The following is a 57671-nucleotide window of genomic DNA, read 5'->3' on the forward strand; positions in this document are numbered from 1 at the left end:
GATATTACTGCTATACTAGTAGAACTAGACTTCCATAAGCGAACTGACTTACGACTCACGCCGCAAGTTATTACGTATCAAGACTCTTGTCATTTACGCAATGTTATGCGCACATCTTCTGAACCTCGTATGTTACTAGAGGCTATCCAAGGTGCAACATATCGAGAAATGAAAGATGCCGATCGTTGCTGTGGCTCTGCTGGTATTTACAATATTGTTCATTCAGAGTTATCAATGGAATTTCTAGATTACAAAATGGACCGTGTGCATGAAACAGAAGCAGCAACCATTGTTACTGCAAATCCAGGTTGTTTATTACAAATGAAATTGGGTATTGAGCGAGAAGGGCTTTCTCATAAGATAAGAGGAATTCACATTGTGGATTTATTATTAGAAGCAATTGAAACTAACTCGTAATAACTCGTAACATACGTAATAATAGGAAAACGGCTATCTCCTTCGTCTATGTAAAGAGATAGCCGCTTTTTTGTCTGCTACAACATTAAAAATATGTTACTTTATTATAAAAAAGAACAACAGAAACATTACAGTTTTGTAAAAATCAATCCATTATATTCCTCAAAAAATCGCTCAAACCATTGATACAATAGGATTCTTCATTTTCTATTTAGGTAACTTTATCCAAAAACCCCCTCTTAAAACCAAGTATAAAAACACTATAAATTCCTTTTATACTCTATATTTCTCTTATTTTTGCTCCCTCCTTCTCTTAGGATAAATTAGGTAATTTTAAAGTCTATGAATTTTTTTCCATCTTTTTTCTCGCAAATTGTATGCTACGATGAATTTGTCAGTCAGACAGGCTGTCAAAAACAAATCGTGTGAAAACAAATTAAAACTTTATATAGGGGGACACACATCATGAAAAAACGTGTTTTATTATCTGTAGCTGCTGCAACAGCTCTTACTTTAGGAGTATCTTCTCTAGATGCACAAGCTGCAACAGTACAACCATCTAACGTAAAGGTTCAAAATATTCAGCATTCAAAAGTGATGATGAAACAAATGAGCCAACAAGAATTACAAGCATTCTTACAATCTATGGGAGTTGAATCATTAGCACAATGGCAACAAGGAAACTTCCAACCAAACTGCTTCATTCCTGGTCAACAACCTACTGAAAATGTTGTAACTGAGCAACCAACAGCTAAGCCAGAAACTCAAAAGCCAGTTGAACAAAAACCAGCCGAGCAAAAGCCTGCTGAAGAAGTTCAAAAACCAGAAGCTCAAAAGCCTGCTGAAAACAACAATACTCAAAAACCTGCTGAACAAAAACCTGCTGAGCAAAAGCCTGCTGAAGAAGCAAAATCTTTAAGTGAGTTCGAACAACGTGTTGTTGAATTAACAAACGCTGAGCGTGCAAAACAAGGCTTACCAGCACTAAAAATCGATACTGAATTAAGCAAAGTAGCACGTATTAAGTCTGAAGATATGCAAAAAAACAACTACTTTGATCATAACAGCCCTACATACGGATCTCCGTTTGATATGATGAAGAAATTTGGTATTTCTTATACATCTGCAGGTGAAAACATCGCTCAAGGCCAACGTACACCTGAAGAAGTAGTACAAGCTTGGATGAACAGCGCTGGACACCGTGCAAACATTTTAAATAACGGCTTCACTCACATCGGTGTTGGTTATGTAGAAAGCGGCAACTACTGGACACAACAATTTATTACGAAGTAAATAGATTAAAAGAGTCTTCTCATAATGAGAAGACTCTTTTTTAAGTTTCATAGCTTTCTATTATGTATGAATAGAAAATATATAACATAAACAACATAGATCCACAGCTTATTATACTAAGCAATACATAAAATCCCCACTCTAAGTTCAAAAACAATGAAAACAATATGCCCCATGCCATCACTTGAAAAATTCGTCTACTCACTAAACGAATTTTTTGTAATTTAATTGGATCTTTTTCTTTGCCTTTTATTTTCTTAAATTCTTTACTCAGCATAAAAAGAAACATACTAATCCCAATCGTTAATCCTGTTTGAAAGGATATCACCTTCCTAAAATTAATAAAGAGGATAAGCATATGAATAAACAACATAAATAACGTAATTTTCTTTATAAAGCCGCCTATAATACCATGCCCTCTTTCATTAAACTTAAATATATTATGTGAAATAATATACAAAAATCCATATGAAAAAATAATAAAACAGGGAATAAATGCTACAACAACTTGTTTACTCATAAACTCGTTTGGCTCACCATTTACATTCCAATGTACTGCCATACGATTTGGTAAATAGGGATAGAGAAATAGAGTAAGTAAAAGACAAGCGAAAAATATTCCAAGTACATACTTATATTTGATCAAGTGATTCTCACCTCTCTTTTCTCTTAACGGCTTCGCTTCTTTTAGAGAAATCCCTGCAAAAATCTACTTTTTTCAAGTTAAAACTTATACTTTATGCATTTTCTTTTTGAAATTCTTTTATTTTTTTATTTAACTTTGTAGGAAACGGCACATCAACTTCAATTGCTTCTTTCGTAATTGGATGCAAGAAATTTATCTTCATCGCATGCAATGCTTGACTGGACATATATTTTGTTTGTCCACCATATAATACATCCCCAACTAGTGGATTACCATTATGACTCATATGAACACGAATTTGATGTGTTCTACCCGTTTCTAATTGTAACGTTACGAAAGTCGTGTTTTGCTTCTTAAAATACTTTTCTACTTTATAATATGTGATAGCTTGGTCACCTTTTGGAGAAATACGACGCCTTGTAGCATGATGGCGGTCCCTTCCGATAGCAGCATCAATCTTTCCTTGTTTCTTCTTTACTTTCCCTTCAACGAGCGCTGCGTACGTTCTTTTAATTTTTCTTTCCATTAATAGACGATCCATAATTGCACCAGCAATTCTATGCTTAGCAAACACGACACCACCTGTCGTATCTTTATCTAAACGATGAATATGACGCACCTTCGTCTCTAAACCTTGCATTTGAAAATGAAAAGCAACAAGATTTGCAAGCGTCCCGGTTCCACCTTTTTCAGCAGGGTGTGTGTCCATTTGCTCTGGTTTATTTACGATAAGTACGTGATCATCTTCGTATACTACATGTAATTCACCATATTCTGGATCTACACCGTACTCTTCCTCCGCAAACATATGGACTTGTAACTTATCGTTCTCTTTTAAAAGCTCATTCCATCTTCTTTGTTCCCCGTTAACCGTAACACCTTTTTCCATACGAAGCTGATGTAATAGCTTTTTCGGTATTTCCCATTCTACTTTTAATACCGATTCAATACTTATACCATTCCATTTAGCTGGAACGATAATTTCACACCATTCGCCCTTTTTCTTTGTTTCCATACTGTTTATCACCTTATTTCTATTGATTCTCTCATTGTAACGGAAAACACACTTTGATGCACTGTCAAAAATAGAGGACAGTCTTATAATAGACTGCCCCTCAAGCTCTAAGTCTTTTCATTTCTAATAATACTTCTTCAGCTTTTTGTTCATACGATAAATCTTTAAAGAAATCCGCCAACCTTTTATAATCATTGTAAGCATCTAATAAATCGTCCATCTTTTCTATTTTCATCACTTGTTGTTTTTGTTTCATTTTTACTGGATAGCGATAACCTGATACTTCTTGTATTTTGTAATACTCATCCTCTACTTGAACGACCTTTACAAGTTCTTCCTCTTCTGCATCCATCGTATACCCGTCAAATTCTCTAAGTAGTTCATAAATGATATGAGTCCATTCATCTTTTGGATAAAATCCTTTTTCTAACCGATAACCGACAATGCGATACATATGCCCATCGTTCTCGGCAAACTGTACTGTATCATTTAACTTAAACTTAAAATAACGAAACATTGCCTTCACCTACTTATTATGTAATGTTCTTATCACATACTATTTGCAAAATGTAGGCTTTGCTATTCATAAAAAATGCTCATCAATATGATGAGCATTTTTTATGATGATTTTTCTCGTTTTTTTCGAAATGGTAACCACCAGTTCCAGTCTCCAAATAACTTCATTAAGCTTGGTACGAGCATAAGACGAATAATTGTTGCATCAAGAAATATTGCTAATGCAACGCCAAGACCCATCTGCTTTACTGGTAAAATATCAGTAAAGGCGAATGCACCAGTTACAACAATCATTATTAAAGCAGCTGATGTAATGATTCTACTTGTTGAAACGAGCCCTTCTAACGTTGCTTGATCGTTATCTCCTGTTTCTTCATAGAGCTCATGAATACGTGAAATAAGAAATACTTCATAATCCATACTAAGCCCAAATACGAGGCCAAAAATGAAGATTGGTAAGACAAACAGAACCGGACTTGCTTCTAAACCGAAATGACCACCTTCAAATAACCAAACAACAATTCCAATGGTTGCACTTAAACTAAGTATATTCATAACAATTGCCTTAATTGGAATGAGTATAGATCGGAATGCAAATAATAATATAACAAAGGTCGATCCAAATATAACAGACATACCAATTACAACTTTATCTTTAATTTCATCTTCTAATTCTTGTTGAAACGTCGTCATTCCGCCTAGATAATACGAAACATCCGTTTCTTTATAGTTCTTTTTAAAGTCACGTACCCACTGTTTTGCAGTCTCTGTACGTGGTTTTGTTTTCAAAAAGATTTCTATCGTCGTCTTATTCCCTTGCGTGTATGCTTCAAATACAGGAGTTAGTTTCGCTGATTCTGGCGACTGCAATATTCCAACAACTTGATCTGCTTTCATTCCAGTTAACCCGTCGTATAAACTTCTTACTTCATGTACTTTCTTATCATCTTTTAACTTTCGAACGACTTCTTCTATCTTTTGTAGACTTTCTTTTTCTTTCATATCTTTTTTCGTCTCTACAACTAACGTAACATCAGCGTGTGTTTTGACAGTTTCATTAAATGCTTCTTCATACTTTTCATATGCAATCCTTGTATCACTCTTTTCAGGTAAAGCTTCAACACCAGGGAACTGCAAATTAGCTGTACGTAACGGTAATAAGCAAATAACAATAAATGTTGTAACAACAATAATCATTGCAATTGGATGTTTCATCACAAATTGTGCAAATTTACGCCATGCTTTTGCCGGCGTATGTGCTACTTGATTCTTTTTTAATATTCTTTTACCTATTAACGATAATAGTGCTGGAAGAAGTGTGAGTGAGAATAAAATGCTCATAATGACAACAATCATTCCGCTAATCGCGACAGATTGAATATAATCTATCTTAAAGAAAAACAAACCGGATAACCCAACAAATACGCATAATCCTGAAAATACAATCGCACGTCCTGCCGTTTGATATGTAATTGCTATCGCTTCTTTTACCGTTCGTTTAGCAACTTCCTCTCGAAAACGGTTCACAAATAATAGCGCAAAATCAATAGATAATGCAAGTCCAATCATCGGTGCAACGTTTAACACGAAAATAGATAGTTCTTTATCAACACCGATGAAATACAATATCCCCATCGTACTAATAACACTAAGCGCCCCATTCAAAATCGGTAAAATTGATGCCAAAAGACTACCAAACGAAAATAGTAATACAAGAAACGCAATTGGTAATCCAATCATTTCTGCTACTTTTAAATCATTTTGCGTTCTTTCATTAATCTCTTGATTAATTTTCGGAAATCCTGTAGGTGTTACTTTTAATGCTACATTACTTTCTTTCTCAATCTCATCAGCAAATTGTAATGTCTTTTCCATTCTTTCTTTATTTGTTTTCCCGGAAAATAAAATTGTCGCATAACCGATGTCATCTTGTAGCATTTCTTTATTTTGGATTGGGTGATGGAAAGATTCATAGCTCTCTTTCTCTTGAACATTCTTTACAATTTCATCTATTCGCTTTTTAAATTCCTCATGCGAAGCATCTTTATTTTTCTCAAAAACGAGCAAAAGCGTATCTTGAGACTTCTTAAAATCTTGATCTAAAATTTCTTTTGTTTTTTGATAGTCGCCTTCCGTTTGGAAACCGTCACCACCTAATACTCCCGGTAGCTTTGGAGCAAAAATCCCAAGTGCGATTGCGAGCAACAGTAACGCTACAATTACTGTATAACGAAACTGATACAAAAAGGCTCCTAACTTCCCCCACTTATCAACTTTATGTACGTTTGTCTTCACACATTTTCACCTACTTTAAATAATTCAATTGTCACTTATACTGTATCACATCTTGATATAAACAAAAAACGTCTGGAAAAACTATAATAATAGTTTTTCCAGACGTTTTTCTATCTCTCTTTATTAAGCCCTAATCTCTCAGTAAGTAAACGATGGTAGTAAATCGCGATAATTAACAAAATACCACCTACGCAGTAACCAGCTAAAATATCAGTTGGGTAATGTACATTTAAAATGACTCTACTTAATCCAATCGATAGAATTACTATACCCATCAAAATCGTTGTGACACATTTCCCAGCTAAGCTTTTCAAATTAGCAGCAATGATATAAGTAAGAAATCCAAATGTCATAATCGATAGCATTGCATGTCCACTAGGAAAACTATATCCAAGTGCATCTAGCGCTTCATTTAATGACGGACGTTCTCTCTTTACAATCTCTTTTATCCCTTTATTCACAAGATGTGTTATTAAAATCCCCATTGGATATACAATCATCGCAGCATAATAACGCTTCTTCCAAAAAACAAGCAAACTTATAACGAGCGTAGTGACTATCCCAATTGCTGATCCCAATTTTGTAAAGTACGAGAAAAATATAAGAGAACTTTCCGTTTGTAGCCCTCTTACTAATCCACGGACATATGTATCCATCACTGTAACGCCACCTGCATGTACGCGCCAAGCAACAATACCAAATACAGCAAATAACAAACCGATACACATTACCTCATACTGATGTAACTTCTTCTTCAAACGATTTCCTCCTACTATGAAAAAATGCGATTTCTACTTTAGAAACCGCATTTCCTTACTTATTTACCTTTTGTTTTTAGCTCTGTCCAGTAACGATCATAGTCTTTTAACTTATCGTCTACATCAACAAGCCATTCTGTACGATCTAACTCTTCTTTCGTTAAGAAAATCATGTGATTATCACGGTATTCTTTACTATGAAGAGGATGAGCTTTTTCATTTGGATTACTGTAACCAATTGACTCGTAGTTTTTCACACTTACTTTTTCATCTAGTAAGTAGTTCATAAATTTCTCAGCAAGCTCTTTATGTTTTGCACCTTTTGGAATTGCTAACGTATCAGCCCAAATTGTGCCGCCTTCTTTCGGTACAACATATTCTACATCTTTATTATCTTTTGCGATAAATGCTGCATCTCCAGACCAAACTGTTCCGATCCAAGCATCTTCTGTAATGAATTTTTGTTTAATGTTATCTGTATCAAATGCTAATAAGTTTGGAAGCAGCTTCTTTAAATCATCTGCTGCTGTCTTTAATTGTGCATCGTCTTTCGTACTGTTTGAGAACCCGTGCTTCTTAAGACCCACTCCTAATACTTCACGAGAATCGTTCAGTAACGTTACATGTCCTTTATATTTCTCATTCCATAAGTCCGCCCAGCTTGTAGGTGCTTCTTTCACATACTTTTTATTGTATGCAATCCCTGTTACACCCCAAGTGTACACTAAAGAATATTTATTCTCTGGATCAAACGCAGGTGTTTTGAAATTAGAAACCATATTTTCGATATTCGGGATATTCTTTTTATCTAACGGCGCTAATAAGTCCATTTTCGCCATTGTTTTAACCATGTAATCAGACGGCTGGATTAAGTCATACTTTGCGCCACCAGCTTGTAATTTCGCAAGCATTTCTTCATTACTTGCGTACTTGTCATAGTTAATTTTCACATTATATTTCTTTTCAAAATCTTTTAGCACTTGCTCATCAAAATTGTCAGCCCAGCTATAAATATTTAATTCTTCTTTCTTTTCACCACAACCAGCAAGCACACCAGCAACAAGGCTAAAACTAATTGCTGCGCCAGCTATTCTTTTCATTAATTTCATCGGTTTATTACCCCCTTGTACTTTCTATATCGTTCGTATTATAAAGGAAGGTGTCCTCCAGAGTTTTCTTCACCATCTGCACCTTTATTCCGGAAGATTTCAGATAGAACCATTAATCCTACGATAGCAACAATTAAAATTGTAGAAAGAGCATTGATTTCTGGTGATACTCCGCGCTTAACCATACTGTAAATGTATAGTGGCAATGTTGTTGATCCTGGTCCTGATACGAAGAAACTAATTACAAAATCATCAATTGATAATGTGAATGTTAATAATGCTGCCGAAATAACTCCCGGTGCAATTGCTGGGAACGTTACATAACGAAACGTTTGCCAAGGCGTTGCTCCTAAATCATTTGCAGCTTCTTCTAAGTCACGTCCCATACTTGAAAGACGCGCAGCTAAAATAACAACAACAAACGAAATACTAAATGTAATATGTGCAATAATAATCGTTGTTTGTCCAAGTTCCATTCCTAACTGGCTGAAAAGAATTAGTAAAGATAATCCCATTAAAATATCAGGAATTAAAATTGGTAAATATACAAGGCCATTAATAGCCCCTTCAAAACGATATTTATAACGATGTAAAGCGATTGCAAAGAATACACCAAGTACCGTTGTCACAATCGTTGTTATAACTGCAATCGTAATACTATTTACAAATGCATCAATAACATCTTGTTTTTGAAATAAATCTGTATACCAATGGAATGTAAAACCTTCCCACTCCGCATTAATGCGAGAGTCGTTGAAAGAATAGACCATTAAAACCATCATTGGAAAATACAAGAATAACAAAATTAACCAAGAATAAGAAACTAAAAACTTCTTCATCTTTGCCTATTCCCCTCCGTTCTCATTATATTTATATACTTTCGTTGCACGATAATATAAGTAAATTAACAGAACAGAGAATAGAACAACGATAATCGATAACGCAGATCCAAACGGCCAGTCACGTGCACCTAAGAATTGATTTTGAATAACGTTTCCAATTAATGCTACTTTCGATCCGCCCATCACGTCTGATACAACAAACATTCCGATAGAAGAAACGAATACTAAAATAGAACCAGTCGCAATTCCTGACATCGTCATCGGCACTGTTATATTCCAAAATGCCTTTATTGGTGTTGCTCCTAAATCATAAGCCGCTTCTAGCTTACGCTTATCCAACTGCTCAATTGCTGCATACACTGGTAAAATCATAAATGGTAATAAAGAATAGACCATTCCGAGTATTACAGAAGGAGTATTATATAATAAATTTAACGGTTCACTAATAATGCCAAGCTTTAATAACAACGTATTCACAAGACCTTGTGAACGTAAAATAACAATCCATGCGTATGAACGAACAAGAAAGTTAATCCAAAACGGGATCGTTGCCAATAATAAAAGAATAGAGCGGTATTTGCGGTCAACAATTGTAATTGTATACGCAAACGGATAACCAATTAATAAACATATTACTGTTGTAATAACTGCAATTTTAACAGTTTCCCATAACGTTCCTAAGTATAATGGATCAAACACACGGGATATATTCTCCAGCGTAAATTGCATTTCTACTGTCCCGTAAGCTCCGCGCTGCATGAAGGCGAATCCTAATACGAATACGAGCGGGATTAGGAAGAAAATTAACAGCCACGCGACTGTAGGTAGTGCGAGTAATTTCCCTTTTTTCAATTTAAGGTCACCTCGTCCTCTTGCTCCCAGCCTACATATACATTATCTCCAATGCTCCACTGTACTGCCTCTTCAGCAGTTTGATATGCCATTAGTAATTCTGATGTTTTCTCATCACGTACATAAAGCTTCTCCATATTTCCGACAAACTCGATATCTTCAATATGTCCAAGATGGTATTCTTTTAAAATTGACTCTTCAACCGAACGTACTTTTACATTTTCAGGGCGAATTGCTACATAGCCTTCCCCGTTTTTCACAATATTATTTTCACCGATGAATGTCGCAACGAACAATGTTTTCGGCTTATTGTAAATTTCTTTCGGTGTTCCGATTTGTTCGATATGTCCTTTATTCATAACTACAATACGATCGCTCATGCTCATTGCTTCTTCTTGATCGTGCGTTACGTATATGAACGTAATTCCTAAATTACGTTGTAAGTTTTTCAATTCACGTTGCAAGTCTTTTCGTAACTTAAAGTCAAGCGCTCCAAGTGGCTCATCTAATAGTAATACACGTGGATTATTTACAATCGCTCTTGCAATTGCAACACGCTGCTGTTGTCCACCAGAAAGCTTCGCAGGTTTACGATTACGGAACTCAAGTAACTGCGTTAAACGCATTGCCTCTTCAGCACGCTCTTTCTGCTCTGCTGCTGATACTTTCTGCATTTTCATACCAAAACAAATATTCTTCTCTACTGTCATATGTGGGAATAGTGCGTAATGTTGGAACACTAGGTTCATATGACGCTTATATGGCGGCAAATCGTTAATTCTTTCATCATCTAATAAAAGATTCCCTTTAGTTGGAGTTTCAAATCCTGCGATCATACGAAGTAACGTCGTTTTCCCGCAGCCACTCGGCCCTAAAATTGTTAAAAACTCTCCCTCTTTAATATCTAAAGAAAGAGATGGGATAATCACTTGATTTCCAAAATGTTTTTCAACTGCTTCAACTTTAATAATCTTTTTCATTTTCCCGTCCTATCTATCTTAAATTTTAAATTTTTATATTCATGAATAAATATTTATGTTCTATAGACTATTTTTTTGTTTCGATCCAAACAAAAATGGTTATTTAGCAAGCGTTCGTTTCTATTCTTTATGTAGTATGTTTGATTCATTTTCGCATGATACATAACGTCGAACAGAAAAACCCCTTCCATTGCGAAGGGGCTATTATCATACGGCTACGCCTACTGATAAACACCATCATCATTTTAACAACTTTCGGATGAATTTTAAAGCACTTTTTGTAGAAGAGTAACGAATTTTCATGTCGAATGCTGTAGATTGGGCTAAAATGCTTTTATAATGTGAAAAAGTCCGAAAACTTTCTTTCCCATGATACCCCCCTAATCCACTACTTCCAACACCCCCAAAAGGTAAATATGGCGTAGCAAGATGATAGACAACATCATTAATACAGCCTCCACCATATGAAATATTACTCGTCACTTTCTTTTGTACTTCTTTATCTTCAGAAAATACATATAACGCTAACGGCTTCGGATGTTGCTGGATTGTGCCAATTACATCTTCTATATTGTCGTACTCTATGATTGGTAAAATCGGACCAAAAATTTCATCTTCCATAACAGTATCTTGCCATGTAATATCCGCTAGTACTGTCGGTTCAATATGTAATGTATCTTTCTTATAGTTTCCACCAATTACGACTTGACCATCTTGTAAAAATCCACATAATCGTTCAAAATGACGCTCACTGACAATACGCACATAATTTTCATTTTGCAAAGGTTCTTTACTATACTGCTCTGTAATTTCATGTCGCAGTGCCTCAATTAGCTTTTCTTTCACGGAAGAATGCACGTACATATAATCAGGCGCTACACACGTCTGCCCTGCATTTAAAAACTTACCCCAAACAATTCTTCTTGCTGTCATCTCTATCTTTGCATCTTTATGTACAATACAAGGACTTTTCCCGCCAAGTTCTAAAGTGAGCGGCGTCAACTGTTTCGCTGCTGCTTCCATTACAACTTTTCCAACGCCAACACTACCAGTAAAGAAAATATAATCAAACGGTTCCTTCAGCAAAGATGTACTCTCTTCAACGCCACCTTCTACTACCGCTACAAGCTCTTCTGGGAATAATTCATCTAACATTCTCTTAAGCACTTTTGAAACGCTTGGCGTTAACTCTGACGGCTTTAAAACGATTGTATTTCCAGCTGCCAGTGCTCCTACAAGTGGTGCAATTGCTAATTGAAAAGGATAGTTCCACGGTGCAATAATAAGCGTCACACCATACGGTTCTGGCACTACTTTTCCTTTTGATCCAAAATGAGTGAGTGCTGTTCGAACTCGTTTCGGTTTACTCCACGATGAAATATGTTTCAATTGAAAGGAAATTTCTTTTAATACATATCCAACTTCCGTTGTAAACGACTCGTGAACTGACTTATTTAAATCTAATTTCAATGCCTGAAATATTTCTTCTTCAAAATGCTGAATGCCTTCATAAAGCTTCTTCAAATTATTCTTTCTCATTTCGATGCTTCTCGTATGCCCTTTTAAAAAATATTCCTTTTGCCTACTTACAATAGAGGAAATACTCATTCACTCACCTTCTTCCACTATTTTTATCCAATTCTTTCATTATTTATATAGACTTCATATATAACAAATTTCTATTCTTAAGGTTACATTATATATGACTTTTTCAGCTATATAAAATTCATTGCTCACAAAAAAACTACCGAAAGAAAATCTCTCGGTAGTTTTACAGTATTAACGATATAAACGAACAGCACCTGCAGAATTATCATCAGCTTGTCCTACTACTTCAAATTTCAAACCAAGCTTCGGTAAAATACGTCCTGCATCTGGAATCTGTTGATTAATATACGTTTTAGAATCATCAAACTTCGGTACGCCTGCTAAGCCATCATACGTAAATGTTCCACGCGTTGGAGATACGACTTTCCAAGCTGGCGTTTTGTCAAATGAAAACGCTGCATCAGCGATTTGGAATCGTGTACTACTCTTAACTGTTGGTTTACCATTTAAAGTACCAACAATTGCTTCTGGATGAGAATCAACTACACCAAGGAAACCGTGTCCTGGATGTACACCAACCCAGTTATCTGTATAAGCTGAATCTGCATACCATACAACCATACCAGTGTTAAATACTGGACCGCGAGCAAATTTCAACGCGTTATCTGCCCCAGCATAGTTTCTCCACTCAACATAGTAGTTATGTTTTTTCTTCTCTGTTCCGTTAGATACAACGAAACCATCTAATTTTAATTGTGGTGTACCTTCTGCGTCATCAGAGAATACTACTTTACCATCTACTGTTAATGAAGCATTATCAAGAGCGAATCCATTTAATGCTAAACCACCATCAGTAATGTAATCAAATGTTAATTTTACTTTCTTGCCTTTGAATTGACTTAAATCATATGATTTGTCAATCCATTTTCCATTTGTCGAATCTGCATTTCCACTATTTGCTTTCTCACCAAGTCTTTCAATTAACGTTTGTTTACCATCTTCTGTTACAGCGTGTACTTCAAGGAAATCATAACCTGCTTCAATCTCATATAATGACTTGAAATCAAATTTTGCATTCGTTGCATTCGTTAAATCGAACAGTGGTGTTTCCATCTTCGTATGAAGATCATCACCTTTTGTGCTGTAGTAATACTGTTTTCCAAATGCTGGCTCAATTGTTTTAACATCTTTATCTGGTAAGTTAACACGGATCATGCCTGGTCTTGCTGATTTCGTAACACTTTGATCCAAATATGTCGCTAGACCGATACCTTTATTTAATTTCTCGTAATCTACTTCTACGATATTTGCCCAGTTACCACCGATTGTTTTTTGGAAAAACTCTTTATTTTGTGGCGAGAAACTCGTTGGCGTCGTTCCAGCGATTTTACCAGCCCAGCTTCCGCCACTCATAATAGACCAAGCTTCAATCGGCTCACCTTGACCACTATATTGTGTATCGTACTCATCTGGAAGACCTAAATCGTGACCATATTCATGTGCGAATACACCAACTGCTCCATCTTCTGGTTCAATTGTGTAGTCGAATGCTGCCATCTTTCCACCCCAATATGGTACTTTCGCTTGTGTACCTTCAATTGGGAATGGCTTTGGTCCAACTGTCCAACGGTGCGACCAAATTGCATCATCGCCTAATTTACCACCGCCTGCTTCTTGTCCAACACCCGCATGAATAATCATTAAGTGATCGATTAAACCGTCTGGTTGATTTTTATTCCCATCACCATTTACATCGTATTGATCAAATTGGTCGAACTCTGATAAATCAATACCACTATCTACAGCTGCTTTTAATGCATCTTTTACTAAATCACGTGGCCCTTTTGGTCCTTTATTATCATGGCCTCCGCCCGGAGCATCTGCACCGTAATCAGCAGCTTTACCAGGAACTGTTAACCATTTTGTAACTGTTCCGTCTACAGTATAACTACCACCAGATTGCTCTTCGTAATATTGTTTAAACGTTTCAATTTTACTTCCATCATCTAATGTGAATGGCTCGTTGCCGAATAACATTTTTTCATAATGTTCTTTATTAAAATCGTTAGAATACATATATCCAGGCTCTTTGTCGATATTATTATGTTTAAAGTCAGCGTACTCTACAAGTAAAACGAGTACTTTGTCTTTACGAACTTCACCGTTATAGTCTTTTTGTTTCGCTGGAGAAGTTGGTACTTTACCATTTAGACCGCCTTTAACTGGGCCTGTCGCTGCAGGTGTGCCTGTTGCTGGTTGATTTAATTTTTCTTTCGTGTCTGCTTTCGCATCTTTCACTTTCTTTAAAAAGTCAGATGCATCTTTCGTAAGTTGGTCCCCATTTGCTGCTTCTTTCCCAGGATTTTCACCCTTTTTGTTCTCTACATACTTTTCGACTGCTTTCTTTGTTTCTGTCTCTGAAGCCTTCGAATCAATTACCCCACGTTTTTTTAATGCATCTGCTAAACGTTCTTCCGGAATTAAATGATCATCCACTGGGCTCGTAGCTGTTTTATTCACAGGCGTTTCAGCATATGCAGATTGAGTGCCAGCTCCGAATGAAAGGCCTAATACAGCTGTCAATGCGATTGATGACAAAACTTTGAACGGTTTCTTGTTCATCCCTTATTTCCTCCCCTAATAAATAATATGTATTACAAATTAAATTTTATTAAAAATTCAATATTTTTTCAATATTTAGTCATATTATGTAATGTTTTTAATATATTTGTAAAAATTTCATAGTTAGCATACGAATATATCACAATTCAACAATGTTTTCTGAAAATATTGAAAGTTTTTATCGAACAATTTATAATTTCCATAGAGGGAGTTTAATGGGGATTTTATCTTTGTTTCATCTACACAATATTTGATAATTCACTATATAAAACACAAAATCGGATTTCATTATCATGTATTCTGTAGCAGCAATTATGACCGATAATTAGGGAGGAATTACATTTGTACAAAGATAAGACAGACGCACTGGATCAAGAATGGATTGATTTAATACTTGAAGCTCTAGATGCTGGTATCGCCATGCAAGACATCGAGCAATTTTTCCAACGTATGAAGCCATCCAGTCAGGCTCAATAGGTTTGTTCTTTTTAACGAAGTTTATGTTATAATAATGACATCATAAGACAACTACATATTGATAGAAAGGTGCGCAAATATGATTGGAGAACGTATAAAACGCCTTCGTTTACAAAAAGGGATTTCATTAACTGAACTTGCCGAAAAAGCTGGCGTTGCTAAATCTTACATTAGTTCTATAGAACGAAATTTACAAAAAAACCCTTCCATTCAGTTTCTTGAAAAGATCGCAGCAGTTCTACAAATTCCAGTTGATACTTTACTTCATGATGAAACAACAAAGGAAACTAACCTAGACTCCGAATGGACACAACTCGTTAAAGATGCAATGAACTCTGGTGTCTCCAAAGAACAATTTCGTGAATTTCTTGAATTTACAAAGTGGAAGCAAAATCAAAAATAATAATAGAAAGAAGTGCTTACAACCAGCACTTCTTTTTCTTTATAAAAAAAAGCGGGAATACCCGCTTTTTTTATTATTTTTCTTCCCCAGCTTCTTGGTTAGCATTGAATGTCCATTCTAAATTCAATGTATCACCTTGGAAGATATTTTGGTCTTTTCCATCATCTACAAATTCAAATTGTACCCATAGATAATCCTCTGTACCAGCTGCTAATCCACCCTTTTCTCCCCACTCAGGAGCAAAGATATCTTTAGCTAAAAGATCTGGATCAACTTTTTGTAAGTCTGCTAAAGTTGTTTCGTATACAGGCTCACTTTGTTTATCCCAGTTCCAAAGGAATTTTACTTTAACGTGCTTACCAAAGTCTTCACCAGCATTATCACCTTTTGCATCTTTAACAGTATACTTTGTTGCTAATTTAACGTCTTTAATAGTTAACGAACCGCTGTTTTGTAATAAGAACTCTTTCTTAACAGAATCCCCTGGTTTTAAATCTTTAATATCTACAAGCGTCTTAGGGTTTAATGTAAGGTCTAACGTCCCAGCTGCAAATGTATTGTTTGATACTTCTTTATCGCTAAAGAATGCAAATGTTCCTCCACCAATTAAAGCTAACCCCAATGCTGCTGATGCAACTCCCATACCTAATTTCTTTTTCAGACTCACAATCAATTCCCCCTAGCTTTTTTTTATATTTTTATCACTTATTTTTCAATAAGAGATGTAAAGAAAACTATATTAGCTTAGCTAATATGTGTTCTTTTTTAAAAACCTTATGTTCATTATAACGAACAACCCTATATAAACACAACACATATTTATTAATATTTTCAGTTATTTTTATTTCTCAATATCATTTAGACTTTTCAGAAAAAACAATGATAATTTATAACTTTTTTCACACTCAAATCATTTAATACTATAAGAAAAAAGAAAAACAAAGAGGTGAGGGCTAACGTTCCCTCACACTCGTATAAATATTACTAGTCTTGCTTATTCGTTCACTCTCTCTTACACCACATTCTTGTTTTCCGGCTGTTTCACTAAAGCAGTTACTCCGCTTTCTTTTGCTCTTCTAGCTTTTTCTGTTCTTCTGCTTTCTTCTGTTCTTCTACTTTCTTCTGTTCTTCGGCTTTCTTCTGTTCTTCTAATTTCTTCTGTTCCTCTGCTTTCTTCTGTTCCTCTGCTTTCTTCTGTTCTTCTACTTTCTTCTGTTCTTCTACTTTCTTCTGTTCTTCGGCTTTCTTCTGTTCTTCTACTTTCTTCTGTTCTTCGGCTTTCTTTTGTCCTTCCGCTTCAATTGCAACGTTTAATTGTTGCTGAAGAGCCTGAATTTGCTCATCAATAGCTTTCAAGCTAATTTCTTTCTCAATATAGTCACGCTTCTCTTTGATACTGCGGAAGCCTTCATTTACATATATGGACACTTGCTGCATCGACTCATCTTTATTTACCTTTAATTCTTCTTGTATTTGATTGTAAGGAGCTTCTATTTCAGTATATACATTTTGCAGGGCTTCCTTCTCAGCAACAATTTTCTCACGCCCTTGTTGCCATACAGAAATCGCCTGTTTTATTTCTTCAATAGAAGTTGCTTTCGATTTTCCCTTCATCGTTCCATACTCACGCTCAATAAACTGTTTATGTTTCTCAGATTGCTCTTTTAACGTATTAACTGTTTTCGGAAATATAATTGCTGTAGAAAGCGTCGCTTCTACTTTCGTTTCATGAATGAACGCCGCTTCTGTATGCGTCATAATTTGAGATCCTAAATAAAACGTAATAGAACACATACACGGCAATATAAGCATCTTTTTAAAATTACGCGGTCTTTTCAGCATCTTAATCTCTCCCATCGAACATTACGTTCTTTATACAGAACATTATCTATATTATAGTAAAGAACTATTAAAATTGATAGACAAATACTAGAAAAATAGAAAAAGGGCTATCCATGTGATAGCCCTTTTTCTTATTATCTTTCTTCACCTGCTGTTTGTTGTGCATCAAACGTCCAATTTAATTGTAACTTATCGCCTTGGAATTGATTTTGATCTTTTCCATTATCAACGAACTCAAATTTCACTTTGAATTTATCAGATTTACCTGCTGAAATACCTTTTTCATCCCAGAACCAAGCCGATAAATCATTATCTACAGCTGTAAGTGTGTCACCTTTTAATTTATCTAAAGTAGTTTGTTTCACAATTGTCTCATGCTTATCTACATTTTTTAAGAATGTTACTTTAATATGTTTACCAAAATCATCTTTATTGTCTTTCTTTACATCTTCTACATTATAATCTGTTTTCAGTAGAACCTTTTTAATATTTAAAGAGCCTTTATTTTCTAGTTTAAATTCTTTTTCAATTGTATCCCCAGGTTTTAAATTCGATACGTTAACAACTGTTGATGGATTTAATGCTAAATCCAGTGTTCCAGCCGCAAATGTATTATTTGACACTTCTTTATCACTGAAAAATGCAAATGTTCCTCCACCAACTAAAGCTGCTCCTAATACTGCTGATGTAATACCCATTCCTAATTTTTTCTTTAAAGTCATGTCCATATCCCCTTAATATATATTTGTTAACTTCCTAAACGGAAAGTATAACCAAACGAACTAGACGGATTGTTCTACTTTTTTATCTTTCTTTTCTCCGTCAATGCTACGAATAGCACCAAAAATAGAAATCGCGGAATACCCAAGTAAAAAGACTCCTGGAATAATAAGAAGTAATGCTGCTCCCGCTTTTGAATTCGCATAATTCAGTAAATAACCAACATACGGAACTGTAATATCTGCATACTTTCCAACTACATTTTCTGCAAGTACTGGCTCTAAATCTGGTCCGTTGTTGTTATCCCCTTTTGTTTCATACATTACTTTTCCATTTGTATCTTTCACACCGATAATACGGTGAGTGATAATTTTTTGATCTTTCTCTTTAAAGGTAATAACATCACCTTTTTGATATTTAGAACCATCTTTGTTTGGTTCTATTGCAATGATTGATCCTGTTAAAAACGTCGGCTCCATTGATCCTGAAAGAACGCTCTTAAATTGATATCCCATCACTGTCGGATCACCACCGCTTGCTTTTGAAGAAATAACTACAAAAGCTAAAAAAACCATCAATGCAAATAAAACAAATGAGATCGCGTTGCTAATTATCTTCCATATTAATTTCATCGTCTCTCTCCCTCTCCGTTGTTTTATATTATTTCAAGTATGCAATATCCACTTTGTTCTTTAACAAGAACACAAGTAAATGATATAACGAACTTTAAGTTATTGCAATAAGAAAATTTACAATTATTAGTTATTTAAAATATAGAAAAAAGACTGTGCCAAAATTTTACACAGTCTTTTTATTAGTAATTTATTTACCTTCTGATTTCATTCCTTTTGTATTTCGGCGCAACACTACATATAAAATTGCTCCAAATAATATAATCGCACCTATCCCAACACTTATTACTTTCACATTTGAGTCTTTTACTTCAGGCATAGTTGTATCTTTTTTAGGCATCGTAAAAGTGACATCTTCTGTTGAAAGAACATTTACCGTCGCAATTGTTTGATTATTTTTCGTAATATCAACTGCACCAACTACCTCACCACGATGTATTCCTTTATGATATAAAGATTCTTTATCTAATGAAGCCGCCCGGAAAATAGTTTTCACATTTTTCCCTTCATCTTTCTTAAGCATAAGCTCCGCACTTTGTTCCAACTCAGAATTAACATCTTTATTTAAATATGTTGTTTTTTGATGCCAATTATGTTTATCAAGCACCATTTGCTTCGTAAATTGACCGAAAGAATATTCCGCCATCTGCTTCAAATCTTCATAAATTTCAGGTCTTTGAGAAGCCATTACTACGCTTATAATACGATTTCCATCTTTCTCATTTAATAAAACAAGTGTATTACGTGCTTCATTCGTAAACCCTGTCTTACCGCCAATGCTATATGGATTTTCAAAAAAATTAGATTTATTAAAAATAGACACCGTCTGCCTAGACGTCGTAACTGTCGTTCTTTTCGTATTCATCGCTTGTAAAATTTCAGGATACTTTTGCACACCCTTCGTAATCATAGCCATATCATACGGCGTCGTATAATGGTTCGGATCATGCAATCCATTCGGTGTTACAAAGTGGCTATCTTTCGCCCCTAATTGCTTCGCTTTCTCATTCATCATATTAGCGAAATTCTCAACACTCCCGCCAATCCGCTCCGCAATCGCATACGACACATCATTCGCACTCAGCACCATTAAAATCATAAGCGCAGTATTTCTATTAATTGTCTCTCCAGGTTGAAACTCAATTTGATAATTACTCTTCTCTTGATCTAATGCTAATTGTGAAAATGTAAATTGATCCTCTGGCTTTGTATGCTCCATGAGTAAAATCGCTGTTAACACCTTCGTCGTACTAGCAGGATATGCTCGGTGATATGCGTTTTTATCATACAAAACATCTCCTGTTTTCGCATCAATTGTCGTTGCAAACTGACTAAAAACATTCGGTCCTTCCGCAGGTGGTGGTGCAACTTGTTCTGGATTTACTCCAATATTCGTCTCAGCACGCAATGTTATGGGCGTCAAAAAAAACGAACAAATAACTGTAATAAAAACCAAAATTTTCTTAAAATTTACCATATGACTCTCCCTTTTCCATTTACTCCTTAACAAAATAATAAATCTACCAATCATATGTAATTTGTATTATATTGGAAGAAATTTCACTATTTTTTACTATATCATACTTTTACGATAAAGAACATAAATATACAATAAAAATAAGAAGGAATTACTCTTTCTTATCCTTCTCATCAATCAACGAATCTATTAACTTTTGACTAGCTTCCTCGGGCGTAATCTCATCTGTTATTCCCATAAACGACCAACCTTTAGAATCAACCCACTCAACAAACTCTTGTAAAAATTCATCATGTGTAACATCCACATCAAGAATCGATCCATTAATCGAAATCGTTCTATTTTTAGACACGCGCATCTTGAACGTTTTTCTTACCATTACAACTTTTCTCCCTCTACTTCTGAATATTTATAAAGTGAAACTTTCATCAACCCTCACGAATCGGACTTTTACGGGCATTCCGACCCGAACCTAACTTCTTTACTTTTGCTGAATTTCGAGGTAAGGGATCTTACTGCCCGCAAATAGCGAGATAAAATAATCATGTATCTCTGTTATACATGATTTTCAGTAAATTGTAAAAAGGATATATTGGCCAATTGGCATATTGAAACTGAAAATCTATCATTCTGCAAAAATATCAAATGATATGTAATTGTTCATAAATGACTAAATAGATTCACATAAAAATAAAACAACTTACATTTTACCACACCAAATACAAATGACTTTCTTACAATGGAATGGAGTATACTAGAAGAAAACTTAAAATGAGGAGGAACCTCATGACGCGTTGTACGTATTGTAAAACGAAGTGGACAATAAAAGATGTATGGGCAATACTCGTGACATTTGAAAAGGATTGTCCGTATTGTTTTATGAGACAATATCTATCAAAGAAAACGGTGAACGCTATGCCAGAACTTATAAGCTTACCTTTACATTTCTTACTCCCTTTTCTTGTTGATTTGAGTGCTGAAGGTCCTTTGGATTGGTATCGTAAATAATATAACCACTACATCCAAAGACTACTTTCTACTGAATTCGCTTCTCATCATTATTCCTTCATACATTACTAGCATAATCGCTTATACTTTCCCTTTTGAAGATTCTGTAGCTCAGCAGGAAGAGCGTCCCCTGAACAAGGTTTATCAATTATAACTTTAATAAACGATGATATATGCATACTGTTAAGCATAAAAAATTAGCATTAAGTTCCACTCAAATATTAATTGAAACCCAACACTCCATTTAATCTGTAATCTAGAATACAAGCAGTGTTTTTTATTATGCATTTTTGCATACAGTATTATTTTCTCTTGTAAATAGATAATAATGTTATATAATAAAACCAACGTTTTACCAATAAAAGGTAATAGAAGTAGTGGAATAAGTAAATAACCAAAGCGTATTAACAGATTTGTTCTATGTAAATCATGATACATATATGGAATCAAAACTATGAAATTTTATGTAGTGATTAGATTACTACAAGATGAAAGATTCATAGCGAATACACTTAAGGAAAAAACGTTCCATTAGATTAATGTGATATCTATCGAACGAATTGAGAGTATACTTAGGGGGAATTTCAAGTGAAAACATTTGGTAAAGTATTATTAACTGGCGCATTAGCTTTAGGCGGTTTAACGGTTATGAACATTGAAACACCAAAAGCACATGCTGACGAATGGGATGGTTGTCATTACATTTGTGGTCCTGGTGAAACGGTAAACGGTGTTACAGTTCAGGTACACTCTACACAAGTTACTTTTGGTAACAGCGTAATTGCAAGAATTACAAATGACCGAGCTGAAGAAATTCATTACAATGTCAGCCTTGAAAAGAAATATGGCGATAGATGGGGAGAATTTGAAACCAACTTCCGTTGGCAAAATCAATGGGTCCCAGCTGGAAGCAATGATGAAATTGCAACTTTCACAGGATATGGCGATGATATTTATGAGGATGGAACATATCGTTATAAAGTCGAAATAAAAGGCGCTGACGGTTCTATTGATACAATTTACACAGCAGGAATGACAGTTACAGGACGATAGCTTATGACTGAGTTCCATTATTCATGATTGTATTTTTGATACTATCATTGATAATTGCGGTGATATTATTATTAAAATAAGCTCTTCGGAGCTTATTTTTTTATACAAAATTAGAATATTAATATTCAGAAAATTACACCTTTACACCATTAAAGTTTGTTGCTATTATAGGAATACATCAAATGTTACAATACTCAACAAATTGTACAAATTCTCCGATTACACGAATGAAATGAAAATACATTGCTGATGGTAACATTTATAGTTGGGATCCCGTAGCTCAGCAGGGAGAGCGCCACCTTGACAGGGTGGAGGTCGTGAGTTCGAGCCTCTCCGGGGTCATATTTGTAGAAACCGTGTCAAATCAACATTTGATGCGGTTTTTATTTTCCGTTGACTTAACGCTGACTTGACGCAGGGTGGGGGTTGTCGTCCAAACACGGTGGCGGTCAGCTAAGGAAGATAGTTATACGTCTCTCATCTCGTTTTCAAAAACGAAATAGGAGGCATTTTTTATGACATCTAATAATGAAGGAACAGTTTCAAAGCGTAAGGGGAAACGTGTAAAGAAGGAGTTACGAACATTTGCTACACAAACGATTGACGACTTGTTCGAGAAATTCTATCATGCCAAGGTAGCTGAAGGACGAGCTACACGTACTTTGCATCAGTATAAAGAAAACTTTCGATACTTTACGTATTTCCTCGATTACAAGAGTCTTAGTAGAAATATAGATACAATTACGGCCGATGTGATCCGCAATTACGTAGTATTTATGAAGAACGAGAAAATACAGTTTGAAGACCATAATTATAAGCCTGATGATTGTAAAACAGTTGGCCTCTCCCCCTCTACGATTAATACACGGCTGAAGACATTACGAGTAATGTTCCGCTTTTTAATTGATGAGGAATTGATTGAGAATAATCCTATGAAGCAAGTAAAAGACGTAAACGAACCACAAGAAGAGATTGCTGTACTTACAGTCGATGAACTACGACGATTACTAGATGTACCTAATAAACGAAGCTTCAGTGATTTTCGAGATTACGTTATTATGAACCTCTTATTAGACACATTCTTGCGTATCAGCGAAGCACTGTCACTTACAGCTAACGATATTGACTTCTCAGCTAAAGTAATTACAGTTCGGGCTACAGTCGCTAAGAGTCGTAAAGCACGTATTGTTCCTATTAAAAATACGACCGCGAACTTGTTGAAAGACTTGATAAAAGAGAACGAGGATTTTGAAACGCATCATGTCTTTGTTACGAACTACGGAGAGCAGATGGAGCGTAATCATTTTCGTAAACGCTTGAAGATATATGCAAAAGAGGCTGGTATTACGAAAAACGTACATCCCCACCTATTCCGACATACCGGCGCTACGATGTTTTTGGAAGCTGGTGGAGATATACGTCATTTGCAGATGTTGCTTGGTCACGCTGATCTGCGTATGGTGATGCGATATACACATTTATCGAAACAGGCGTTGATTAATCAGCACGATAAATTTTCACCGTTGAATGCTGTTATTAGAAAGTTGAATAAAGAACGAAAGATACTACGTTAGACGTCATCTTTGGATGGCGTTTTTTATTTTAATTTGAATAGTACACTTAATAATTGGAAATCATACTTTTAGTTCGAACTAAACTTTAACTTATTATTGTACGACATGTCATACAAATTTATACGAGGAGGGTTCACTTTATTATGAAGCGGCAAAAACAAGCTGGTATTTATATGATCCAATGTACAATAAACAACCGAATCTATATAGGTCAATCCAGGGATTTAAAAGCTCGACTCTCAAAACATAAAAGGCATCTGCGCGATAACAAACACGAAAACAAAGCCTTACAAGCAGCATGGAACACATACCAAGAATCTTGTTTTGAATTTACAATTCTAGAAACATATGAAGGTGATAACTTAGATAATATTTTAAATAAGCGAGAAAGAGAACTTATTACCTATTATCGTAGTAATAAAAAACCTTTTGGATACAACCATACGGATGGCGGTGGTTCTTTTAGGATGAACAAGGATGTAATACGACGCGGAGAGAAAGTATCTAAAGTACTTACTGATTCAGATGTTATAAACATTCGGAATTACATTAAAAATAACAAATATAGTTGTGCAGAGCTGGCGGAAAAATACAATGTCCACATCCAGACCATTCACTATATACGAAGAGGTGATAACTGGTCACACTTAACAAATGGGGAACGTGTTGGTAATGAGTACACCTTTAATCGTGGAGAAGATAATTCAAACTCGAAACTGACACAAAAGGGGGTGCAGGACATCATAATTCTACTGAAAATAGGTGTAACTATTCCGAAAATCGCAAAAATATATCAGCTATCCAGAGACACCATCTGGGATATTAGAAATGGAGAATCTTGGGTTCATGTTACAGGCGGAAAAGTTAATAAATTGAATATTCCTTTAAGAGGAGAGGATGTACCCACAGCAAAGTTAACTGATAAGACAGCTATAGAAATTGTTGAACGTTATAAAAAAGGGGCGCGTCGTAAAGATCTGGTAAAGGAGTTTGGTATTGCAAATACTACTTTAAGAGAATTGTTAGCCGGTAACACTTGGGCTCATATAACAGGTGGGAAAAAGGTAGAGCGTGAAGTGGTAGTTGGCTTAAATAGAGAAAATGCAAAGAAGGTGATAGAATTATATAAACAAGGATGGACGCAGCGCGAAATTTCTAAAGAATTAGACGTAGCTCCAACAACGATTTTCCACCTTTTAAATGGTAATACATGGAGTTCATTGACTGGTGGCATAAAAATTGAAAGTCCGAACAAAAAAGTAAAACTTACGGAAAATGATGTTAGAAAAATTGTCTACATGCTTAAAGAAAAGGAAAATCTTCAAAATATAGCTAAAACATATGGTGTATCCATAAGTCATATTCAGAATATTAGGGATGGTTTTAGATGGAATCATATAACTGGTGGTAAAATAATTTAATATTAATGTTTTAAATCTTCTATTACTTTTACTTCTCTCCCTTAAAATTAGAAAACCTACGTATCTTTAACAACTAAATGAAAATAATTGATTTCGGCTTTGCTGTATTTTAAATAAGTATAAGCAGCAGTTAGAATTAACGTATATCCCGCTTATTTCGATATGTATTACTAAGATGTTCTTAAAATAAGCGAAATATACGATTTGTAGATATTAATTGATTACTTTTTGCGTAGGCTCTGAATCGATCTTTTTATTCCTTCCACTATTTTAGTAAAAGCTTCATCTCTATTCTCCCAGAGATCTAAAGGACGTGCTTCAGGAGGTAAGGCTTGAAGCTTACTAAAAGGGGCACCCTTCCAATCGCAAGAACGGAGGATAATCGGAATTACCTTTGCATCTCCGGAGTCATGCCGTTCTAAAGCTCTCATCATCTCTATATCATAACAATAATCAGAGGCTAAGAAATCCGCACTAATAAGCAATAAGATCACCTTTGCACTTTCTAATCTATCGTGTATACTTTCCTTCCACTCATCACCGGCATTTATATCTCTATCACTCCAACCATTAATTACTCCATTACGTTTCATTACAGTTAAGTGTTTTAGTAATTGTTGTCTAAAGAGATCGTCCTCATGACTGTATGAAAAGAAAACATCTATAGCTCCTGTCTCAGACACCTCGTTCTCCTCCTCTATTAATTCTCTTATTTTTTTCCTTTGGGTGGGGTTCTTTCTTGTTAATTTACCAATACTTTTTAAGGTTTTTACAAAATCTTCATAATCCTCAGTCCCTTCTAATATGTTCTTTTTATACATATGTCTAAACAGGTCTTCGTTATTGCCCCATAACTTCTTAGGGTCAAATTGAGCGTACGGCTGGTAGTACTTTAGAAGGTGACCTGTACTTTCCATATATAGACCTATCCAAAGTAATCCAATTAGGAAACTAACCTGTAGCTCTATATCTATATCCTTTGTATTTAAAATTTCCTCAGGTGTTCGAAATGTAGTTTTTTCTACAGGAGAAGGACTTAGCTTTACTTCAAAAGATCCATATTGTCTACCATTCTTTATCCAAATATTTCCCACATTTATAGTACTTGGCTTACCCATATAAACGGGAGACCTAACAAGTAGATTTATAATCTTCTGCATAATTATATTAACTTCCCTGTGGCTAAAGAGTCGATTGTCTAAGAAATCCGAAAGTATTAGATAACCTTCCTCTACTGCAGGTTGCACCTTCAATTCTACTAAACTTATACTACATAAAGCATTATAGTAACTTAAGCTATATTCCCTTAGATATAATATAAATTCTTCAACTTCTTGTTCCATTTGTCGCTTAACTGCATCAAAAATCTCCGTTTCTTTCTTAAATATATCTGCTATATGTATGCTAACATCTGATTCTTTATATTTCTTAAATTTCAATATTTGAGAAATAAAACTAATTTTAAGCTTATGTAAACAACCTTGGTTTTGAAATTGATATAGAATAACCTGTATTAAGAACGGATTAACATTCTTAATATTAGTATATACTTGTCTTAGTACCGTTGAGAAAAGTAAGGGATCGTAAATATCACCATTATTAATAAGTGCTAATTCAACCATTCCACTTTCAGTGGGGAGTGAATATGCTACGTCTCGAAAATCCCTAGACCACCTAATCTTATTCTTTAGTGCCACCCCTTGAATCACTTCATAAGGCCTGTTTATGAATTTCTCATTCAGTTCTTCTACTCCCTGCACTTTATGTTTAAACTTGTAAAGGTGTTTTAGAAGATATGTAGCTTTGTCTAGCCTTCCCTCAACAGAATCTTTTAAGTCAGAAAAACTCTCAGGAACTCCACGTGTTATAAGCTTATTAATAACAAAATTCTTTTTCCTTTCTCTTAGTTTAAGAAGCTCGTCGAAGTTATCATTGTCTTTACTAAGAAGTACTTCATTCGATTCTTTGATATCACTTAGTTCCTGTATCTCTTTTTTACCTATCATTGGCTCATTAAATTGGGACAACTTCTCTGCCTGTTCTCTTTTAAATTTCTCAATATCCTCCTCTTTTTCAACCTTGTTTATCAAGGTTTTAGAGCTATTCAATTCTAATCCCAAATCAAACAGGAGACTTTGTAAATAAAGTAACGCTTTCTCAACTTCTACCGGATTCTTCCCGAAAATCCTCATGTCGTCTACATAACGCATATATTTTATATTAGGAATACTCCCCATTTTATAATCAATTTCTGTTAGATAAACATTACTTAAGAAAGACGAGAAAGCCCCCCCCTGAGGTATTCCCACAGCTTTGCTACTTAATAACTTATTATTCTGTATGTAAGGAGCGCTTAAAAAATTAGGTATAAGGCCATCCTTAATATACTCAAGGTGATCCCCTTTAATAAGATTATTAAGTTGTACTGTAAGTAGATCATGCCTGACATGATCAAAATAAGATGTGATGTCAGTCTCACAGTACCATGTATACCCTTTCTTCAATTGATACATTAAGTACTTCAAAAACTTGTTGTATTGCTCATAATAATAAATGAACGTATTGGCGGAATAGGGGCTTTTCTTCATGTCTAATCTATGTGCGAAGGAATAACGATAAAATTTTTTATCGATCTTATAACCTATAATTTCTAATAGTGCCTGAGTTACAATCTGATCCTGTAGGTTTATGAAAACCCTCCTACGTATTAAACCGTTTTTCTTAGGAAATGGTACGATATATTTTGGATGAAAGTTGTAACCATCTCTTAGCTTTAGCCTTATATCTTCTAAAATAAACTCAATGTTATCGTCATAAAAATCTCTCTCAGTGTCCAAATGAAATTCTTTAAAATCTTTAAAGTTAAAGAATCTACTTTTCATCCAAGCCGTTCTTAACAGCTCTAAATTAAATAAGTCCCTATCCATAATTACTCATCTCATTCTCTATTAAATTATATTTTTAATACTACAGAAAAATCTAAATATGCATAAATAGTGGATATACACCTATATTTTACCACACTATAATGAAAAACAACTACCTGCAACAAAAAGACCTTTTATAGTACGTAAACCCTGCAGTTTTGAAATCACGCAAAAAATTCCATTTCGATTTCTACCTTTAGAACTGGTGGCTACCGTCAAGATTCCGAGATTTCGCATCTGCGTCCATCCACCACTAGGCGAGTAGCGATATAACACATGCCCTTGCGTTTATGATAGGATAGCCTCCCATACCAACCCGGATTAGAGGGTTACATATGAAACACGAATGAAAGGTATCTACTAAAGATCAAGTGATAATATGAGTTTCTTTTGTATCGATATGGCACCTAAAATTATAGAATATCGACTTTAAGACGTACCCGGCGTCCTGGCTGCCAACACCGACAAGTGGTACGACTACCGTTACTTCAGCACCCCTTTGAGAAGTCTGACCATGTCGACGGTGGTTCACTAAAACTGCTCCGATACAACACGATAGCATAATTGCCGGAATTCCTCTAACATCTATTTCCCATCCGTAAGCCGTCTTCTTAAATTTTAAAAACTTCATATGTATGCATCTCGCTCAACGTGCTCACCCATACTTCTTTTCCGAGTATATACATAGATGTAAAAAGCTTTGTCGGAATCCTGTTTTCATCCGCGAAGTTTCCGTAAAAATTTTTATTTTTTTTTGCGGCATACGTCTTTTTGCGTGATTGGCCGTTTGCAGCAGGGGTGGCCCCCGCGTTGCCGTCGTCGAGGTTCGTAATTTTGACGTGAATGTGTGTAATACACCAGGCGTAGTGCTCTGGCGGTGGTGCGCCGCTCTTGTACTGGGGTGGCGGTGGTGCGCTTGTTTGGCGGCTCGATGCCCATCGCTGTGCGGTTTTCGACTCGTTCCCGTACGTTTTCAAGCGCCCGTCGTTCACATTCCGAACGGTTCATGGACGTTCGGTGGTTTGGTTGTTCTTTCTGTTTGTTTACATAAGTTCATTTAGTGACCGCTACTCATCTATGCTAATTATTTGTCTTTACCAATCAGAACCAGCTTTTTCGTCAACACCCACTTTATGGTCAATGTCATACTGTTAAGTGTTGTCCCTTTACAATTAGTTCGACTTGATTAGCAGAACGCTTGGTACACCTAGATTTTTAAATGTAAATTAACAATCGAATGTACCCCTCGATATTTTTGAAAGTGACATTTTCAGACGAGTTGCACCAAGTTAATTGAAACAATACTCATAGCGCTTCAGCTTCCTCTTGATCCGACCTAAAGTCCTTCTTACCTGTTCCATATGAATGCCGAGTATATCGCTAATTTTCCTATAACTAAGATTCGGATTCTCATATATAATTTCCAAAATCTTCTGTTCCTGCACGCTTACTAATTCATCACATAGTATCTGCTGAACCAACATTCTATCAGTAGCCTGCTTCTCAATATCTTCATCGCTAGGGTACAAATTATTAGCTTTACTTAATAACGGTAAAGAATCCGCGTTTATTGCTTGTTTATTTGTCTTTGTGTATTTCCGTATAACATCAATGCTCTTACGCTCCAACGCTAGCAATAACGTCTCGTATAAATAGAAATCTTGATAGTGATTATATTTTTCTATGCAGAGCGTCCAAGCCGTAATCCAAAATTCATGCTCAAGGTCTTCGGCTGAAATCTTTTTGTTTATCCATTTCTTTGCTAGCGCCTTTGCTTTCTTTTGAATGGTAAAGCATAATTCTTCTAGTAACCTTTCTAATCGTTGCTCTCGTGCTTCTTGATTAAACTCCATAGCAAATTCTTCCCACAACTTCTCAATCCTTAAGATGTATTCTGCCTTTTGTGGGTTTCGTTCCAATAGCTTCAGTTGTTTATGTTCCGTAAATGATAGCTGTTCTTGTTCTACAGTTAAATCTTCTAATGTTAGTAACATGATTTCTTCTCTCCTACAAAAATATTTTTAATTTTTCATCAAAAAGTGTGTCAGTTATCTACGAAATTACGAATAAATATATGTATAGGACGGGGATAATACTCTTTTAAAACTTAGTAATACGAACCAATGATAAGCGTATATTAAGAACGTAATAACATATATAAAGGCATTTAATCGTAACAATAGATATGAACTTCTGAAGAAAACACCATAGACGGCTCTCCGTTCTATCGCTACTAATGACAACGAAAAACCGTCCTATCAATCAGTTACTCTATCGATAACACATGCTGCGTAGGAACAGACGGATCAGGAACCCTTACGTATTTACGAACCCAGTTGATATGCTTAGTTATCATATCTTTATCATGGCATCCAGCCCTCGATAGATAGGTGTATATCTGTTTGTCTGTGGTATTGCAATTCATGATTTCATTAGCTATCCATTTCATCAGATGCCCTTCCCTATTGTCGCAAATCGACTTAAAAGGAATCCCGTTAATTTTCAAACGTAAATATCTTTTGTTGCTAGATCTATTGACTGCATTACGTAAAACGTGCAATTCGATCCCTAAACTTGGATCTCCAGTAAATAGTTCTCTAGCTTTCGCCATAGTCTCCTGATTGTGCTCCTTACGTGTCTCACGTTTACCAGGTTCCCATTCGTATTATTCAAGCCATTACCATCCTTATGATGTACTTGCATTCCTTTCGGGCAATCTGTGATGAAACGATGTAAATACACAGTGTGACCAGACTTCTTATAAGCAACATAATAAGTTCGACTGTCAAAGTCCCACCACGTGAACCATTTTCCATCGATTGAACTGACTTCCTCAAATTTCTCAGTACTAATCGTAATCTTCAATTCTTCATCCAAATAAGTCATAAAAATCGACGTTGTGCCGTCTTCGTTATGACAAAATTGATTTTTCAATAGTAACTACCTCCGATTGTTATTGAATTCTTTTTCCTATGTATAAATCCGACGCCTGAATTGCTTCGTAACGTTAATTTCAAAAAAGCTTCAAAACTTCTTGTTCGTATATCTTGGAAGAGGCGCCGGTAGAAAGATGGCCAGCTACTACTCGTCTTTCACACTATTAAATCCGACCCTAAGTCGATTTTGTAACGGAGAAACTGAAAAAACGCAAAAAAGACGTGAACCGAAGTTCACGCCTATATTTCAATTATTCTGCTATTATTTATTCTTCATCTTCGTCATACATAAAATGTTTAGCTATCTATCACCTAGCCTACACTCTTAACTTTTGAAGAATTTAAGATACTTAACATCCTCATCTTCAAAACATCTTCCTTCTGATTTTTTGTTAGCAAAGCTGAAAAACTCTTTTGCTATTTCTAAATCACCCAATTCATACGCAACTTTTCCTGAAATAAATTCTTTTTCACCTGTATCAATACGCATAAATCCGGTTAAAAACATTTTATCTGACCATTCTTTTGCTGTTTTAAAATCTTTTACAATAAAACAAGTATCAATAATATCATTCACTAAATCATAACTTTCATTATAAATACCTTTCGGATTAGGCAATACACTCCAAGCCTCTTCTAATAATGTAATAGACTCATTATGATTACCTTTATCAAACTCATCATTACTCTGATTAACGAGACTTTCGAATTTCTCTTTTATAGGTGATTGTAATATGGCCATATTGCTCCTCCTTAAATAATATCTTTAATCAATTCAAAATATTTATCATCTTCTTCAAAAAATATCTTGTAACCTTCTAGCATGTATGCTTTTAATAAATATTCCTTAGCCTTTTCAAGTTCTCCACATTCGAACAAGCTCTCTCCAAGTCTCAATAAAATCAATGGATTCGAAATACCGTCTGGACAGTTTAAAGCATTATAAAAATTACTTTTTGCCATTTCATAGTCATCTTTAATAAGATAAGTGTCGCCTATTGCTGTATATAACCAAGTACTTGCTTCCCAATCCGTCTTTGGTGCTGGCACCATATCTAAAGCCACTAAATATTTCTCTATTGCTTGATCAAATTGTTCTACTTCAAATAGAATATCTCCCTCTTCACACAGTTGTACAATTTGATTGTATACTTTGTCATCTAGTTCCAATTCCCTTTACCTCCAATTATTTTTTAGTTGGTGGCAAATATCTCTCACCTAATTTAGCGCCCGCTGATCTATTTAAACTAAAATGATCCAATTCATAATTAACAGAATCTAGCATCCATTTTCTAACTTCCTTAGACTTTGCTCCATAATGCCTACCAATACTATTCCACCACGAGACAGCATCGGTTAGATGAGCCATATCTGATTTACTAAGATCATACCACACTTCATCACTTGCCTTAAATTGCATTTTACCGCCACGTGTTGTCCTAATTCTTGGTGGATTTTCATTTTTCATTCTTTCTATTACTTCACGGCCAGTTCTTGATTTCTTTCCGGGTGTCCTTCCTAAATATTGTTCTCTTAAACTTTTAACTTTTTTAGGTGACGATTTTTTTATAGTACTAGCAGATCCATTTGAAGAAGACTGGAATTTTTGAAGAGTATCCTTAGCATTTTGAATTGATTTATGCAAAACAAACCCACCATGTCCAGCCATACCGACACCAGCTACTGTAGCAACTCCATTTAACGGAAGAACAATTGGTGATGCCAATCCACCGGTTCCTACTTCCGCCACGAAGGTTAAGAAATTAGAGGCACCTATGAGTGAAATACCTTCAAAAATTTCTATAACAGATCCTACCATCGATAAAGCATTTCCAGTAAGCCTTCCAGCTTGATAAGTTATCTTGCTTTCTAATTTATCATTATCAGGCGTTTTAAGTCCAATAAAGTTTTCCGCTGCTGCACTGCCAGCACCTTGAAAAAATTCGATAACACCATTTAAATACTCCCAAGCACCAATAGCTGTTTTTTCATACCATGATCTATTATCTTCCTGAGCCTTTAAAGCCACTTGTTTTTCTATTAAATCCATTTCTTCGATTTGATCTTGAATAGCTTGTTCATACATAATTTCTTGAATAGGTGTTAGCCATTCCATATTTAATTCTCTCGTACTAAATGTGCCGCTTGCAGGACTAAATCCTTTTCCACTCTGTACTTCTGCAAGACCTGTAGCAATGCTAGCAGCTAATTGAATTGCTGTACTATAGTTATTGCTAGATGTTTGATTAAATTCATGTAGATGATCTAGCTTTTTTTGTAGTTTTTGCCTCATGACAGTAAAAAGATTCGCCATAGCTTCCATACCCGGGATTGGCATAGCTTGACTGATGGCTTCCATACTTGCTTTCATTCGGTCAATTTCTCGAATTTGTTCTAGCAACTCTTGTTCTATGACATCAGTTGAAGCTACCTGTGATTCGAAATCATTGGGAAAAGCATTATTCTGACGAATTAACTCTTCACATAAAAAAATAATTCCTTGAGCCAAAGGGCGAAAGGTTTGGACAAAGAATGTTCTTGCACTTTCGTAAGTTTGACCTTGTAAAACAGTATCACTTGCAAAAGCGTCAATCGACTGAATGGCTTGTTCCATCCCTCGAATGGTAGCCGTACATACAGCATTCATGCTTTGAGTCTGGTTCCGTACTTCTCCCAAATACATATTTAAACTCATGCATTGACCTCCCTTGCTAATTGTTGTTGCTGATAGGAAAGCTCATTTTCTAAATCACTAAGATCTCGTCTTTCTTTAAGTAACGCTTCTTTTTTATTTTCGAATTCAAATGTAAGTTTCCGCTCAATGTGTTGTGCTTCTTGACAGATATTTGTAAAAAAACGAGATAATTCCCTATCTCCATGCCAAGTTTCTAAAATTCGGTTAAACAAACGACGATTTTGATTTTTCCATTCATAAAAGTCCTCTTCTGCTTGCTCTTGAGTTTGAATCACGGATTGATTTCGGTCCTGTTCTTCAAATACACTTCGTAACTTTTGATTTAATTGTTTGATTTGGTTTTCAATATCTTGACTCATCTTTTTCCTCCTACCGTTTTACCTTTACGAAGGTGGTCACATTAGCGAAAAGTATTTTGAAGTTCGTTATCCATTCTCTCAAACTCTTTAGCTACCGAATGAATATTATCGACTGCCTGTTGAAAGGCGGCACAAAATTGTTTCGTTAAATCTAAAGCTTGCTGATTCGCTTCTTGTGCTTTGGAATTAACAGTTAGCGTAGTACGATTCGCCTTCGTTATAGAACGATTTATCGCACTTTGGATAGTATCAGAAGCATCCCTCATTTGCGTTGCGATTTGTTCTGCCGTTTGAAAATTACTTTGAAATTGTCCCATCGCTTAAACCCTTTCCAATATTTTTATAGAAAATTATACCATATGGGATTATATCACTGTAGCAACTATTCAAATTTATAACATATAATTAGTTAATGGCATCCCTTCAACAAATTTTAGCTTTCTTTTAAATTTAAAAATTAAATTGCTAAACAAATATTGGAGAATATCAAAAACAGATTTTATGAACGTTCGAATAAAAAGAAGTGAACAAAATCTCCAAACTACTTAATGATTAGTATCACACCTGTTGTCACAGCCCGTACTCCACTCCCTTCACAGTGGACAAGTGCTACATCATATCCATGTGTTTAAAATTAACAATTGAGCATAGACTTCACACTAATTGGTACTTATACATTCGACTTACAGTTAAATTAACATCTGAAAATGCACCAAGGAATCCGACGTAGAAATTAACCGTAAAAGAAACAATAGTGCGCCCTAACACCTTGCAGTTTGGCGGTGCTACACGCTATAATTAATAATAGAAAACGAGACGGACGTATAACTTTTTAGCCACGAACGTTGATATGACTGTATTTGTGACTTGCGTTGACTTACGATTTGACTTACGTTAAACTAACGATCCTTAGTGACACCTTGACAGGGTGGAGGTCGTGAGTTCGAGCCTCTCCGGGGTCATATGAAAAACCCCTTGATAGTCAAGGGGTTTTCTTTATGTAGCAAATAAATGATTATTATTAAAACTAAATTTTTCCCTACTTCTTTTCTCCATTTTGGAGAAAGACATAAATTATATTAATTATCGCTCTACGTTGTTCGCTAGAACTCGATTCTTTACTCTCTTTTGGGAGCTTTTTAAAATTCTCTTTGAAAAATAGCCTAATACAGCAATTTTTATATTTATTTATATAAATTTCTCAACAAAAAAGATCTACACAGTTTAACTATGCAGATCTTTGTAAATTTAAGTTTAGAAATGAATAGACGAATCCTATTTTTGCCCTAATTTGATTGCCTTTTTGATATTACTAAATGCACCTTTACCATATATTAATACGCCACCGCGGTAAACACGACTCGTTAAACCAATCATCATACATATTGTTGCAATTAGAATTGCTAATGCAAGCGCAATCTCCCATACTGGGATATTGAGGAATCCAATTCGTACAAGCATAACAATAGGAGTGAAGAAAGGTACATAACTAGTAATGGTAACAACCATGCTGCTTGGGTTTGACATTCCATAAATTGCTATATACAAAGCAGCAAGTAACATAAACATCAGCGGCATAACAGCTTGAGAAGATTCCTCTATACGCGTAATGATAGAGCCAAATAGACAAGATAATGAGCCATATAATAAGAATCCTAATGTGAAGAATAGAATCCCATAAAACACTAGAGTTGGAGCAACAGAATTTAAATCAATACTATTTAAAATATCATTTTTCGAATCATTAATTGCTGTTTTATATCCAACAGTTGCGACCAAGCCCCAAATTATGATTTGCGTAATACCAGCCAATAATGTTGAGAATAGCTTCGCATATAAATGTTTGGTAGGCGAAATACTTGAAACAACTAACTCCATAACACGAGAAGATTTCTCTGTTGCAACATCTGTTGCTAATTGTGCAGCATACATTAATATCATTAGATAATTTAGCATGATAAAGACATTAATTAAAATCCCTACACCCTCAGTATGTTCTCCATCTTTAACCTTATCTGAAACCGTTTTGGTATGAATTTCTACTGGCGTTGTTAACACCTTTAATTCATCTTGAGATAGATTCAATTGCTGGGCGAAATTAGAAGATTGTATTTGAGATAAAATCGTTTGAACCTTGCTAACATCTTGCTGATTTACATCCGTCTCAGTTATATACGTAGCCTTTAATTGTTTATTATTCAATTCCTCTACAACGATTGCATATGTATAATCACCATTTTTAACACCTGATTCTGCTTTTTGTTTATCCGTGCTACGTTTAACTTGTATCTTACTATCGACATTTTTAAACACTTGATGAATGGTTGAATATAATTCTTCTTTTTCTGTAACAACAACAACTTGATCGTCCTCGTTACCTGCAAACAAGTTATAAATCTTGTCAAAATTCATCAATCCTATAATTAACATAGAAACTATTATTGTAATAGCAAAATATGATTTTGATTTCACTTTAGATTTATAGTTTTGTAAAAAAATTGTCCAGAAACTATTCATTTTGTGCACCTACTTTCGCAATAAAGATATCATTTAATGTAGGCTCTTCTACTGCAAACTTTTTAACATACCCTAATTTTGTTATCTCTTTAAATAAAACATGTGAAACTTCTTCATATGAAATTTTAAGAGTAACTGCATTTTTACGTTTCTTCATACTTTCTACACCTTTTATTTCTTTCAAATGGTCAAAGTTATGATCGCCAACGATTACAACGTTCTTTTTACCAAAATCACTTTTAATTTTGGTAATGTCACCCTGAACAACAGGTACACCTTTGTGCATAATACAAATGTGTTGGCATAACTCTTCCACATGTTCCATACGATGTGAACTAAAAAGAATTGACGACCCTTGTTTTTGCATATCAAGAACAGCGTCTTTTAACATTTCAACATTTACTGGGTCTAAACCACTAAATGGTTCATCTAAAATTAAGAGTTCAGGCTTATGTATAATCGCTGTTATCAGCTGGATTTTTTGCTGATTGCCTTTAGAAAGTTCTCCTACCTTTTTGTTCAGATGCTCAGTAATATTAAAACGCTCCAGCCAATAGTGAAGTTCTTTTTCTGCATCTTTACTTTTCATGTTCTTTAGTTTTGCAAAAAAGTTAACTTGTTCTTTGACAGTCATTTTCGCATAAAGACCACGTTCTTCTGGTAAATACCCAATTTTATCTGTAACACCATAATTTATAGGTTTACCATTCCATGAAATGGTCCCACTTGATTTCGATAAAAGTCCAAGTATCATTCGAAATGTAGTCGTTTTACCTGCTCCATTCCCGCCCAAGAATCCAAATATTTCACCTTTTGGTATCTCGATATTCAAATTATTCACTGCAACATGCTCGTCAAATTTCTTTGTTAAATCTTTAATTAGTAAACTCATTATCCACACCCTTAATTCCCAAGATGATTTATTTATACAATTGTATATCCATAGTCAACCACAATATTTTGCCCTCTAATGGCATCGCTTTTATCAGACATTAAAAATAAAATGACATTTGTTACATCTGAAATTTTAACAAATTTTCTATATGGAATTTTTTTAAATAACTTATTTCCTTCAAAGGACTTCAAATAGCTTTCGTTATTATCGTTTATACTATAGGACAGTGGTATACAATTCACTGTAATTATTCATTTTTTATCTTTCAAAAATGAATAATTACCAACAAATGTTATATTTCGCATTATAAGGTTAGCATAAGATTTAAAATATTTAATATGCAATTTTGCATATTTTAACATTCCTAATTATTTACATAGTGTTTGACCATCTTTATTTAAAGCAGCCCCCACATTCACAAAATTCACTTAAAACAAGAATTTGTTTATCCATACTTTTTCTATAATTTTTCATGAAAGAACTGAAATTAATTAGTACCCCCTGTTAAACACCTAAATCTGATACTTAAACTAACTAATCTTCCTCTAATAAATTGTTTTCTTATTTGACTTCACAATTAATAATACCCAGCAGGTATAGTCACAACATCTTCGTACACCTCCTCATTAAAGCTGAAGGAACACTAATTAAAATCTGGTCCAGAAATTTTACCTTTCTACGTTATAGGATCCGCATAAGAAAACATAGAATACAGTACCTCCTCTGTTACAACTAGCTGTATGTCATAAACCAAAAAATCATAATATAAAATTTATAGAATTAATTTCTTGAGTTCAAACCTCTCCAGGTTCATAAAAAAGAGACACCATATCAACCTTCTACGTGATATGGTGTCTCTTTTTATCTAATTCAATTACTTCCCACCAAACATCTTCTCCAAAGACTTCGCATTGGCAAACAATACTTCTTTCAAGTTATCGTCAGCAACGATTTTATAGTCGCCATCTTTGTCTTTCTTTAAGTTCAATGTAACCTCGCGAGTTGCCATTGCTGCATCTTTATCCGTTAAGTTTTTGATGATGGTTGAGGTCATTGTTTTTTCGATCGCTTTTTCAGATTGTTCTTTGTCTTCGCTAAATGCGCTAGCGAAGGCCATTGGCATAACTTCTCCCACTGCTTTTGTTACAGCAACGGATAGATCAGCAGATGTAATTTTCACTTTCACTTCTGCTTTGTCATCCTTTTTCGATACTTCTTCTAGCTTTTCAAATTTAAAGGTTTTTGTAATTGCACTTAGCATTGCTTTTGCCTCAGCATCATCTGTTTTTTCATTTAGTTTATTAAATTCCTTGTCACTCTCAACAAATGTACGAGCCTTTTCTACATCACCTTTTTGTATCGCTGTTAAAAATTCTTCTGTAGTATCTTTCGGATTTGCACACCCTGCTAAAACAACTGCTGTTAATCCTACTACCATCATTAATAGCAATAATCTCTTTATCTTTTGCACGCTCATTCTCCTCTTATCTTTTCTAGTAAGTCAGCATTATATAATAGTATGAAACTGACATTACAAACATTTTTTAGTATATCATTTATATGATTCGTTTTCTATTAATTCCCAAAAGATAAAGGGCCTTGCAGCATTCCTACAAGGCCCGGCTTCTATCAATCTGTATCCGTAGCACAAATGAACCACATTTTCTGTTCCCTACTATCTAACACCATCCAAGTAACATCCCACGCAACATCGTAAAACCAATCTGTCCAAGGGCGATAGCTTTCGAACACTTTAATATCTTCGTATCGATCTTGGAACATATATTGACATACATTGACTGCTAATTGTTTTGCGATAACTGGTCGTTCCTTAAACCCTTCATATGCTCCGCCCCACAAAATTTGCGCAGCAATGCTACCATCAAGCATGACTGCGAGCTGCTCTTTAAAACAAAACTTATATTTGTCTGATGTATGTATTTTTAACTCTTCTAAGTTATTGATTATGTCTAAAGAGTTGAAGATTCTTCTAAAGAAGTGCTCATGTCCATCTTTCGAATGTGGTATTTCTTTAAAAAAATTTTCGTTATGCACTTTAAAACAGCTTATTATTGCTCCACCAATTAAGTTTTGTTCCTTAAACGTGTTTATAAGTTGCTCAACAGGTGAGTCATTCGTGTCTATTTTTTCAAACGTTCCCTCTTTCCATCTCATAACGCCCACTACTCTCTATTAAAAATTTGTTTCTTTATTATAAATAGCAAAATAAAAACCAGCAACTTTGAGGTTGCTGGCTTATCTCTTATTCATATTCGAAACAACAACAACTGCTCCAAACACATAATGCCCTGCTACCATCCACATACTCCGATCAAAAATCATAAGCGATAACCAGAGTGATATATTCATAGTAGCAAATAATAAATATAAAATGTAATCTCTCTTTTGTATTGCTCCTCTATTCATCAAAATGTAAGCGGCACCGATAGGAGGAAAAAGACAAATATTTTTCTTAACGACTACGGATGCGGAGTTAGTGTCTGCATATGAACCTCCTTTTCATCATAATACTTGCTTCAACATCGGCCTCACTACCCGATATTCATCACTATAAGCTTCCTTTATGATTAAAGGCGGGTAATCACTTTTTTCTTCCTCAATCATTATGAATACTTCTGTTTTCTCTTGTAATGTATTAGATTCTCTATTTTTAGTAGGTTTTTTACTTGTTTTAATTTTCTTTGTTACTTCGCCAAGTTTTTGCCCAACTTCTTCTACTTTGACAGGTTCATTCGTAACATAGTATTCTTGTTCGTCCCATACTAATATAGGTGGCACTTGTTCTTTTTTGTTACATATTATATAAGTAGTACTAGCTACAAGTAGTATACAAGTTAATAAATAGAAGATAGTTTTTTTATTCATATACTACACTCCTTATCTATCATTTCATTGGATTATATAACACAATTTATTTTCAGAAAATGGATTTGGTGGTAATTTTCAGGTTGAACAATAAAGAAAAACCTTACCAAAGTAAGGTTCCGTTTTTACATTCTATAGTGACTGATTAATTAATACGATCATTACAATAATTGCTATAAGCATAACAACTAAACAGCCGATTAATTTATAAAATCCTCGCTTCGTTAATGTCCCACCTTGAACGTCTTTACGAATAAATAAGAATACGGCTAAAAATAATACAAGCCCAATGCCAAAAGCATACATCATTTGCATATGTTAATCTTCCTTTCTCTCCTCCATCTTAATATCTTTTTGCTAAAACAACAAATGAGATAAAGACGGTACTCATTGTAAGTGCCATAAGTATATTCAATAATTCAGTAGCTGATAGTGTAAGTATTTTTAAGTTTAAGCCGATAGAGAAAAGAAGATAATATGCCGTTAATGCAAAAAAGGTTACAAACATTCCTTTATAACGAATCAGTTTCATTCGCTCGTCTTTTTCTTTAAATTGCGGATGCAAGTAGCTTAGACAGAAACACATAATCATCATCCCCAGCAATGGATACGTTATGGCTGGCGGTGCAGAATGCGTCATTATACCTGTTAATATCATAAATCCACTCATAAATAGAAAAATAATCCCCATAATTACAAAGTACTTTTGTGAATAATTCATCCCTATTCCCCCTCTTCTTTTCCTTCATAAATAAATACATGTTCTATTGTTGTCTGAAATGTTTTCGCTATTTCAAATGCTAGCGGAAGTGATGGATCGTATTTCCCTTTTTCAATTGAGATAATGGTTTGTCTGGAAACTCCAAGTTTCTCAGCCAACTTTTCTTGAGATAGTCCAAATTTTTTTCGGTATTCGACCATTTTATTTTCCAAGGAAATTTCTCCCTCCTTCCATATACCGAGTATATATGTAAAGGAAACTTTACGTCAAGTTCCCTTTACATATATTTTGATTATTATTCACGCTATTTATATAGAAGAAACTTTTTTAAATTTCAGCACGTCTATTTTGAAGCGAAACACGGAACACTGTAAATAACTGTTACTATATCTCCTCACTTCTTTTTTTAAAATTTAATATCTCCATATTTGTTTTATCCTTTTAAAATATTTCATTTATTTCTTTATTTCACGAAATGCGTTATTTGTTTTACGGTGTTTTTCGTCATATTTATAGAAACTAACTGTTTATGGAGCATTTTTTATGTTTAGCAACTTTTTTTGTAGAAATCCTTCACTTTCCTTTCAATATTTAACACTATCTAAATAAAGTTTACGATAAATTCATAATTTTTTATTTTTTATACTATATTCCGTTATATTGTTGTATAATATCTATGAAAGCGCTTATTATTTCAATATACATAATTCAAACTGTTTTTATCAAAACATTCTAACTATTATACCTATATTTAAATGCAACAATTATAGCTATTAGTATAGGCATACCAAATATATCCACCCCATTTTTCTGTAAAATTACTTTATAACATGAAAGATTAACTTGGGTGATAAGTTATTGTGAATGTTTTTTTACAAAACAGATAAGTAATAGTGTTTGGTATTATGTAAATTATTGTAATAACATAAGAGTAAAGAAAAACATTTACATTGATTATTGATTCATTACTTATTGAAAAAGAGCAAAATGCACCTTTGTATGGAAAAGGATTATATGCATTGGGAGGTTTAAACAAATGACGAGGAAGAATACAACGACAAACCCTTGGGCCAAGTTCCACGGTCCGAACCTTGGTTATGTTATTGAGCAGTATGATCTTTACGTAACTGGAGCAGGTTCTGTTGATCCGGAATTACAAGAGCTTTTTGAAATTTTTGGAGCTCCTTCGTTTCAAGATGATGTCGTAACAGGGGACAACACAGCAACACATTTTTCTCCTCAAAACACAGGTAACATTGAAAAAATTCTTAAAGTCGTTCAACTTGTTGAGCAGATTCGTTCTTTCGGGCACACGTTGGCTCACATCAACCCGATGGAAGATGCTGCAAATGGACAATCTCTTCTTGAGAAAGCAATGAACGAACTGAGCGATGCTGACTTGAAAGCGATTCCAGCGAAAACGGTATGGCAAGATGCACCAGAAGGTATTCACACTGCACTTGATGTAATTCATAGATTAAAAGACGTTTATACAAAATCTTTAGCTTATGAATTTTCTCATATACAAGATAGTGAAGAACGCGCGTGGTTGCATCAAATGGTGGAATCAAATTCATTGCGTCAACCACTATCAAATAAAAAACGAACTGCTCTTTTAAAACGTTTAACAGCTGTTGAAGGTTTCGAGCAATTCTTGCATAAAACATTCGTTGGGCAAAAACGTTTCTCTATCGAGGGCGTTGATATGCTTGTACCTGTTTTAGATGAAATTGTTCTAGAAGGTGCTAAGAACGGCGTAGAGGATGTCATGATTGGTATGGCTCACCGCGGTCGCCTAAGCGTACTTGCTCACGTATTAGAAAAACCATATAGCCACATGTTTGCTGAGTTCAAACATGCAAAAATAGAAGGCGCAGTGGCTAATTCTGGCTGGACTGGCGACGTGAAATACCATTTAGGTAGAGAACAAGTCGTTAGTAACGAAGAAGTTAGTACTCGCGTTACATTAGCAAATAACCCGAGTCATCTTGAGTTCGTGAATCCTGTAGTAGAAGGTTTCGCACGTGCGGCTCAAGAGAATCGTAAAAAATCTGGTCTTCCAGATCAAGATACTTCAAAATCATTCGTAATTTTAGTTCATGGTGATGCTGCATTCCCTGGTCAAGGTATTGTATCTGAGACACTCAACTTAAGCAGATTGAACGCGTATCAAACAGGCGGAACGATTCATGTTATCGCAAACAATGCAGTTGGTTTTACGACTGATAGCTATGATTCTCGTTCTACGAAATATTCAAGTGACCTTGCAAAAGGTTTCGATATTCCGATTGTTCACGTGAATGCTGATGATCCGGAAGCTTGTCTTGCAGCTGCTAACCTTGCGATTCAATATCGCATGTTGTTCAAAAAAGACTTCTTAATCGATTTAATTGGTTACCGCCGCTACGGTCATAACGAAATGGATGACCCGGCAGTTACGCAACCACAAGTGTACAAAAAAATTAAAAACCATCCAACTGTAAGAGCAATTTATGCAGATCAATTACAAGCTGCTGGTGTTCTAAATGCAGATGAGGTTGAAACAATTACACAGTTTATACAAGAGCAATTAAAATCCGACTATGCACAAGTACCACCAGCTGATACGAGTGATGCAACAATTCACGTTAAAGTACCAGATGTTGTTGCAAAAGGTATTCAGTCAATTGATACTGGCGTTGAGATTGACTCACTTCGTGCAATTAATGAAGGTCTACTATCTTGGCCAGAAGGCTTTAACGTATATCCGAAAGTGAAGAAAATTCTTGAGCGCCGTAAAGATGCTCTTGAAGAGAACGGCAAAATTGAATGGGCACTTGCTGAATCATTAGCATTCGCTTCTATTTTACAAGAAGGTACGCCAATTCGTTTAACTGGTCAAGATTCACAGCGTGGTACATTCGCACACCGTCATATCGTATTACACGATACTGATACAAATGAAACATATTCACCATTACATCGCTTACCAAACATTAATGCTTCATTCTCTGTCCATAACAGTCCGTTATCAGAGGCTGCTGTTGTTGGTTACGAATATGGTTATAACGTATTCGCTCCAGAAACTCTTGTTATGTGGGAAGCGCAATATGGTGACTTCTCAAATACTGCGCAAGCATTATTTGATCAATATGTTTCAGCTGGAAGAGCAAAATGGGGTCAAAAATCTGGCTTAGTTCTTCTATTACCACACGGTTATGAAGGTCAAGGACCAGAGCACTCTAGTGCACGTCCAGAGCGTTTCTTACAGTTAGCTGCTGAGAATAACTGGACAGTTGCAAACTTAACGAGCGCGGCTCAATACTTCCATATCCTGCGTCGTCAAGCATCTATCTTAGGAACAGAAGCTGTTCGACCATTAGTATTGATGACGCCGAAGAGTTTATTACGTCACCCACTTACGCTTTCAACTGCTAGTCAGTTAAGCGAAGGACGTTTCCAACCTGCTTTAGAACAAGAAAACCTTGGCATGAAACCAAATAAAGTAAAACGTCTTGTTTTAAGCACAGGTAAAATGGCGATTGACTTAGCAGCAGAAATCGAGTCTGGTAAACATGAGTACAACTTAGACGAAGTTCATGTCGTTCGTATTGAGCAATTGTACCCATTCCCTGCTGAGAAAGTTCAATCTATTATTAAACGCTTTAAAAACTTAGAAGAAATCATTTGGGTTCAAGAAGAACCTCGTAATATGGGCGCATGGCATTACATGGCTCCAATTCTGTTCGAACTTGCTGGAGATAAAGTGAAAACAGGCTACATTGGACGTCCTGATCGCTCTAGTCCATCTGGCGGCGATCCATTCGCTCACAAAGCTGAGCAAGAACTAATTGTTGCACATGCTTTAGATGTGAAGTATAACTTCCGTCAAGATAAACAAGAAATTGAAGTTTACAGCAACTAAAAAGTAACAATGAAGCTTTCTAGCTTGTTCCTTGGGCAGATATTCTGCCCAAGGCCAGGCTAACAAATGGAGATTACCGAAGACAAAAGAAGAAAAAACACACCGTTAGGCAAATAAGGGGAGGACATTTAAAATGATCGAAATTAAAGTACCTGAGCTTGCAGAATCTATTACTGAAGGAACTATTTCACAATGGCTTATCAACGTAGGCGACAAAGTTGAGAAAGGTGGCAGCGTTGTTGAGCTTGAAACTGATAAAGTCAATGTAGAAATCATTGCAGAAGATTCAGGTATTGTATCGAAGTTACTAGGCGAACCTGGGGATACAGTTGAAGTTGGTGCAACTATCGCAATTTTAGATGCTAATGGAGCACCAGTTGCAGTAAGTACACCTGCACCAGTGGCTGAGCAACCAAAACAAGAAACGACTGAAGCACCGAAAGCTGCGGCACCAAATGCTGAGCAAACTGCAACACTACAAGGGTTACCAAATACAAACCGTCCTATCGCATCACCAGCTGCTAGAAAAATGGCTCGTGAATTAGGAATCGACTTAAACGACGTACGTAGCACAGACCCACTTGGACGCGTGAGACCACATGATGTACAAGCTCATGCTGCAGCACCAAAAGAAGCACCAGCTGCTCCAAAGAGTCCAGCTCCTGCTCCAGTTGCAAAAACGGAATTCGAAAAACCAGTTGAGCGCGTGAAAATGTCCCGCCGCCGTCAAACAATTGCAAAACGTCTTGTAGAAGTTCAACAAACATCTGCAATGTTAACAACATTTAACGAAGTTGATATGAGTGCGATCATGGAATTACGTAAAGAACGCAAAGATGCTTTCGAGAAAAAACATGATGTACGTCTTGGCTTCATGTCATTCTTCACAAAAGCAGTTGTTGCAGCATTAAAACAATTCCCATTATTAAATGCTGAAATTCAAGGTGACGAGCTTATCATTAAAAAATTCTATGATATCGGTATTGCAGTAGCAGCTCCAGATGGATTAGTTGTTCCAGTTGTACGCGATGCCAACCAATTAAATTTCGCTGAAATTGAAAGTGAAATTCGTGAATTAGGTAAAAAAGCACGTGACAACAAACTTTCATTAAAAGAACTACAAGGTGGTACATTTACAATTACAAACGGTGGTGTGTTCGGTTCTCTAATGTCAACACCGATCCTAAATAGCCCACAAGTTGGTATTTTAGGAATGCATAAAATCCAAGTACGCCCAGTTGCAATTGATAACGAGCGTATGGAAAACCGCCCAATGATGTACATTGCTTTATCTTACGATCACCGTATTGTTGATGGTAAAGAAGCAGTTAGCTTCCTTGTTGCTGTTAAAGATATGCTTGAAGATCCAAAGTCATTATTATTAGAAGGTTGATAGATTAAAAATCTATTAAAGGCTGTAGAATGAATCATTCTACAGCCTTTTTTTATTGTGTTCATACGGGACAAATTTCATGACATAAGGTAATAATGTATGCCTAAACGTAAGGAGGATTAAAATGAATAACCTTCCAATTCATGCAAAACTTAAAGTAAATAAGGATACTTTCTTCCTCCCCGATTCAAACGGGGGTGTCTATTTTCGAAATAACGCCAGTTCATTTCGTATGGACGGTGATGGAATTTATGATTGGATTGAAAAATTAATGCCAATGTTTAACGGGAATTATTCTTTAGCCGAAATAACCGATGGCCTCCCTCTCCCCTATCAAAACCGTGTATTTGAAATTGGAGAGATTTTATATGAAAATGGTTTCGTTCGCGATGCAAATCAAGATGCACCTCATGAATTAAACAGTACATTACTCGACAGATATGCTTCACAAATTGAATTTTTAGAAGCTGATTCTCATTCAGGTGCTTTAAAGTTTGAAACATACCGCGGAGCAAATGTCCTTGTACTTGGTTCTGGGGATATGCTCACTTCCTTAGTTTCTTCTTTATTAGAATCTGGTTTACCTACATTTCATTACCTCGTTACAGATCGGAATGAAACAAACTATGACAGAATACATGAGCTAATAGAACGTGCATATGAAGTTGATAACAGTGTACTCCTTCAAGAAATCGATACTACAATTGACCGTCCCTTGCGTGAAGTATTCGAACCTTTTGATTGGATTTTATATGTTTCTCAAAACGGAGACATTGACGGTTTAAAAACAGTTCACACTATTTGTAGAGAAACGAAAAAGAATTTCATACCAGCCATTTGTTTATCAACACTCGGTATAGCTGGACCTGTCGTAACAGAAAATCGTGATGAATGCTGGGAATCCGCATGGCATCGGCTACATGAAACGACTTTACAAAATGAAAATTCATCGGATTCCTTCTCACCAATTACATCTGCCATGTTAGCAAATGTAATCGTTTTTGAATTGTTTAAACATGTCGCGGATGATTCATATCGTGAAAAAGAATCACAATTCTTTTTATTAAACTATGAAACACTTGAAGGAACGTGGCATCCTTTTATAAAACACCCTCTTGCAACTGATGAAAGTTTTACAATTGATACGATAGAAAATATTTCTGAAAAACTTGAGCATCGGTATGGCCAACATACTTCAACTGATGTATTCCGCTTTTTCGATTCATTAACTTCTAAAGAAGCCGGTATATTCCATGTATGGGATGAACAAGATTCATATCAATTACCATTATCACAATGCTATATTCAAGTAGCTACTCCACTATCAGATGGCCCAGCTCCCCTTCTGCCTCTTATGACTCGTAGTGGATTGACTCATAATGAAGCACGCCGAGAAGCTGGTTTAACAGGAATTGAAACATATGTAGCAGAAATCATTCACCGCCTTATTCCTGAACATAACAATATCGGTATCGGTGCTGGAGAAACGATGACAGAAGGATTTTACCGGGCACTACAACAACATTTAAACAATAAACTGTATGAGCGGCAGTCACATATTCTAGAGGAACTTACAACTGTTGATTTAATTGATATTCAAGATAAACATTGTAGATTTTATTACGATGCTCTCTCTACAATCCATGAAACACCTAAAATCGCAATGAGTGAAGAGATTCTCAGTTTTCCAGTCGTTTGGGTTGGTATAAATGATAGATGGTACGGTGCATCTAATATTAATATGACGTTAGCGTTACGAAACGCACTACAACTATCACTCTTTCACGTTCAAAATGAAGAAATTCCTTACAGAGCTAATATCTTGCCTGAATCCTCTATTATTTTATATGACACGGATTCTTTTAGAGTGGAAATACAAGCGGAAGAAGAAATTCCAAGTGTGCAATCTTTACAGCTTGCCTTACAGCATTTAGAAGAACATAATTTTTATCCCTTCGTGTTCGATTTAGCAATCGAACCATTTTTGAAAGAAAACCTAGACGGTGTGTATGGGGTATTAATTGCAAAGGAGGACGGTTTATGATTCAAAATATATTGCTTATAGGAGATGGCCTTCTTGCAGACTATGTACATGATCAATTATGCAAACAATATTCCATCATTCGTCAGCAGACCCTTACAGAAGAACTTCCTGAAAATATTCATCTCGCTCTCGTATTACATGACGGATCTCCTTCTACTATTCATCATGATGCCGAACTTATTTTTCGCTCAAATCATATTCCATGGCTTCGTGGTTTCACTTCATTTGGCGAAGGTATTATCGGTCCTTACATTCATCCTCTTACGCCTGGATGTTCCCATTGTTCTGATGGACGCCGTTTTATCGCTGGCTTTGATCAAAAAGAAATGTGGGAACTACAGCGGAAATATGCCTTTAAAGCAGATAATGTAACGAGACGTGACGTACGTGCCACCCAAAATGGAATGTTGCAAATGTGCCATCTTATTTGCGCAGAAACAGGAAAAATATTAACTCATAACCATTCTTCTTTAGAAAATGAACTTATTTTACTAAACTTACAAACATTACAATGTACGCGGCATTCTTTTCTTCCAGATCCTCTCTGTCCTGTATGTAGTAATTTACCTGATGATACTGCGGATGCGGCGGAAGTTTCTTTACAACCGAGTTTAAAAGTAAGCACCGAAACGTATCGCTGCCGTTCCATTCATGAGCTAAACACATTTTTAACGAGAGACTATTTAGATTATCGGGTCGGTATGTTGAACGGAAAAATGCAGCATTCTGTATTACCATTCGCTGACGTCATTATAAACATGCCATTAATGTTCGGAAATGAAGGTGTTGCGGGACGAACTCATTCATTTGCAGTGAGTGAAGCAACTGCTATTTTAGAAGGTTTAGAACGATATTGCGGTATGTCGCCTCGAGGGAAAAAGACAAATGTGCATGGTAGTTTTCATGATTTAGAGGAACATGCACTAAATCCCCTCACACTCGGTGTCCATACAAATGAACATTACAATCGTGATAACTTTCCATTCAAGCCGTTTGATCCTGATTATGAGCAAAACTGGGTATGGGGATATTCTTTATCACAAAACAGACCGCTTTTAGTTCCTGAATCAATTGCTTATTATAGCCTCGGTCATCGAGATGCTTTCGTGTATGAAACATCAAATGGATGTGCAATTGGCGGTAGTTTAGAAGAAGCGATTTTTCACGGCATTTTAGAAATTGTAGAGCGTGATGCCTTCTTACTCACTTGGTATGCCGAATTACCTCTTCCCCGCCTGGATCTTAATTCAGCAAATGATACAGAATTACAATTAATGATTCAGCGGTTACGTACGATTACCGGATATGAATTACACGCTTTTAACGCGACGATGGAACACGGCATTCCTAGCTTATGGGTAATTGCAAAAAATACGCGTGAAAATGGAATGAACGTTGTTTGTGCAGGAGGCGCTCATTTAGATCCTATTCGAGCCTTAAAAAGCGCCATTCAAGAAATAGCAGGCATGTTACTTATAACAGACGATGAGCTCGAGCACAAAAGAGAATACTACGAAAAATGCTTACAAGATCCTTATTTCGTTAATAAAATGGAAGACCATAGTATGCTGTATGGATTGAAAGAAACAGAAGAACGTCTTCACTTCCTTTTACGGGAAGATGCACCGGTGCAAACGTTCCAAGAAATGAATGTATCACAATCATTTGATATGGATTTAACATCCGATCTCCACCAACTTTTAAATCGTTTGCATCAATCTAATCTTGAAATAATCGTTGTAGATCAAACCGTTCCCCTCATAGAAAAGAATGGATTACATTGTGTAAAAGTTATTATTCCAGGCATGCTACCGATGACGTTTGGTCACCATCTTACTCGAGTTACAGGACTGGACCGGGTATATACCGTACCGATGACACTTGGATATACAGACGAACCTTTAACGAATGAAAGATTAAATCCACATCCACATCCGTTTCCATAGTAAAGGAGGGATTTCATGCAGCTAGATACTTTTTTACATCATCTCCATTTCTCTATCGATGAAATTATGCCGAATCATGAGGTGGACTGGAAAGACGCACCGCTTCCTTATAAATTATATCGAAATTTACCTACCATCCCGCTCTCCTTAGAAATCCCATTATCTTTACCGAACTCTTCTACTACACCTACTTTAGATGAGATTGGTCACTACCTTTGGTATTCATTTGGTGTAACACAATTATGTCAGCTAAATAGCGAGAGAAATGTATTACGAAGATCTATTCCTTCGGGTGGTGCTTTATATCCGAATGAATTGTATATCTATTTAAAGATTGACGATTATCCAGACGGCATTTACCATTATGACGCCGCGCATCACCGACTTATTTTACTTCGCGAAGGAAATTTCGATTCTTATTTGGCAGACACACTCGGTAATCGCTGTAATATAGATGATTGTTTCGGTGCTGCATTCGTATCCACTATGTTTTGGAAAAATTTCTTTAAATACAATAATTTTTCATATCGTCTTCAAGGATTAGATAGCGGGGTCCTCATTGGACAATTGCTAGAATGTGCAAAGCAATTCGGTTATACAAACGGCGTATACTTTCAATTTCTAGACCGTGCACTGAACCATTTACTCGGATTGTCAGAAGGTGAAGAAAGTGTGTATGCCGTTATTCCTTTAAGTACAGACCCAGAAACAAATTGGTTTCACAATGATTACCGTGAAAATAAAACAGTTACTTCTCATGAGTTGTTGCAACAAATTCCGCCGCTCGCACATGAACATTTCATTCGCTCAAAACATGTAGGTGAATATCCGATGATAACAAAAATAAATGAAGCTTCTATGATCGAATCAACAGCACACTTCCAAACACTACATCATGAAGAGCACTATCAACATAATCCGTACGCTGTACAGCTACCAAAAGTAGAACGGTTATCGTATGATTTCCTACAACTTTGTAAAAAACGATATTCTCCTGATGCGGATTTTATTTTAACGAAATGGGATGCAGCTGAGCTCGCTACTTTACTACAAGAAGCGAGCCTTTCCTTCCCCTATTACAACGACCTTGACGGTAAGTATACAAATGAAAATACACGCGTCTCCTTATACGGATGTTTTTATAGCGTGAAAAATATTGAAAACGGAGCTTACGCTTATAACAGTAAAACACATTCCATACAACCAATTCGATATGGAGACCTTCGCTACCCACTTCAGTCTAGTATGACGATGGATAACGTAAACCTTTTTCAAGTACCACTTTGCTTACATGTAGTCGGACAGAAAGATTACTATACACGTGCATTAGGCTATAGAGGATACCGTATTCACCAAATGGAAGCAGGTATACTCGTTCATAAACTCGTTTTTGCAGCGACCGCGATGGGGATGGGCGGGCATCCTTTACTTAGTTTTGATACAAATTCATGTGATCAATTGTACGGAATAGATGCTGGGAATGAAACATCTCTTATTCAAGTTCCAGTTGGGGCATATCGGGCGCGGAATTGGTTAAAAGGGGCTTTGCATAGTTAAAAGCACGCCGATGGACGGCGTGCTTTTTTACTAGATTAACTTAAAAATACTCTTAATTTGTCTAGCAAATAACCAATTTTTCGTACCGTAGTTATCATTTAAACTATCTAAATTGATAGATTGTCCGTTAGCAAACTTTAATTCTAACGTAGTATTTTTGTCATTTGTTTTTAAGTTACTATTTGTAATGGCATCATACTTTAATTTTTCAATCTCAACATATTCGTCTTTTTCTTGTCCAATCACGACATGGTCTTGGAAGAAGAAAAAGACTTCTACTTTTTTACCGAAACAAAATACATTTTTCGTATAAATTAATGTCGCGTTATCAAGTCCGACACATACTTCTTTCATTTCTTCCACAACGTGTCCAAAGTCTTCTTCATGTCTTGCATTTGATTCAGCAATCCATTCTTCGATTGTTTTCATGTTAATTGCCATACTGCGCCCCCTGGTTCGTTCATTGCTTCGTTTAAAAAATAAATACTATATGAAAATATAAGCGATACGTAATATGTTTTCAAGGGGAAACGGTATATTCAAAATAAAGTGAAACTTTAATCAGTGGGGTCTTACTGTCCGCAAATAGCGGGATAAAGTTAAATTTCAAAGTAATATAAAAGGAAAACCAATTTCATTAAATTTTAAACGTTTGAACGAGACATTCTTCATCATCAATTAACTGCTCTCTCTCATCAAATTCTATGTTCAGTTTTTTATATACTTTCTTCCAAAACGACACTGCTGGTACATTTTTTAGAAGTTCGATAACGAAATATTGTCCTCTTTTCTCTTCTAGTAAATTCTCAACAGCTTGTTTACCTATTCCTTTTCCTTTATATTGATTCAATATGAAAATATCATTAATACCAAAATCATTTTCCTTCTTCAAAAACGGACGTTCCAGTAGTAATAAGAATCCTACAATACTATGATCAACTTTTATAAAATACGGCGTGATTCCGTCATTTTTCCAAAACATATGCAAATCTTTGTATCCAAAAAAACCATCGGCTCCGATAGTTATATTCATAGTGAACTTAGAAAGATCATGAAGATATAATGCGTACAAATTACGTAATATTTCTTTTTCTGATTCTTGAACGGTTTGAAGTGTTGCAAACATTTTTAATAATCCCCTTTCCCATCTATAACTGTTCCTCCCTCTTTATTATTCGCTAAAAAGGTTTACCTCCCTTTGCAAAAAAAATAGCACTTAAAAAGTGCTATTCCGCTCGTCTTGCCGCTTGTTGAATTGGGTCCCACACGCTGTTATATGGTGGTGCGTAACTTAAGTCGACGTCTTCTAAATCATGAATGCTCATTTTATTGAAAAGCGCCATCGCAATCACATCAATACGTTTATCTACACCTTCTTCTCCAATTACTTGCCCGCCCAATAATTGTTTCGTGTCAGAACGGTATAGTAATTTCAAATAAAGTGGTTTTGCATTTGGATAATAGCCCGCCATATTTGTAGAATCTACTTTAACTGTTTTATACGGGATGTTTAGCCCTTTCGCTTCTTTTTCATTTAAGCCTGTTCTTGCGAGTGTCAAATCCATAAATTTAATAATGCCTGTGCCTAACGTACCTTTAAAAGCTCTTCGTTTATCAAGCATATTCAGTCCAGCAAGTCGCCCTTGCTTATTGGCTGTCGTTCCGAGCGGGATATGATCATGAATTTCCTTTATAACGTGGTAATGTGTTGCGCAATCACCGGCTGCATATACGTCTTGCACATTCGTTTGCATATATGCATTTACTTCGATTGCTCCTTTATGATTCTTACGTATATTTGTCCCTTCAAGAAAATCAGTATTCGGCTTCACTCCAACCGACACTAAAACAAGATCTGCTTTATACGTACCTTTATCCGTTTCGATTGCTTCTACTCGTTCATTTCCTTTAAATGCTTTTACATTTTCATTCGTTAAAATTTCAATATTGTGTTTATCTGCTTCTTTATGTATATATTCAGCCATATCTGCATCATAAATCGTACCGATATGATCATTTCGCTCAATCATTCTTACTTTCTTACCAAGTTCGACGAATGTTTCTGCCATCTCTAGTCCGATTGCACCACCGCCAATAATCGTTACATCTTCAACTTTATTCGTTTCTAACGTTTTTAATATGCGCTCAGCATCAGGAATTGTTTTTAAAAGATGAACGCCTTGTAATTCCCGTCCTTCCCATTCTGGCATAACAGGACGCACTCCAGTCGCAATTAATAATCGATCATATGGAAATTCAAAGACATCCTTCGTCTTCGTATGCTCTGCGTACACCATTTTCTTTTCCGTATCTACTTTCGTTACTTCATGACGCACTTTCGCATCAATTCCATATTTCTCACGAAACGTCTTTACGTTGCGCGCGATTAACTTTTCAGTTGAAGCGATAGCACCACTAATGACATACGGTAATCCACACTGAGCGTACGAATAAATTTCACCTTTTTCTAAAGTTACAACATTTGCATCTTCATCGTTTCTAACAATTTGCATCGCTGCACTCATACCAGCTGCATCTCCGCCAATAATGACATAGTTCACTTTACCACTCCTTCTTTTTTACATACTCTTTACGTTTTCCATATTTTATAGAAATAACACCTACTTCCATTGTAAAGAAAGAGAATTTCATCTTCAAATTTTGTGCACAAACTTATGTATGAATAGGTACCTGTCGTGTCTTATAAACAACATGTTTAATATCCTATAACAGTAACCAGTTGAAAGTAGGTGAAACATACATGTGCGCCGGCCTTCTCGTCCAGCTTCCAGAGGAACCGATAGAACCGAAACCCGCCCTCCCGCTTGAACAGGAGTTTACCGTTAGTGTAACTTTATACAGTGCTCGTGCTTGGTTATCTGACAATGACACTTTCTCACAAACTATTTGGAAAGCTACCCGCTTCGCTTCTGCATCACATGCTCGCAAGGCCATCTTTCCAGTCGGTACTGTTAAAATTTTAAATTTTTCTGACGATACAATAACAGTTACTGCATCCTCAGAATCAGATGATGCTCTTAAAATAATCGTCCCTCCTCATTCTGAAGCTGCTTTAACGTCTAGTTCTTTATCTGATGTGCAAGCCAGTACATCAGGAGGGGCAAGTAAAGTCACATTTCTCTTTCATATCTTTTTCTCTAGGGAACCTCGTCCAGCCAAATAACGATAGAAAAGGTACAGCAATATACACTGTACCTTTTTCACGCGCTCTATTCTCCTGATTTGATTAGTTCAATATTATAAGTTTCGATATCTGTTAACTTTCCTGTAAAATAAGGATTTTCTCTATACCAAGACTGTTTTGCGAAATACACTTGCATATCTTTCGTTTGAAAAATATGTCCATGCCTTGCATATATTTCATTTCTAGCAATTTTCAACTGCTCTTTCGATAAATATGTTAAATCTGCGCTCGTTAATTTTCGAATATCACTATCAGGAAAGATGAAACCATTATATACATACTCAGTCGCGGGCGTTGGAGTAACATTATAAACAACTGGTTTTTCTGTACTTTTCTTTTGAAATGGAAGATTATAAGACGAAAGTGCCGTTACCGTCTCTACTTTTGTCGTTTCCCGTCCACTTTCTCCATTTCGTTCTAAATAAATCGTCGCACTTCCATCAGTCGCTACAGGCCCCCATGTAATTTCTTCTCCTGCCAGCGCTGTAACTGGTTTTTGATTTACGTACAATGTTGCACCAGGCGCGTTCGTTTGAACTGTAATATATTGACCTTGCAACGTTAAATCTACCGTTACGTTATTTTGGCTTTGTTTCATAAGTACAACCTTTTCCTCACGCGATAGTTTTACGTAGTCATTTTTATACTCTGATTGAAACACTTGATTTCCCGGAAGAAATGGCCCATATTGCTTCTCAAACTTTTTGTCATCTGTCTTATCAATTTCTTTTCCGTTCATTTTTAACGATACGTCTTTTTCATTTGTAAGCAAAGTTGTATAGTACGTCTTCGCTTTCAATTTATATCGATCAAATATAAAGAAATACTTTCCGTCTTTCGTTAATGAAAAATCAGCTTTTTCTATTCCGTCCCGTTGTTTTTCACCTTGTCTCAAATATTGTTTTAATTCATTCACGTAAGATGGATTTTCTTTTATATATGAAAATAGAGGCGTTACGCTCTCTCTCGTTATCATAACCGATGGATCATCTGCCGTAACGATCTCAGCTAATTTCTCTCCGTCCCTCTCTTGTAAAATCGTAATCATCCGGTCTACTTGTGCCACCTGCGTATAATACGACGATCCGTACAAATACAATCCAATAATCGCTATAACAAATAGCGCTAACAGTGTAATGCCAACTTTTACACCACCGCTCATGTTCTTCTTTACTACAGAACGTCCCCTCTTCGTCCCGCAGTTTTGACAAAATTGCACACTATCTTCAAACTGAACTCCGCACTTTGTACATACATTCATCCAGTCAACCACCTTTTCATTAGAAGCCAGTTATTCCCTGTGTTAAGGCTTGAATTATCGTGCTAATGTAAGACCAAAGTACAATGAATGTTGCAATTCCAATTAAAACATTTGCAATAATAAGTGTGTAAACGAGATCTAATCCACCATTGTCTAGCTTTAATACGGCTACAGTTATACTAATCCCTATATAAGTTGCAGCTACCGATAATAATATCGGTAAGAAAAAGATTAATAAGAAACTAAAAAGAAAAGAAAGGACTAATATGACAATAGTCGGCGTCGCTATCGTTCCCCATATACCAAATACTTCAAGAAACGAAAAAGATGATTTCATCATCTTGCCACTTACAAAAATAATAAATCCCACAAATAAAGTTAAAATTAATAAAAAGAAAAAGACCGTTATAGATTCTCCAAAAAACGTGGGAGTAGATATATCTGGTGCAAATGTTCTCGTAACTGCTGATGCTGCACTCATCATTCTATAAAAAATACATGCTCCTAAAAAACAAATAAGAACAAGACTTACAATTCCATTTCGCACTTCAATAGCGCCGCTTTTCATAATCGCTGTCGGTGCTTGTAATGCATGTTTAAAAAATTGAAAATAGCCGCTCGCAAACCGCTTCGCTTGCTCTACCGTTTCATCTGGCCGAGCTTCCTTTGCTTGTGCCGCACGTGCTTGTTCCGACCCTTCTTCTTGACCACTACTTGCCACTACCTCTTCCGTTAACGAATGTCCACAATTCCCGCAAAATTTTGCCTCCGCTGCATTTTCTGTATGACATGACGGACATTTCATTCTCTTATCCCTCCTTAAGCATATACCATATAGGGTGTTACAAATTCAATATATGACTTTGGACATAAAACATGACTACAAGAAAAAGATTCTGAAATCCTTCTTCCGAAAGAAAATATA

Annotated in this window: 54 protein-coding genes and 1 tRNA gene (1 of these 55 cut by a window edge); 16 read left to right on the forward strand and 39 right to left on the reverse strand. The window is 35.6% G+C overall.

What is annotated here, in order from left to right; genetic code table 11:
* Positions 1–417, forward strand: the 3' end of a protein-coding gene (locus ES895_RS09855) for a (Fe-S)-binding protein (RefSeq protein WP_000209648.1). Its footprint begins 912 nt before the window's first position; only the last 417 of its 1329 coding nucleotides appear in the window; its start codon lies off the left edge, out of view; the stop codon is at positions 415–417.
* 465 nt (positions 418–882) lie between these two features.
* Positions 883–1710: a CAP domain-containing protein gene (locus ES895_RS09860; protein WP_000747596.1), complete on the forward strand. Its 828-nt coding sequence runs from the start codon at positions 883–885 to the stop codon at positions 1708–1710.
* A gap of 40 nt (positions 1711–1750) precedes the next feature.
* On the opposite strand, the gene ES895_RS09865 is transcribed toward ES895_RS09860, so the two are convergent.
* From ES895_RS09865 to inhA1, 11 genes are all read right to left on the reverse strand, one after another.
* Positions 1751–2356: a DUF1648 domain-containing protein gene (locus ES895_RS09865; RefSeq protein WP_000598997.1), complete on the reverse strand. Its 606-nt coding sequence runs from the start codon at positions 2354–2356 to the stop codon at positions 1751–1753.
* Between the two features lie 91 nt (positions 2357–2447).
* Entirely contained in the window at positions 2448–3371 is a 924-nt protein-coding gene (locus ES895_RS09870) for an RluA family pseudouridine synthase (RefSeq protein ID WP_000448320.1), read from the reverse strand.
* A 100-nt stretch (positions 3372–3471) separates the two neighbouring features.
* Entirely contained in the window at positions 3472–3888 is a 417-nt protein-coding gene (locus ES895_RS09875) for a hypothetical protein (protein ID WP_000490301.1), read from the reverse strand.
* Between the two features lie 101 nt (positions 3889–3989).
* Positions 3990–6182 carry an MMPL family transporter gene (locus ES895_RS09880; RefSeq protein WP_135238314.1) on the reverse strand — a complete coding sequence of 731 codons (2193 nt, stop codon included), beginning with the start codon at positions 6180–6182 and terminating at the stop codon, positions 3990–3992.
* Between the two features lie 110 nt (positions 6183–6292).
* Positions 6293–6940, reverse strand: a complete 648-nt coding sequence (locus ES895_RS09885) for a phosphatase PAP2 family protein (RefSeq protein WP_135238315.1) — start codon at positions 6938–6940, stop codon at positions 6293–6295.
* Between the two features lie 59 nt (positions 6941–6999).
* Complete coding sequence (gene potD, locus ES895_RS09890; RefSeq protein ID WP_000772485.1) at positions 7000–8049, reverse strand: spermidine/putrescine ABC transporter substrate-binding protein PotD; 1050 nt, start codon at positions 8047–8049, stop codon at positions 7000–7002.
* A gap of 38 nt (positions 8050–8087) precedes the next feature.
* Positions 8088–8888: a spermidine/putrescine ABC transporter permease PotC gene (potC, locus tag ES895_RS09895; protein WP_000714192.1), complete on the reverse strand. Its 801-nt coding sequence runs from the start codon at positions 8886–8888 to the stop codon at positions 8088–8090.
* 6 nt (positions 8889–8894) lie between these two features.
* Positions 8895–9743: a spermidine/putrescine ABC transporter permease PotB gene (gene potB / locus ES895_RS09900; protein WP_000715500.1), complete on the reverse strand. Its 849-nt coding sequence runs from the start codon at positions 9741–9743 to the stop codon at positions 8895–8897.
* Complete coding sequence (gene potA, locus ES895_RS09905) at positions 9740–10723, reverse strand: spermidine/putrescine ABC transporter ATP-binding protein PotA (protein WP_087875086.1); 984 nt, start codon at positions 10721–10723, stop codon at positions 9740–9742. Before potA ends, potB begins: the two co-directional genes overlap by 4 nt.
* A 240-nt stretch (positions 10724–10963) precedes the next feature.
* A complete protein-coding gene (locus ES895_RS09910) occupies positions 10964–12331 on the reverse strand; it encodes an aldehyde dehydrogenase (RefSeq protein WP_097813773.1) in 1368 nt (455 codons plus the stop codon).
* 171 nt (positions 12332–12502) lie between these two features.
* Positions 12503–14893 (reverse strand): M6 family metalloprotease immune inhibitor InhA1, encoded by a 2391-nt coding sequence (gene inhA1 / locus ES895_RS09915; protein ID WP_001035946.1) that lies wholly within the window; start codon positions 14891–14893, stop codon positions 12503–12505.
* A gap of 342 nt (positions 14894–15235) precedes the next feature.
* Here inhA1 and ES895_RS09920 point away from each other — a divergent pair, with 342 nt between their 5' ends.
* Complete coding sequence (locus ES895_RS09920) at positions 15236–15370, forward strand: anti-repressor SinI family protein (RefSeq protein WP_000276219.1); 135 nt, start codon at positions 15236–15238, stop codon at positions 15368–15370.
* Between the two features lie 79 nt (positions 15371–15449).
* Complete coding sequence (locus tag ES895_RS09925; RefSeq protein WP_000578885.1) at positions 15450–15773, forward strand: helix-turn-helix domain-containing protein; 324 nt, start codon at positions 15450–15452, stop codon at positions 15771–15773.
* A 73-nt stretch (positions 15774–15846) separates the two neighbouring features.
* On the opposite strand, the gene calY is transcribed toward ES895_RS09925, so the two are convergent.
* From calY to ES895_RS09955, 6 genes are all read right to left on the reverse strand, one after another.
* Entirely contained in the window at positions 15847–16440 is a 594-nt protein-coding gene (gene calY, locus ES895_RS09930; RefSeq protein WP_000053713.1) for a biofilm matrix protein CalY, read from the reverse strand.
* 386 nt (positions 16441–16826) lie between these two features.
* On the reverse strand, positions 16827–17615 hold the full coding sequence (locus ES895_RS09935) for a DUF4047 domain-containing protein (protein ID WP_240690226.1): 789 nt from the start codon (positions 17613–17615) through the stop codon (positions 16827–16829).
* Positions 17616–17749: 134 nt separating this feature from the next.
* Complete coding sequence (locus tag ES895_RS09940; RefSeq protein WP_000172854.1) at positions 17750–18337, reverse strand: CalY family protein; 588 nt, start codon at positions 18335–18337, stop codon at positions 17750–17752.
* 60 nt (positions 18338–18397) lie between these two features.
* Positions 18398–18967, reverse strand: coding sequence for a signal peptidase I SipW (gene sipW, locus ES895_RS09945; RefSeq protein ID WP_000767792.1), 570 nt, complete (start codon positions 18965–18967; stop codon positions 18398–18400).
* 190 nt (positions 18968–19157) lie between these two features.
* Positions 19158–20444 (reverse strand): D-alanyl-D-alanine carboxypeptidase family protein, encoded by a 1287-nt coding sequence (locus tag ES895_RS09950; protein WP_000247031.1) that lies wholly within the window; start codon positions 20442–20444, stop codon positions 19158–19160.
* Positions 20445–20595: 151 nt separating this feature from the next.
* Entirely contained in the window at positions 20596–20823 is a 228-nt protein-coding gene (locus ES895_RS09955; protein ID WP_000251856.1) for a hypothetical protein, read from the reverse strand.
* 407 nt (positions 20824–21230) lie between these two features.
* On the opposite strand from ES895_RS09955, the gene ES895_RS09960 reads away from it, so the two are divergent.
* The 5 genes from ES895_RS09960 to ES895_RS09980 all read left to right on the forward strand — a co-directional run bounded on the left by ES895_RS09960 (position 21231) and on the right by ES895_RS09980 (position 25500).
* Positions 21231–21452: a hypothetical protein gene (locus tag ES895_RS09960; RefSeq protein WP_000196288.1), complete on the forward strand. Its 222-nt coding sequence runs from the start codon at positions 21231–21233 to the stop codon at positions 21450–21452.
* A gap of 588 nt (positions 21453–22040) precedes the next feature.
* Complete coding sequence (locus tag ES895_RS09965; RefSeq protein ID WP_000846655.1) at positions 22041–22505, forward strand: hypothetical protein; 465 nt, start codon at positions 22041–22043, stop codon at positions 22503–22505.
* 269 nt (positions 22506–22774) lie between these two features.
* A tRNA-Val gene (locus ES895_RS09970) sits at positions 22775–22847 on the forward strand.
* A gap of 173 nt (positions 22848–23020) precedes the next feature.
* Positions 23021–24079 carry a tyrosine-type recombinase/integrase gene (locus ES895_RS09975; protein ID WP_135238317.1) on the forward strand — a complete coding sequence of 353 codons (1059 nt, stop codon included), beginning with the start codon at positions 23021–23023 and terminating at the stop codon, positions 24077–24079.
* A gap of 143 nt (positions 24080–24222) precedes the next feature.
* Positions 24223–25500 (forward strand): GIY-YIG nuclease family protein, encoded by a 1278-nt coding sequence (locus ES895_RS09980; RefSeq protein ID WP_135238318.1) that lies wholly within the window; start codon positions 24223–24225, stop codon positions 25498–25500.
* A 221-nt stretch (positions 25501–25721) separates the two neighbouring features.
* Here the strand turns inward: ES895_RS09980 and ES895_RS09985 are convergent, their stop codons facing one another.
* On the reverse strand, positions 25722–28427 hold the full coding sequence (locus ES895_RS09985) for a reverse transcriptase domain-containing protein (RefSeq protein WP_135238319.1): 2706 nt from the start codon (positions 28425–28427) through the stop codon (positions 25722–25724).
* A 920-nt stretch (positions 28428–29347) separates the two neighbouring features.
* On the opposite strand from ES895_RS09985, the gene ES895_RS29215 reads away from it, so the two are divergent.
* Positions 29348–29488, forward strand: a complete 141-nt coding sequence (locus ES895_RS29215; RefSeq protein ID WP_167754511.1) for a hypothetical protein — start codon at positions 29348–29350, stop codon at positions 29486–29488.
* 228 nt (positions 29489–29716) lie between these two features.
* On the opposite strand, the gene ES895_RS09990 is transcribed toward ES895_RS29215, so the two are convergent.
* From ES895_RS09990 to ES895_RS10060, 16 genes are all read right to left on the reverse strand, one after another.
* Positions 29717–30421 carry a sigma-70 family RNA polymerase sigma factor gene (locus ES895_RS09990; protein ID WP_135238320.1) on the reverse strand — a complete coding sequence of 235 codons (705 nt, stop codon included), beginning with the start codon at positions 30419–30421 and terminating at the stop codon, positions 29717–29719.
* 1267 nt (positions 30422–31688) lie between these two features.
* The gene (locus ES895_RS09995) at positions 31689–32105 is read right to left on the reverse strand and encodes a hypothetical protein (protein WP_064473099.1); all 417 of its coding nucleotides are present in this window, start codon (positions 32103–32105) and stop codon (positions 31689–31691) included.
* An 11-nt stretch (positions 32106–32116) separates the two neighbouring features.
* Positions 32117–32533, reverse strand: a complete 417-nt coding sequence (locus tag ES895_RS10000) for a tetratricopeptide repeat protein (protein WP_064473098.1) — start codon at positions 32531–32533, stop codon at positions 32117–32119.
* Between the two features lie 16 nt (positions 32534–32549).
* Positions 32550–34058: a T7SS effector LXG polymorphic toxin gene (locus tag ES895_RS10005; protein WP_135238321.1), complete on the reverse strand. Its 1509-nt coding sequence runs from the start codon at positions 34056–34058 to the stop codon at positions 32550–32552.
* A complete protein-coding gene (locus tag ES895_RS10010) occupies positions 34055–34417 on the reverse strand; it encodes a DUF3958 family protein (RefSeq protein ID WP_135238322.1) in 363 nt (120 codons plus the stop codon). The genes ES895_RS10005 and ES895_RS10010 overlap by 4 nt, the downstream gene beginning before the upstream one ends.
* A 41-nt stretch (positions 34418–34458) precedes the next feature.
* Positions 34459–34734 (reverse strand): TIGR04197 family type VII secretion effector, encoded by a 276-nt coding sequence (locus ES895_RS10015; RefSeq protein WP_135238323.1) that lies wholly within the window; start codon positions 34732–34734, stop codon positions 34459–34461.
* A gap of 958 nt (positions 34735–35692) precedes the next feature.
* Positions 35693–36934, reverse strand: coding sequence for an ABC transporter permease (locus ES895_RS10020; RefSeq protein ID WP_001084160.1), 1242 nt, complete (start codon positions 36932–36934; stop codon positions 35693–35695).
* Positions 36927–37826, reverse strand: coding sequence for an ABC transporter ATP-binding protein (locus ES895_RS10025; protein ID WP_000054723.1), 900 nt, complete (start codon positions 37824–37826; stop codon positions 36927–36929). Before ES895_RS10025 ends, ES895_RS10020 begins: the two co-directional genes overlap by 8 nt.
* A 32-nt stretch (positions 37827–37858) precedes the next feature.
* Positions 37859–38071 carry an SDR family oxidoreductase gene (locus ES895_RS10030; protein ID WP_224765010.1) on the reverse strand — a complete coding sequence of 71 codons (213 nt, stop codon included), beginning with the start codon at positions 38069–38071 and terminating at the stop codon, positions 37859–37861.
* Positions 38072–38703: 632 nt separating this feature from the next.
* A complete protein-coding gene (locus tag ES895_RS10035; protein ID WP_135238324.1) occupies positions 38704–39300 on the reverse strand; it encodes a DUF4878 domain-containing protein in 597 nt (198 codons plus the stop codon).
* Between the two features lie 158 nt (positions 39301–39458).
* Complete coding sequence (locus tag ES895_RS10040) at positions 39459–40004, reverse strand: hypothetical protein (protein ID WP_001267329.1); 546 nt, start codon at positions 40002–40004, stop codon at positions 39459–39461.
* 81 nt (positions 40005–40085) lie between these two features.
* Positions 40086–40259 (reverse strand): hypothetical protein, encoded by a 174-nt coding sequence (locus ES895_RS29590; RefSeq protein WP_153580444.1) that lies wholly within the window; start codon positions 40257–40259, stop codon positions 40086–40088.
* Between the two features lie 93 nt (positions 40260–40352).
* Positions 40353–40715 carry a hypothetical protein gene (locus ES895_RS10045; RefSeq protein WP_135238325.1) on the reverse strand — a complete coding sequence of 121 codons (363 nt, stop codon included), beginning with the start codon at positions 40713–40715 and terminating at the stop codon, positions 40353–40355.
* A gap of 132 nt (positions 40716–40847) precedes the next feature.
* Positions 40848–41030 carry a DUF3976 domain-containing protein gene (locus ES895_RS10050; RefSeq protein WP_001178294.1) on the reverse strand — a complete coding sequence of 61 codons (183 nt, stop codon included), beginning with the start codon at positions 41028–41030 and terminating at the stop codon, positions 40848–40850.
* Positions 41031–41058: 28 nt separating this feature from the next.
* Complete coding sequence (locus ES895_RS10055) at positions 41059–41436, reverse strand: hypothetical protein (RefSeq protein WP_001109895.1); 378 nt, start codon at positions 41434–41436, stop codon at positions 41059–41061.
* A gap of 2 nt (positions 41437–41438) precedes the next feature.
* Entirely contained in the window at positions 41439–41648 is a 210-nt protein-coding gene (locus ES895_RS10060) for a helix-turn-helix transcriptional regulator (protein ID WP_000428506.1), read from the reverse strand.
* Positions 41649–42472: 824 nt separating this feature from the next.
* Between ES895_RS10060 and odhA the strand changes: the two genes are divergently transcribed.
* From odhA to ES895_RS10085, 5 genes are all read left to right on the forward strand, one after another.
* A complete protein-coding gene (odhA, locus tag ES895_RS10065) occupies positions 42473–45340 on the forward strand; it encodes a 2-oxoglutarate dehydrogenase E1 component (RefSeq protein WP_000197136.1) in 2868 nt (955 codons plus the stop codon).
* A gap of 133 nt (positions 45341–45473) precedes the next feature.
* A complete protein-coding gene (gene odhB / locus ES895_RS10070; protein WP_000569926.1) occupies positions 45474–46733 on the forward strand; it encodes a 2-oxoglutarate dehydrogenase complex dihydrolipoyllysine-residue succinyltransferase in 1260 nt (419 codons plus the stop codon).
* Between the two features lie 124 nt (positions 46734–46857).
* The gene (locus tag ES895_RS10075) at positions 46858–48777 is read left to right on the forward strand and encodes a putative thiazole-containing bacteriocin maturation protein (RefSeq protein ID WP_001061565.1); all 1920 of its coding nucleotides are present in this window, start codon (positions 46858–46860) and stop codon (positions 48775–48777) included.
* Positions 48774–50723: a TOMM precursor leader peptide-binding protein gene (locus tag ES895_RS10080; RefSeq protein WP_000615607.1), complete on the forward strand. Its 1950-nt coding sequence runs from the start codon at positions 48774–48776 to the stop codon at positions 50721–50723. Before ES895_RS10075 ends, ES895_RS10080 begins: the two co-directional genes overlap by 4 nt.
* Before the next feature lie 15 nt (positions 50724–50738).
* Positions 50739–52280 carry a SagB family peptide dehydrogenase gene (locus tag ES895_RS10085; protein ID WP_098279670.1) on the forward strand — a complete coding sequence of 514 codons (1542 nt, stop codon included), beginning with the start codon at positions 50739–50741 and terminating at the stop codon, positions 52278–52280.
* A 30-nt stretch (positions 52281–52310) separates the two neighbouring features.
* Here the strand turns inward: ES895_RS10085 and ES895_RS10090 are convergent, their stop codons facing one another.
* The 3 genes from ES895_RS10090 to ES895_RS10100 all read right to left on the reverse strand — a co-directional run bounded on the left by ES895_RS10090 (position 52311) and on the right by ES895_RS10100 (position 54841).
* Complete coding sequence (locus ES895_RS10090) at positions 52311–52721, reverse strand: DUF3908 family protein (RefSeq protein ID WP_000996782.1); 411 nt, start codon at positions 52719–52721, stop codon at positions 52311–52313.
* 196 nt (positions 52722–52917) lie between these two features.
* The gene (locus tag ES895_RS10095; RefSeq protein ID WP_135238326.1) at positions 52918–53406 is read right to left on the reverse strand and encodes a GNAT family N-acetyltransferase; all 489 of its coding nucleotides are present in this window, start codon (positions 53404–53406) and stop codon (positions 52918–52920) included.
* Between the two features lie 100 nt (positions 53407–53506).
* Positions 53507–54841 carry a CoA-disulfide reductase gene (locus ES895_RS10100; protein ID WP_001110198.1) on the reverse strand — a complete coding sequence of 445 codons (1335 nt, stop codon included), beginning with the start codon at positions 54839–54841 and terminating at the stop codon, positions 53507–53509.
* 200 nt (positions 54842–55041) lie between these two features.
* Here ES895_RS10100 and ES895_RS10105 point away from each other — a divergent pair, with 200 nt between their 5' ends.
* A complete protein-coding gene (locus ES895_RS10105; protein ID WP_000332420.1) occupies positions 55042–55464 on the forward strand; it encodes a hypothetical protein in 423 nt (140 codons plus the stop codon).
* A gap of 46 nt (positions 55465–55510) precedes the next feature.
* Here the strand turns inward: ES895_RS10105 and ES895_RS10110 are convergent, their stop codons facing one another.
* Positions 55511–56746: a TcaA 3rd/4th domain-containing protein gene (locus ES895_RS10110; RefSeq protein ID WP_098644955.1), complete on the reverse strand. Its 1236-nt coding sequence runs from the start codon at positions 56744–56746 to the stop codon at positions 55511–55513.
* A 19-nt stretch (positions 56747–56765) separates the two neighbouring features.
* Positions 56766–57551, reverse strand: a complete 786-nt coding sequence (locus ES895_RS10115; RefSeq protein WP_135238327.1) for a zinc ribbon domain-containing protein — start codon at positions 57549–57551, stop codon at positions 56766–56768.
* Positions 57552–57671 lie beyond the last annotated feature (120 nt).

The organism is Bacillus sp. 007/AIA-02/001, from assembly GCF_004634455.1.
In the GTDB taxonomy this organism is placed as follows: Bacteria; Bacillota; Bacilli; order Bacillales; family Bacillaceae_G; genus Bacillus_A; species Bacillus_A cereus.

Coding starts and splice junctions, on each gene's coding strand:
- ES895_RS09990 (WP_135238320.1), bottom strand. CDS start 30,421: ATGTTACTAACATTAGAAGATTTAACTGTAGAACAAGAACAGCTATCA.
- ES895_RS09870 (WP_000448320.1), bottom strand. CDS start 3,371: ATGGAAACAAAGAAAAAGGGCGAATGGTGTGAAATTATCGTTCCAGCT.
- ES895_RS09875 (WP_000490301.1), bottom strand. CDS start 3,888: ATGTTTCGTTATTTTAAGTTTAAGTTAAATGATACAGTACAGTTTGCC.
- inhA1 (WP_001035946.1), bottom strand. CDS start 14,893: ATGAACAAGAAACCGTTCAAAGTTTTGTCATCAATCGCATTGACAGCT.
- ES895_RS10020 (WP_001084160.1), bottom strand. CDS start 36,934: ATGAATAGTTTCTGGACAATTTTTTTACAAAACTATAAATCTAAAGTG.
- ES895_RS09940 (WP_000172854.1), bottom strand. CDS start 18,337: ATGACTTTAAAGAAAAAATTAGGAATGGGTATTACATCAGCAGTATTA.
- ES895_RS10080 (WP_000615607.1), top strand. CDS start 48,774: ATGATTCAAAATATATTGCTTATAGGAGATGGCCTTCTTGCAGACTAT.
- ES895_RS10075 (WP_001061565.1), top strand. CDS start 46,858: ATGAATAACCTTCCAATTCATGCAAAACTTAAAGTAAATAAGGATACT.
- ES895_RS10045 (WP_135238325.1), bottom strand. CDS start 40,715: ATGAATAAAAAAACTATCTTCTATTTATTAACTTGTATACTACTTGTA.
- sipW (WP_000767792.1), bottom strand. CDS start 18,967: ATGAAATTAATATGGAAGATAATTAGCAACGCGATCTCATTTGTTTTA.
- ES895_RS09995 (WP_064473099.1), bottom strand. CDS start 32,105: ATGGCCATATTACAATCACCTATAAAAGAGAAATTCGAAAGTCTCGTT.
- ES895_RS09955 (WP_000251856.1), bottom strand. CDS start 20,823: ATGGTAAGAAAAACGTTCAAGATGCGCGTGTCTAAAAATAGAACGATT.
- potC (WP_000714192.1), bottom strand. CDS start 8,888: ATGAAGAAGTTTTTAGTTTCTTATTCTTGGTTAATTTTGTTATTCTTG.
- ES895_RS09910 (WP_097813773.1), bottom strand. CDS start 12,331: ATGAGTATTTCCTCTATTGTAAGTAGGCAAAAGGAATATTTTTTAAAA.
- ES895_RS10055 (WP_001109895.1), bottom strand. CDS start 41,436: ATGAATTATTCACAAAAGTACTTTGTAATTATGGGGATTATTTTTCTA.
- odhA (WP_000197136.1), top strand. CDS start 42,473: ATGACGAGGAAGAATACAACGACAAACCCTTGGGCCAAGTTCCACGGT.
- ES895_RS10010 (WP_135238322.1), bottom strand. CDS start 34,417: ATGAGTCAAGATATTGAAAACCAAATCAAACAATTAAATCAAAAGTTA.
- ES895_RS10005 (WP_135238321.1), bottom strand. CDS start 34,058: ATGAGTTTAAATATGTATTTGGGAGAAGTACGGAACCAGACTCAAAGC.
- ES895_RS10095 (WP_135238326.1), bottom strand. CDS start 53,406: ATGTTTGCAACACTTCAAACCGTTCAAGAATCAGAAAAAGAAATATTA.
- ES895_RS10025 (WP_000054723.1), bottom strand. CDS start 37,826: ATGAGTTTACTAATTAAAGATTTAACAAAGAAATTTGACGAGCATGTT.
- ES895_RS09985 (WP_135238319.1), bottom strand. CDS start 28,427: ATGGATAGGGACTTATTTAATTTAGAGCTGTTAAGAACGGCTTGGATG.
- ES895_RS10105 (WP_000332420.1), top strand. CDS start 55,042: ATGTGCGCCGGCCTTCTCGTCCAGCTTCCAGAGGAACCGATAGAACCG.
- potA (WP_087875086.1), bottom strand. CDS start 10,723: ATGAAAAAGATTATTAAAGTTGAAGCAGTTGAAAAACATTTTGGAAAT.
- ES895_RS10040 (WP_001267329.1), bottom strand. CDS start 40,004: ATGAGATGGAAAGAGGGAACGTTTGAAAAAATAGACACGAATGACTCA.
- ES895_RS09860 (WP_000747596.1), top strand. CDS start 883: ATGAAAAAACGTGTTTTATTATCTGTAGCTGCTGCAACAGCTCTTACT.
- ES895_RS10085 (WP_098279670.1), top strand. CDS start 50,739: ATGCAGCTAGATACTTTTTTACATCATCTCCATTTCTCTATCGATGAA.
- ES895_RS09935 (WP_240690226.1), bottom strand. CDS start 17,615: ATGCTGAAAAGACCGCGTAATTTTAAAAAGATGCTTATATTGCCGTGT.
- odhB (WP_000569926.1), top strand. CDS start 45,474: ATGATCGAAATTAAAGTACCTGAGCTTGCAGAATCTATTACTGAAGGA.
- ES895_RS10115 (WP_135238327.1), bottom strand. CDS start 57,551: ATGAAATGTCCGTCATGTCATACAGAAAATGCAGCGGAGGCAAAATTT.
- potD (WP_000772485.1), bottom strand. CDS start 8,049: ATGAAATTAATGAAAAGAATAGCTGGCGCAGCAATTAGTTTTAGCCTT.
- ES895_RS10015 (WP_135238323.1), bottom strand. CDS start 34,734: ATGGGACAATTTCAAAGTAATTTTCAAACGGCAGAACAAATCGCAACG.
- ES895_RS09960 (WP_000196288.1), top strand. CDS start 21,231: ATGACGCGTTGTACGTATTGTAAAACGAAGTGGACAATAAAAGATGTA.
- ES895_RS09925 (WP_000578885.1), top strand. CDS start 15,450: ATGATTGGAGAACGTATAAAACGCCTTCGTTTACAAAAAGGGATTTCA.
- ES895_RS10110 (WP_098644955.1), bottom strand. CDS start 56,746: ATGAATGTATGTACAAAGTGCGGAGTTCAGTTTGAAGATAGTGTGCAA.
- ES895_RS09975 (WP_135238317.1), top strand. CDS start 23,021: ATGACATCTAATAATGAAGGAACAGTTTCAAAGCGTAAGGGGAAACGT.
- ES895_RS09980 (WP_135238318.1), top strand. CDS start 24,223: ATGAAGCGGCAAAAACAAGCTGGTATTTATATGATCCAATGTACAATA.
- ES895_RS10050 (WP_001178294.1), bottom strand. CDS start 41,030: ATGCAAATGATGTATGCTTTTGGCATTGGGCTTGTATTATTTTTAGCC.
- ES895_RS10090 (WP_000996782.1), bottom strand. CDS start 52,721: ATGGCAATTAACATGAAAACAATCGAAGAATGGATTGCTGAATCAAAT.
- ES895_RS09950 (WP_000247031.1), bottom strand. CDS start 20,444: ATGGTAAATTTTAAGAAAATTTTGGTTTTTATTACAGTTATTTGTTCG.